Source organism: Rothia gullae (genome assembly GCF_024294905.1).
Taxonomy (GTDB): Bacteria; Actinomycetota; Actinomycetes; order Actinomycetales; family Micrococcaceae; genus Rothia.
Map to the genome: position 1 here is coordinate 57,672 of NZ_JANCOC010000007.1, position 57,051 is coordinate 114,722.

Genomic DNA, 57,051 nt, shown 5'->3' on the forward strand with positions numbered 1-57,051 from the left:
CGGGCACTATCGTACTGCCACGGCGATGAGGTGCGGCGCCAGTAGTTGCTTTCCTTCACGGCGGCACCCTCAACGTCCAGCACCTTCAGCAGAAGCTCCAGGGTGGAGCGGCGCAACTGAACGCGCGCCTCCAACGCGGTAATACTCAACCCCTCCGGGGACTGGGCGAGGGCATCCAGCACCGCCAGCGCCTGCTCCTTATTCGGCATGGAGGCGGTCGCAAAATACTCCCAAATGGCGCGGTCTTCACGACCGGGCAGAAGCAGAACATCAGCGTTGACGGCACCTCGTCCGGCGCGGCCAATCTGCTGGTAGTAGCTCACCTCAGACGACGGCGCACCCAGGTGTACAACAAAACCCAAATCAGGCTTATCAAAACCCATACCGAGGGCACTCGTCGCAACCAGAGCCTTCACCCTGTTTTCCTTGAGTGCCTGCTCTGCAACCAGCCGCTCATCCGGGTCAGTTTTACCGGTGTAGGCGAGCACTTCGTAGCCACTGGCACGCAGAGCGTTTGCGGTATCTTCTGCCGCAGAGACAGTCAACGTGTAGATAATGCCCGAACCGGTCAGGCTGTTCAGGTGCGTGAGTAGCCATCCGATGCGTTGCGCCTCATGAGGCAGGGTCAGAACGCCCAGGCGCAGGGATTTGCGGGACAGCGGACCGCGTAGCACATGCACGGGTGCGGTGGTATCGGTGCTGAGCTGTTCGGCGATATCGCTGCTAACGCGGTTATTCGCGGTTGCGGTAGTCGCCAGCACCGGCACGCCCGCCGGCAGAGATCTAATGAGCGAACCAATACGGCGGTAATCGGGGCGGAAATCATGGCCCCAGTCAGAAATACAGTGTGCCTCATCAATAACGAGCAACCCCAGACGCGGCAGCAGGTACGGCAGCCACTGCTCGCGGAACGCCGGGTTATTGAGGCGTTCAGGGCCCACCAGGAGCACGTCAAGCTCGTTAGCTTCGAGGCGGGTGCGGATTTCATCCCATTCGGTGACGTTCGCGGAGTTCACCATGGCGGCGCGCACTCCCGCGCGGGATGCCGCCTCAACCTGATCACGCATGAGGGAAAGCAACGGGGAGACGATAAGCGCCGGGCCCATACCGCGGGCACGCAACAGCAGGGAAGAAATGAAGTAGACCGCGGACTTACCCCAGCCGGTACGCTGCACAACGAGGGTGCGGGCGCGGTCGGCTACGAGGGCGCGAATCGCCTCGTACTGGCCGTCGTGGAACTCGGCATTAGCGACGCCGGTGAGTCGGCACAACACTTCACGGGCTTCAGCATGCAGGAGATCCGTATGCAGGAGATCGGCGGGGCTGGAAACTAGCTGTTCGGGGTTCATGGTTCTCTCCAACGGTGGGTGGTTGGGTCAATCGGTACGCCGCGACGCGCCGTGCTCTCTTTCCATCATGTCACACCCCGTATCCTCCGGCTCTGCGGATGGTTATTTCTTGGGGAGGCACGCGAGCGCCGCATCACCTCGGACTGTTTCGCCATGCGGGCGCGGAGATTTACGCCTCGCTCACCCGTGCATCCGGCGTAAATGCCGGTAGAATTGTGCCAGTAATACACAGCCTCCGCATAGTTTTGCACAATGTTCACCATAGGTACGCTTTCTATGCTGGTGTTACTCCGCCGCCGATCCGTGCGTGCGGTCCACTCACAGTTCAGGATTTTTCATGACTTTTCTTGCCACCGCTTTGGCGCATCTTCCGGTTGCGCTCTTGGGCCTCGACCTTGAGCAGTTCCTGCTCGATACCGGCCCCTGGGTTCTGGTAGTTTCGGCAATTATCGTATTTATTGAGTCCGGCGTTCTTTTCCCGATTCTTCCGGGTGACTCCCTGATTTTTGCTCTGGGTATGCTGCATGAGCAGATGGGCCTGTCCCTGTGGGTTGCGTTCCCGGTCCTGGTGCTGGTTGCTATTGCTGGCGCTGAGGTTGGCTACCAGATTGGTGCTCGTTACGGCCGTAAGATCTTCAAGGATGACGCGAAGATTCTGAGCACCAAGAACCTGCACACTACTGAGGAGTTCTTCCAGAAGCGCGGTAGTTTGGCTCTGGTTCTGGGTCGTTTCGTGCCGATTGTTCGTACTTTTGTGTCTCTTGCGGCTGGTATTTCTTCGTACGACCGTAAGAAGTTCCACCTGTGGAATGTTGTTGGCGCGGTTGCATGGATTGGTTTGATTGGTCTGGCGGGTGTGCTGCTGGGCGGTATCCCGTTCGTACACAACAACATTGAGTACATTGCTGTGATTATTGTGGCGGTTTCTGTGGTGCCGGTTATTATCGAGTACCTGCGTGGCCGTTCGAAGGCGAAGCAGGAATCTGCTGAGTAATACGTGAGTCCTTCTCGACTGCTGAGCCGGGGATGAGAAAAGGTGGGGATACCGTTTGGTATCCCCACCTTTTTACGTTCTCTCAAACCCGGTGAAGGTGATGCCCCGGAAGCCAGCTACACCTCCGCGAGGTTACTTTACGCTCATGCTTCGAAGGTCCGCGTAAGCTTTGAAGTACTGCAAGACCTGCGGTTGAGCCAGAAGAACAATGATGGCAATATGCAAGACAACATCAAGTGCGGTCCTGCCTAGAGCCAGCACAAAGAAGACATTAGGATCTCCATAGTGGTATGCGCCTGCTAGCCCAATCACTTCTAGGACGGGTACACCAATCTGACGCAAAAGAGGAAGCAACAGCAAGCCCAATAGGTTAAGGACAAGGTATAGCGCGCAGTCAACGATGACTAGTATGTACGCCAGCTCGGCGCCACTCAGCACCTGCAAGACCCGCAACCAGAACCTATGAGGCTAACTCAGGTAATCCTCGCTGCGGCGCACACGCCAATCACGGCGTGCCTCCATATAAGAACGCGACTGACGCGACCACACCAACGCCAACGCCACCACGCACACCAGCATATACGGACCCGCAATATACACCGGCGTGTACAGCGGCGAAGCGCTACTGAGCAACAGCTCAACATCCTGGCTCGGCGCACCGTTCAACGTGCCCAGAAGAGCCGCCACAGTCAGCATAATCAGCAAAGAAGCCAAAACACCCAACGCCAACGCCACCGACAGCACCAACGCCGCCCACCGGTAACCACGCAGATACGCCACCGTGCAGAAACCGTGCAGGGTCACGTTACCGAACGCGCTGACCATCAGGAAAAGCACCGGATAGTACGCCTGCGCATCCACCAGCGACTGGGCGCGCCAGGTCGAAAAATGCGCCAAATGGGTAGTCGCATAGGAGACGCCGGTGTACGCAATCAGCACCAGCCAGCCCACAGCAATAACAAGCAGAACCCAACCCGCCACAGACACGAGAGTGGGGGTGGCGGGCTTCGTAGGATGCGTGGTGTTCGGAGCGGATGGCGGAGAGGACTCGACGGCAGACATAGCTGAATCTTTCGGATATCGGCTGATAGTGTGCGGAAAACGTATGAGCGAGTGTGTGATGTGAGTGTGGGCGCGGCGTTCGTCTGCCGCGCCGCCTCAGAACTTTAGGCAGAAGCGGACGGATCAACCGTCACAGAAATACTGTCAGGTAGCAACGGAGAATCTGCCCGATTCGCCATCGCAATTCGCAAGTTATTGAAGCGGTAAATAGTCAGCAACGATAAACCGACCTCACTCAACCAGACCAAGCCCAAGACAACAAGTATCAGCAGAGGGTCAAGCCCCATCGAAACTCCAGCCCAGTCGAGCATCAGCAGCAGGAACGTAATCGGTGAAAGCACCAGCCCCATCGCAACATACCCAATCAGGGAACAGACAGCCCAAACGCTATACACGGAGGCGTCCGTCGAATCATTCGGAGGGCGCATCAGCGGCCACATCTGAACCACCAGGTAAAGCGCCGCCACAAAACCAAAGCAAATCGCCAACGGCTGCGTGTACTGGGAGATAATGAGGCCTTCAACCAGGGTCAAAATACTCAAAATAACGGCGCGGACTAGGAGGTTCTTCTTGAGCTTCTGCTTGCGCTCCTTCACCTCATCAGCGGTGTAAGTACGCAGAAAAGCGGGCAACTGACCCTGCCCCGGGAACGGCGGTAGAGGACCCGTCGGATGCGTACGCACCGCAATCGGCGGGTTCATACCATCCTGAATAATGACGGTAGAAGTCGCCGAAATAACCGGATCCGAACCAGTCACCACCGGCGGCACGTTCAGCGGAACGGACACCTCCGGCGTGGCAGGAGTCGCGTGGCGGATAGGCGCCTGATAGCGAGTCTGCACACTGATATCTTCATCCGGGTGTTCTGCGGATGAAGCAGCATCTGTGTTCAGATGTGTAGCGCCCATGGGTGACCTCCTGGCAGGTGCTGGTCGTGTTTCTGTCTCTACCGTATCACGCGTACTTTAAGGGAATCTGAGCAGTGGCTGGGCATCACTGAGAGCGTGTCACACCGCCAATTATCGCCCGTCACCCCCCTGTCAGGCATCACCCGACAGAGGCGCGGATGCGCAGGGATTCGCCCGACCGTCGGTGCGCGTTAGCTCTGCTCCGCAGCACGCGAAGCCTCAGTGTTCAACTCCTCAGTGTTCAACTCCTCAGCATTCGGTGCCTCGGTATTCGGCTCTGCTGGATTCGGTTCCTCTGCCTTCTGATCTTCAGCCTTCTGATCTTCAGCGCCCTGTTGCTCCGGTTGTTGCTTCTGCCGCGTCAAACGCAAGCTCCTACGAACCGCCAAACTATAAAACAGCGAAAACAGAACCTCCAACGCGAACGACGCCATGACCGTCAGCAAGCTCACCGTATAGAACACGCCCACACGATCCAGCAGCGTCTGCGGACCCTGCACCGTCACAAGCGCATAGGCAAAGAATGCCGTCATAATCGCCGCCGCGACCCCGGATGCCACATTCGCCAGCAACACCAGCTTCACCGAACGGTTCGCCCGGTAAATCATAGCAAGCCACATATGCATCACCAGGTAGACCAGCGGCACCGCACCAATCGGGAAAAGCGTGACGCGGATAAAGTAATAAACAGTAATCAGCGAGGGTACGACCAGCAGCAACACACGCACCAGGTACAGGTTCTTAGCCGGTAGCGGGTAATCACTGGAGACATTCCAGAACTCGTCAGCCTGCTGCTCCAGCTCATCCATCGCTTGCTGCTGCATAAGCTGCGCCTGCGACATATACTCCTGCGGCACAAGATCCGAGGAGCCCGCCACCGGCGCAAGCTCAGCGGCAGAAACCGATTCACCCCGCCGCATACGAGCGGAATCAGCCATCTTAGCCCTCAAAAATGCCGCGAGAACGGTCCTTACGCACGCTCTCAGCCGGGAAAATACGACCGCTCATGCTGATGTACACGCCCGGCTCCAGCAGGTTCAGGGCGGCAATAGCGGCACCCAGGTTGAAACCGGCATCCGAACGAGCCATCACGGCGGGCTGCATCGCACCGGTCAGCACCACAACCTTATCGCCCAGGTCGGCGTGCTCCACCAGGTAGCGGGCAGTCTCCGGCATGGTGTCGGTACCGTGAGTGATGAGCACCTGGTCGTTAGTGACAGCGTTCAGCGCCTCGGTCAGCTCGGCACGATCCTCATCGGTCATGTCCAGGCTGTCCTTGCCAATCAGCGGGCGAATATCAAAACGGATATCGGTAATCACGCGGTCCAGCAGGTCCTTAGCGGCAGGCTCACCAATATCCATGGTGCCCGCCACCGAATAGAACTTATCGATTGTGCCGCCAGTGGCAAGAATCGTTATCTCTTCAGGGTTCTTAATGGTGACGCTCACGGGTTTCCTCATCTTTTCGGGTCAACGTACATAAATCAAAAACTACCAGGCCAACCCGGCAGGACACGCCCCACCACACGGAATTAACACGGGGGGTAAAACCCCGTACACGAGGGTGAAGACGCAAAAACCCGCCGACCCCCGCAAAGCGGGAGGCGACGGGTCGGCTAGTGCGCCCTGTGGGGCTCGAACCCACGACCTGCGGATTAAAAGTCCGTAGCTCTACCGACTGAGCTAAAGGCGCTCCTATCCACACAAAGCTGAAAGTGTGCAGATAAAAATACTATACACTACTGACCCCCAGCTAATGAACGGTACACTGGGAAATCCTATGTCTACACCCGCATCATCAACCGGCGCCTCCGGGCGCACCCGACACCGCACCCACCACCGCCCCGTCCTCTACTCCGCCGAGAAATTTGAACGCCACGAAGGCGGTCTGGACCCCGCCGCACGCGAAGAGGCGGCACACGCCTCCGCACGAATCCTGCTGATGCGCGGACGCGGCACCGACAAACAGATGACCGAACGGCTCGTCAGCTTCACCGACGACTACGGCATTGAGACACTCGCCGAACTCTGGTCGCACGCGAGCGCCCACTCCCTGCCGGGTGCGCTGTGGCGCATGTACTGGCTGCGGGACGTGGTGCATCGTTCGCCGCGCGGGGTGAGCCGCGCTTTTGAGCTGGGCATGGCGGAGGATTACCGTTCGCACGTGGTGGCGGGTGTTCCCGACCCGCCAAGTGCCGACGAGGTTGTCCGCACGATTGATGAGATTCTGGCGGGCCTGTACACCGGCGATATGGACATCGCGATGGAACGTTGCGCCGCATTTGCGCACGTGGTGGCGTTAGGTATTCGCACCGATTATGCACGCTCTGCCGGGCAGGATGGTGCGGTTCCGGGCAGCCACGAGGTGAAGCGTGAGGCGGTGGAGCGTCGTGCTCGCCTGCCGCGTCAGGCTCAGCAGATGGAGCGGATCGCGCACGATTTGGAGGCGGTCGCCGCCCAGCTGCGCGCCGTTGAGGCTGGTCAGCAGGCTAACGGGGCTTCGGAGACTGATTCTGCGCAGGAAAAATCACAGACCAACCTCGAAGCATTCTAGTCTTCTGCAACGTTTAAGCGTCTAAAAATGTGGGTGCGTGCCACGAATTGGCACAGGTTCCACATTGGGTCGCAAAGGCGTGAAAAGCCTGTTTCTAATTGACTCTGCGCCGGGTGCGGGTGGATAATAATTACAAGATGTCGGGTTGCTAATAGGTAGCCCCGGGCTCCAAATCTTTAGCCGCTTCGAGCGGCCTTCCGCCGAGAGGCGCTCCCAACCCGACATCCCTAAACGTTCCGGTGGGGGTCGAGAAATCGGCCCCCACCGTTTTTTGTTTAAAACCCTCATGCGCAACTGCGAACAGGTCGGCGCTATAACATTTACTAGTCGTTGCAGTAACGTTTGCAGGTCGGGCGCTCGTGAGATGCGCGCGGGCTATGCGCACCCGCAGCACCCAATACTGGTTAGACTGGGAACTATGCTGCACCGACTTTTCCCCCACGCCAACGAATCCCTCGCCTCCCTTGCTGAAATTTCAGCGCAGGTCGGTGAGGCGGCGGCATTGCTCTCTGAAATGGTCGGCTCCCCCGTCGCGGAGTACCCCGAACTCTTCGAATGCATGCTCACCCACGAGGCGGACTCCACGAACCTGCTGTTCCGCACCCTCACCGAAGTGCGCAGCTCATTCTCCCCGCCGATTCCGCGTGAAGACCTGTACACGCTGGCACGCAAGCTCACCAACGCCGTTGAGAAGCTCACCAGCGCCGCGCACGTGCTGTCCCTGCACAGCATTGACGGCTTCGCCACGCACATCACCTCAATCCTGGACATTATTCAGCGTCAGGCGGTGCTGACCGCCGCCGTCATCCCCAAGCTTGCCGATATTCGCGGCCTCGACAACTATTGGATGGACATGCTGCGCATCTCCCGCCAGGCGCTGCGCACCGCCGAAGAGTACGACGCGTACATTGCCGAACGCTACACCCCCGAACGGTACCGCCGCTACGCCACCTTCCTGGCGCAGCTGACCGCCGCCTCCAACGCTATGCGTGATGTGTCTGCCGAGATCGGCCGCATTATCGTTCAGGAATCCTAATGTTCCTGGGTCTTCTAGCCTGCTGCGCCTTCATTGCCGCGGTCTACGTTACCGGTGTGCACGACGCCTCCAACTCCGTCGCTGTTCCGGTGCGTACCCGCGCCCTTGGCGAGCGCTCCGCCCTGTACCTTGCCGCGCTCTTCAACGTGCTCGGTGTGGTCGGTGCGTTCCTGTTACTCGGTGAGTATTCCGCCTCGTGGGTGAGTGCCCCGGAGGGTACCACCGGTCTGAACGGCATTGTTGCGGCGCTACTCGTCTGCGCTATTTGGGGTGTGCTCACCTGGTTTCTGCGTTTTCCGTCCTCCTCGACTCACGCGCTGGTCGGCGCCCTCGCCGGTGTGAGCTGGTGGACCCAGACGAAGAGTGACAGCGCCACTGAAGGCTTCGGTTCTCTCGCATTCCTGCCGCATATTTTTGGTGCGACCCTACTGCCGCTCTTCTACCTGCCGCCGCTCATTTTTCTGCTGTCCTGGCTGATGGTGGTGCCGTTCTACCGGCTGGTGGTCGGCCACAACCCGCGCCTGGTGAATCAGCATGCCCGCGAGGTGCTGGCGGTGTCTGCCTCCGCGATTTCGCTGCTACACGGCCTGCAGACCGGCTACCTGTACCTGCTACTGTGGGCGCTGCTGAGCGAACGCATCATGGACCCGGCGCTGATTCAGTCCCTCACCTGGGGCGGGATGCTGCTGGGCACCATCATCATTGCCCTCAGCCTGGGTGCCGGTACGCTGACCGGTGGCCGCCGCATCGGCTACACCTTCGCCTACAAGATGGTGCGCCTGGACCCGTTCCGTGGCGCCGTCGCTCAGGGTACGACCGCGGTGGTGCAGGTGCTCGGCTACTTCCTGCTGCAGGTGCCGTTCTCCTCCTCGCATCTGGCGACTGCATCGGCGCTCGGCGCGGGCGTAAACCAGCGTTTTAACGCGTTGAAGTCCAGGATTGTTCTGCAGATTCTCCTAGTGTGGATGGTAACCATTCCGGTGTGCTTTGTGCTCGGTGTGCTGGCGATGGTGGCGCTACAGTCCATCAGCTAGTTTTTAGGGGCGGTGCATGCCTGTGTATGCATGCTGTTACGGCGTGTACGGGCGGCGGGTTGAGTCTGAACAGTGCACACCTTCATAATGGGTTGAGTTCTTGGGCTGGCACGGGCCCATTCGCCCTCGACTGATTGTGGTTATGTCTTCCCCTACCGTAGCTATTCTGGTCCGCACGAAGGACCGCCCCCGCTTCTTGAGTCGCGCGCTGGAGAATATTGCGCAGCAGACCTTCACCGACTACACGGTCTGCGTGATTAACGACGGAGGCGACGAGCAGGCGACCCGCGCCGTCATTGAGGCATCCCCGCTGGGTTTGCTGGGTTCTAACGCGCAAGATTCCAGCCGTGTGCAGCTGCTGACCACCGCCGGCGACAACATGGAGGCGGCATCCAACGCCGGTTTGGCGGCGACCACCTCCGAATACGTGGCGATTCACGATGACGACGACCTGTGGGCACCCGAGTTCCTGGAGCGCACCGTCGCGGCGCTGGAAGAGAGCGGCGCGCTCATGTGTACCACCCGCGTTGTGGAGCGGTACGAACGTGAGAACGCCGACGGCGAGTTCGAGGTGTACGAGGAACGTATTTTCCACGACGGCCTACCCTGCATGGGTTTGCAGTTCCTCTTCCGCACGAACCGTGCCGTGCCAATCGGTATTCTCTACCGCCGCAACCTGCACGAGCTGGTCGGTTTCTACGACGAGTCCCTGCCGGTGGTCGGCGACTGGGAGTTCAACATGCGTGCCGCCTCCGTTGCGGATATTCTGCTGGTGGATGAGCCGCTGGCGTACTGGTCACTACGCCCCGACGCGGAGGGTGCCGAGGCGAATAGCGTGAAGCGTCAGGCTGATCATGCCCGCTTCGATTCGCTGGTGCGCGCCCGCGCTATCCGCGAGGATTTGCAGGCGGGTGCCCGACCGGGCGCGTACCTGTATCAGGCACATTTGGCGGCTGACCTGGAGCGCCGCGTGATTGACGGGCACGATCTGACCCGCGAATCCCTAGATATTCTGCGCTCTATTGAGAGCCGCCTGGAACGTATCGAGACCCGTCAGCAGGCTATCGAGAACCGCCAGCAGGGTATTGAGGAGCGTCTGCGGGTTCTCAAGCACCTGCGCACCCCGGGCCGCGCGCTGCGTTCCTTGGTGAAGCGTTCCCTCAGCCAGCGTTCCCTGGTTCGTCGCGGTACTGAGGTTGAGTCGGCTGAGGCTGGTTCGGCTGAGCAGAAGGGCGCGTAAGCCGTGACAGAGAACAATCATTCTTCTACAGCACTGCCCGTTACTGAAGCACCGCACTTTGCTGAAGCACCGCGCGTGCTCGTCATTGGCGATATTGGCCAGCACACCTACCACGTGGGCGACGAAGCCATGACCATCGCGAGCGCGGCGGCGCTTTCCGAAGGCGGCGCGGCGGTCACCCTCATGACCCGCGACGTGGGCCATTCGGCGCGCTATATTGGCGCGGCGGCAAATCATGAAGCAGTGAATCATGAAGCGGCACAGCATGAGGCGGGCGCACCCTACGAGTACCTGCCGTTTTTCCTCTTCCCCTGGGCGCCGGCTGAACGCGAGCTGACCCTCGCGGCGCTCGAGTGCATCCTGGCGCAGCTGCACGCCGACGGGGAGCGCCCCTCCGTTACCGAGCTGGTGGCGTTGCCGCAGGTGCAGGCTCTGCCGGAGGTGCTGCATCCGCTGGCGCAGACCGTTGAGCGCATGGTGGAATTCGCGAACGCTATCGCCGCCATGGACGCGGTCGTGGTCTCCGGCGGCGGCAACCTGAATTCCCGCTACGGCTGGCTGCTCTACGAACGCGCCGCCGCGGTGCGTGCCGCCGAGCATGCGGGCGTGCCCGTGTACGTGACCGGCCAGTCCCTGGGCCCGGTGCTCAACCCCGAGGACGCGCAGGTTCTGGAGTGTATGCTGCGCACTGCCCGTTCGGTGACGGTGCGCGAACATTCTTCCCTCGCCTGGTGCCGTGAGCGGGATATTGACGCGCGCCTGAGCGTGGACGATGCCACCGACTACCTGGCGTCTTCCCCGGCGCATACCCTGCACCATGCGGAAGGCATTTTCACAGGTCAGGCGCTGGATGAGCTACCGGAGCGCTACGTGTGCGTGACCGTCAATGAGTGTACCGAACAGCAGGCGCAGCAGATTGCGTACCTGCTCGATAGCATGTGGCGCGAGCACGGCTACGCCCCTGTGTTCCTGAGCCATTTTGGCGACCCGCAGAACCCCGCAAGCGGCGATATTCAGACACACCAGCGCATCGCTGAGCGGCTCAGCCCCTCCACCCCGGCGACCCTGCTGCCGATTCTGCACGCCGACCAGAGCGTCACCGTGCACCGTGGCGCGGCGTTCACGCTGACCAGCCGCTACCACCCGGCGGTGTTCTCTGCCGCGGCGGGTATTCCCGTGCTCGCCCTCGTGCCGGATGCCTTCACGCAGATGCGCGTGGGCGGTGCCCTGAACCTGTACGGGCTGGGCGAGTTCACCCTGCCGCTGGGTATGCTCGCCGGTGGTGTTCCCGAGCTGATGGTTGCCGCCGCCCTGGGGCACGCGGCGGTGGCATCGGATGCACGCCGCACCGAACTGCTGGAGGTGCTGCGCACCGAGCGTACCTACCTGCTCGCGCAGATTCTTGGCTCTGGGAAATGTGCGGCCCCCGCGCCTTTCCCAGCCGCAGAGCAAACCCCGGCGCTCCCTGAGCCGCTGGGTGCAACCGTCCGCGCCGCACGCGATCTCTTCACCGAAACCTCCCTCACCGCGGGGTTTGAGTGGGCGATGTCTGACCGAGCGCACTCCTGGGACGCTGAGCACCGCCGACAGCTCGAACATGCCTGCGCAATCGGTGGCGGGCACAGCACGCAGGGTATTCACGGCGCACACGGCGCCGAAGAAACACACCCCGTCACCGTTGAGCCTGAGTCATCTTCCGAAGCACCCGCACAGCCACACCCTGCCCAGCCGGGCCTGCTAGCGAGGGTGGCTCGCCGCCTCCGCAGCTAGGTTGTGTAACGGGAGGCTCAAGTAGCGGTTCGGGGCTAAGTTTCCTCGAAAAAATACGGCTCCAGAGCGGGTACAGTGCGCGGACTCTCTCACAGTTGAGCCCGACACTGTCCTAGCCCCTTGTGCACCGCACACACGCCGGTATGATGGTGCTCATGGCACGCTTCGCAGAGATTCTACGCACTACTGAACAGAATACCCGTCAGTTCATTCGTGAGGGTATTCATCGAGTCCAAGCAGACTTCTTTCAGTCTGTGCAGATTGTTGCGGCGTCTATGGGTGCTTGGCTTTTCTCTGAACGCGTCCTGGGCCATCAAGAGCCTATTTTCGCGGCGGTTTCTGCCCTCGTGTCCCTAGGCTATGTGAGCGGCGCTAAGCATTCCCGCCGAATCCTTGAGGTTTCCTTCGGCGTAACCCTCGGTATTCTTATCGGTGACCTTCTGCTGATTCTGCTTGGTCACGGCACCTGGCAGGCGGCGGTCGTGCTGTTCTTATCCGTGATTATTGCCCGATTTATTGATAAGGGCATTATTTTTACGATTCAGCTCAGCTTCCAGGCGTGTTTTGTATTACTGCTACCGGTGCCTGATGACGCGTTCACCCGCAGTTTTGACGGCATTGTCGGTGGTGCCTTCGCGTTCCTTGCCATGTATCTGATGCCGCGTGATCCGCGTAAGAACCCGCGTGCCCGCGCTATGACTCTGATGGATGCTTTCGCAAAGGTTTTCGCTCTTTCCTCTGAGGCAATCCGCTACTACAACTACGACAAGGCGTACCAGAGCCTACTCGACGCGCGCGCTCTGCAGCCGCTCTACGATAGCTGCCGTGGCGATCTAATTACTGCGCAGGGTATGAGCGAGCTGTCCTGGAATAGCCGTAAAAGCAAAGGCGAGCTGGCGCGCTTGTCGAAGACCCTAGCCGCGGTGGATTTGGCAATTCGTAACGATCGCGTCCTCAACCGCCGTATGGCGTCCACGATTCGCCACGTGCAACTGCGCACCGCCGCGCAGATTTCGCTCAGTGACGCACTGGCTGAGCTATCGCTCGCGGCGCAGAGTCTCGGCTTGGGCATGTCTGCCCCGACCGAAGGCGAACGCGAACACTACATGATGGAAGCCCGCAAACGCATGGTGAAGCTCGCAGGCACCCTTGAGCCGCGTGCGATGGGTGTAGAAACCTTTGAGGGTGAGTCGCTAGTGCTGATGCTTCGTCTGATTGTGGTCGACTTTATGGAGGCCACTGGCATGTCACACAAGGACGCTGTCGATGTTCTGGTACCCCTGGGCGAGGCGGTCACACAGCATGCGCCGCGCACCTCGGCCATCCCAATTGTTGATACTGACGTGGACGACCTGATGGTGGTTAACGACACAGCCGATAGCGCGGTCAACGCCCACCACACGAATAATCTGAATACCCGTTCGATCAACATTATGCTGCATGAGAACGAGGAGGAGAGCCGCTCTTAGCGGTATTTCCCACAGAGGGGCTCCCGAGGGCATGACGCCAGCCGGGAGCCCCCTTTCTTGCTATTTTTAGAGTGTTTTATTTCTGCGGGAAGAGCAGAGCCAACGCCTCACCCAGGGTGGTTACCTCACGTACGGTGACACCTTCGGGTACATCCCCTACGCCTGCCGGGGAGGCTGGCACCAGCACGTGCGTGAAGCCCAGTCGGCCCACTTCCGCAATACGCTGGCGGATGCCCGGCACGGCGCGCACCTCACCGGCCAGACCGACTTCGCCAAAGACCGCGAGCTTACGCGGGAGCGGCTTATTCTGCGCCGCTGAAGCCAACGCCATCACGCAGGCCAGGTCAGCGGCGGGTTCGGTAATCTTTGCGCCACCCACGGTAGAAACGTAGCAGTCGAGCTTGCCCACATTCAGCCCGGCGCGGCGCTGTAGCACCGCCAATAGCATTTGAATACGCGCCGAATCCAGACCCGAAACGGTACGGCGAGGGGCGGGTGCCACCGCCTGATCCAGCAGGGCCTGCACCTCCGCGAGCAGGGGTCGGCGGCCCTCCATTGTGACGGTCACGCAGGTACCGGGTACGGGGTGCGGAGTGCTGGAGACGAACATGCCGGAGGGGTCCAGCACCGGCGCGATACCGTCTTCGTCCATATCGAAGCAACCGACCTCGTCGGTGGGTCCGAAGCGGTTCTTGATAGCGCGTAGCATACGGATATTCGAGTGCTTATCGCCCTCGAACTGGCAGACCACGTCCACCAGGTGTTCGAGTAGGCGCGGACCCGCAATGGTACCTTCCTTGGTCACGTGACCCACGAGCAGAGTGCACATATTGCGTTCCTTCGCGGCAGCAATGATGGAGGCGGCAACCTCACGCACCTGGGTCACGCCACCGGCGCTACCCTCAACTTCAGCGGAGGCGAGGGTCTGCACGGAGTCGATGACCAGTAGGGAGGGGGTGACCTGCTCAATATGCGCCAGGGCGGTGCCGAGGTCGGTTTCGCTGGTCAGGTAGAGGGTGTCCGCGATGGCGCGGATGCGGTCGGCGCGGAGCTTGACCTGCGCGGCGGATTCCTCGCCGGTAATGTACAGGACTGGGCGCGGAGGCTGGGTGTTGTGTGCCGGGTTATTCTGCCCCGCATTCCGGGTGGTGCCGCGCGCGAAGGTGGCGGCGACGTCCAGCAGCAGGGTGGATTTGCCCACGCCGGGTTCGCCCGCCATGAGGATGACCGCGCCGGGTACAAGTCCGCCGCCAAGCACGCGATCAAATTCGGGGTTTCCGATGCTCATGTAGGCGGCTACGCGCGAGTCGACTTCTGCGATGGGCTGGGCGGGGTTCTGCACGCTGGATGCGGCGCGAGTGCGCGCGCGGGTGCCCCCGGCGGCCTCTTCGACGGTGCCCCAGGTTTGGCATTCGCCGCAGCGGCCTACCCATTTGGCGGTGGTCCAGCCGCATTCGGTGCAGCGGTAGGCGGGTGCGTTTTTGGTGTTTTTCGTGCGCGCGGTCATGGGTCTATTTTAGGGTCTGGGACGATATGGTGCGCAGTATTTGGTCAGGGCGAAATAGGGCACCACAGAACACATTTTTACTCTTAAATGCAGACAGTTTAGCCTCATGCACTCCCGTATAAATATCGAGAATATCCATTCGTTTTTAAGGCACTTTAGCCCGCCGTTCCGCCGCTGACCTGGCTCAATAACCACCCTTACGGGTACAATGTTTTTTGTGCAGATGAATTATAGTGACCTATTGATTAAAACTATCGCCCGAATCGCCCCCGGCACCGAGCTCCGCGAGGGCCTGGAACGCATCATGCGTGGCCGTACGGGCGCACTCATCGTCCTCGGATCCGACCGCACCGTATCCTCCCTGTCTTCGGGCGGTTTCAACATCGACACCGAGTTCTCGGCAACCCGCCTACGCGAGCTGGCGAAGATGGATGGCGCTATCATCTGCGACCGCGACGCCACCCGCCTGTTGCACGCCGGCGTGCAGCTCATGCCGGACGCCTCCATTGACACGAACGAGTCCGGCACCCGCCACCGCACCGCCGAACGCACCGCGATTCAGACCGGTTTCCCGGTGATTTCGGTGAGCGCGTCAATGTCCGTAATTTCGGTGTACGTTGACGGCACCCGCTACACGGTCGAGGACAGCCAGTACCTCATGGCTCGCGCAAACCAGGCGATTCAGACCCTTGAAAGCTATAAGAAGCGCCTGCGCTCTGTGCTTTCCTCGCTCTCGGCCCTGGAGATTGAGTCCAACGTGTCCCTGGCGGATGTGGCGATGACCCTGCAGCGCATGGAGATGGTGAACCGCATTATCCGCGAGGTCAGCCACTACGTGCTGGAGCTCGGCGTGCACGGCCGCCTGATCGCCCTGCAGCTGGAGGAGCTACGCGCCCCCGAGATGACCGCTAGCGACCTGATTCTGCGCGACTACCTGCCCGAGGTGAACGACGAGCTGATTACCGCTGGTGTTGAGGCACTTCAGAACCTGGACGATATGGCTATCGTGGATCTGCGCACGATTTCCCGCACTGTCGGCTTTGGCGAGAACCCCGACCTGGAGTTCCCCCTGCAGCCTCGCGGTTTCCGTCTGCTCGCCGGTATTCCGAGCATCCCGAACGCTATTTCTGAGCGTCTGGTAGAGCGCTTCGGCAGCCTGCAGGCTCTGATGGCGGCGTCTCTTGAGGATCTGCGCGCCGTGGACGGTGTGGGTGAGGCTCGTGCCCGCACGGTGCGTGAGCAGCTGTCCCGCATGGCGGAGAGCAGCCTGGAGAAGTACCTCTAACAAAAGCTCATATGCCCCCGTGCCGGAGACCATCTGACACGGGGGCTTTTTCTGACCTCACGAGAACCTTTTGCATTATGATGTAGTGACAGCGGAGTTCCCCCGCACCCTGATGCCTCAAGCATCATGACACCCCCTGGAGGTCACAATGTCGTACTCACGCACCAAGCGCTCCGCCCCGTTCTTTGTGTGGGCATCCCCCATCCTGTTCCTGATTTACCTGCCGCTGCTGTGGTTCAAGGTCATCCCCAATTCTTTTGAGGTGACCGACCTGTCCACCCTACTATTGGCGGCACTGCAGTGGACCGCTTTCGGTAGTCTGCTCGGGTACCTGGGCGAGCGCCGCTTCGCTAAACCCCGCGCCTCCAAGTAATAGCCAGATAAAAGCTCATACGAGAAGCCCCCGTGCCGGAGACCATCTGGCACGGGGGCTTCTCACGCCTACTCATGGGCGAAAACTATGGGTGAACTACTGAATCACGAAGTTCACCCTAGCCGAGGTCACGCCATTGACGGTAGCCGAAGCCCAGTAGGAACCCTTCTGAGCGACCGAAGCGGAGGAGCAACCCAGCACGTTGATCTTACGGTCCCACGCCAGGTCGGTTGTACCCTCGGCACCTGCGGCCACCTCAGACTTCTGAACAGCGGTCGCCGCGCACAGGCTGCCGGTGTACACCTGAGCCGCACCGGAGGTGATGTTCAGGTCCACGCCGGTGTTCGCGCCCTCGCCACCCACGGCACAGGGGGTCTTCGAGGAGTTCGTGTAGGTCACGTGGAAGGACACCTGCTCACCGGCTGCGAAGGTACGCTTTGCGGGGGTGAGGGTCACCTTCAGGTCGTTCGCGGTGCACGCCGCAACAACACCCGCAGTGGTCACCGAGGGTGCGGGGGTAGTCGGGGTTGCCGCAGGGGTTGCTGCGGCGGTGGTCACGCTTGCAGTGGGTGCAGCAGAAGCGGCCACCGAGGGGGTTGCCGAAGCAGTAGCCGACGCAGACGCGGTTGCAGAAGCATTTGCGCTAGCGGACGGGGTAGCCGAAGTAGTTTCGGAGGGGCGAGCACTGAAGCTCTGGAAGGGCGCACCGGAAGGCGTCGCGGTGGAGGCTACAGTAGCGTCCCTCTTGCCGATAATCGTGCCGACCATGGAGGTCACGCCGGCAACCAGCAGCAGAATAATAGCGAGCAGAGCAATAACCGCCACGATGCGACGGCGGCGGTAGACTTCGGGAGGGAGAACGGGACCATTTTCAGACATATCCTTAAGGATACCGGGTTTAACCCTGAGATTCACAGTGAACTCTGTTCATGCAGTTTTGGGAATATATACCCTGTGGCGTAGGCTTTTCGGATGACCTCAGAGCCCAAACGCACCGCACGCACACGCCCAGACCCTACCCTGCCTGAAGGCACGAATACCGAGGCGCTCCACCACCGAATCAACCGGTGGTTCCTCGACCAGGCACGCGATTTGCCGTGGCGTCGGGACGAGTGCACCCCCTGGGGCGTGATGGTCAGCGAGTTCATGCTGCAGCAGACCCCCGTCAAGCGCGTTCTACCCGTGTGGGAGGAGTGGATGCGCCGCTGGCCCACTCCCGCCGACCTTGCCGCCGAGCCCACCTCGGAGGCGGTGCGCGCCTGGGGCCGCCTGGGTTACCCGCGCCGCGCACAGCGTCTGCACGGTGCCGCTGTGGCGATTGTGGAGCAGCACGGCGGTAAGGTTCCCGCCGACTACGAGGCGCTACTGGCTCTGCCGGGCGTGGGCTCCTACACGGCGGCGGCGATTAGCGTGTTCGCATTCGGTCTGCGCGCCACGGTGATTGATACAAATATCCGCCGCGTGCATGCGCGCGCCGTGTCTGGCAAGGCGTTGCCCTCGCGTTCGTTGACGGCGGCTGAGACTCGCCTGGCGGAGGCGCTCATGCCCTCCGATACCCCCACCTCCTGCCTGTGGAATGCGGCGACCATGGAGCTCGGTGCGCTGGTCTGTACAGCAAAGTCCCCGAGCTGTAAGCTGTGCCCGGTGGAGGATCTGTGTGCCTGGGTTGCTGCGGGCAAGCCGGAAGCGGACTACACCCCCAAGGGTCAGAGTTGGCACGGCACGGACCGTCAGGTGCGCGGGGCAGTCATGGCGGTGCTGCGTGCGGCTCATGAGCCGGTGAATCGCGAGCTGATTTTGAGCGCGGGTGTAGCTGCGGCTGGCGATACGACTTCTTCACCCGATATAGCGTTCCGCGCGGATGCACCCGCCGCGGTGCATCGCCCGCTCAAGGCGCTGTATGCGCTCTCCCCCGCCGCCGAGCAGTTGCAGCGCTGCTACGCGGGGCTGCTGGCGGACTCTCTGGCACGAGAAGTCGCGCAGGGCGATGCAGTGCTCGTCTCGCTCTAGTACCTGCCGTAGACAGGCTCCTGGCGGCTCTAGAGCCTTTAGAAGACAGAAAACGCCTGTGGGGCGGTACCGGATAATTCCGATACCGCCCCACAGGCGTTTAGTGCGCTAAAACCTAGCTACCTAGGGTTTAGTCTCCTCCCTGACCCTCTCGAGCCTCAGAAGCAGGTGCCTCAGCTGCGAGAGCCTCGGAAGACTCGCCCTCGTTCAGCTCCTGCACCGAGTCCAGAGCCAGCTCCTTCATCGGCTGAGAAGAGAAAACGAACTTCGCGGAGTCGCCCTCACCCTCAACGTCCACGGTGATCTTCTCACCGGGCTTGATCTCGCCGAAGAGGATCTTCTCAGACAGGGCGTCCTCAATGTTGCGCTGCATCTCGCGGCGCAGCGGACGAGCACCCATGGACGGGTCGTAACCCTTAGCCGCCATGAGAACCTTCGCAGCGTTGGTCAGCTCAATGGACATATCCTGCTCCGCCAGGCGCTTAGCCAGGCGACCCACGAACAGGTCCACAATCTGCAGAATCTCAGACTCGGACAGCTGCGGGAAGACGATAATGTCGTCCACACGGTTCAGGAACTCGGGGCGGAAGTGCTCCTTGAGGTTCTCCATCACGCGTGCCTGCATACGCTCGTAATCGGCTGCGGTGTCATCCATCGCCTGGAAACCGACCGGGATGCGACGGTTCACGTCACGCGAGCCCAGGTTGGTGGTCATGATGATGACGGTGTTCTTGAAGTCCACCACGCGACCCTGCGAGTCGGTCAGGCGACCGTCTTCCAGGATCTGCAGCAGCGAGTTGAACAGGTCAGCGTGAGCCTTCTCAACCTCGTCGAACAGGACCACGGAGAAGGGCTTGCGGCGGACCTTCTCGGTCAGCTGGCCGCCCTCATCGTAGCCAACGTAGCCGGGAGGCGCACCGAACAGACGGGAGACGGTGTGCTTCTCCTGGTACTCGGACATATCCAGGGTAATAAGCGAATCCTCATCGCCGAACAGGAACTCAGCAAGAGCCTTGGCAAGCTCGGTCTTACCCACACCGGTCGGGCCGGCGAAGATGAACGAACCACCGGGGCGGCGCGGATCCTTCAGACCTGCGCGGGTACGGCGGATAGCGCGGGACAGCGCCGCAATAGCGTGCTCCTGACCGATGACGCGCTTGTGAAGCTCCTGCTCCATGGTCAGCAGGCGGCTGGACTCTTCCTCGGTGATCTTGTAGACGGGAACACCGGTGGAAGCGGCCAGAACCTCAGAAATAACTTCGGGGGTCACGATGCCGAATGCGTCGCCGCCTTCGCGCCATGCCTTCTCAGCTTCTTCCTTCTCAGCCAGGACCTTCTGCTCCTGATCACGCAGGCCTGCGGCCTTCTCGTAATCCTGAGAGTTGATGGCGTCTTCCTTCTGCTGGCGCAGCTTAGCAGCCTTCTCGTCGAGCAGCTTGATTTCCGGGGGCGCGGTCATGCGCTTGATGCGCAGGCGTGCGCCCGCCTCGTCAATCAGGTCGACAGCCTTATCCGGCAAGAAGCGGTCAGAGATGTAGCGTGCCGCAAGGTTCACGGCGGTCTCGATAGCCTCGTCGGTAATGGTGACGCGGTGGTGCGCCTCGTACTTATCGCGCACGCCCTTGAGGATCTGCACGGCGAGCTCCTGAGAGGGCTCATCAACCTGAATCGGCTGGAAGCGGCGCTCCAGGGCGGCGTCCTTCTCAATGTGCTTGCGGTACTCGTCCAGGGTGGTTGCACCGATGGTCTGCAGTTCGCCTCGAGCCAGCATGGGCTTGAGGATGGAGGCAGCGTCAATCGCGCCCTCTGCGGCACCTGCACCAACGAGGGTGTGAATCTCGTCAATGAACAGGATGATGTCGCCGCGGGAGCGGATTTCCTTCAGAACCTTCTTCAGGCGCTCTTCGAAGTCACCGCGGTAGCGTGAACCTGCGACCAGGGAGCCCAGGTCCAGGGTGTACAGGTGCTTGTCCTTGAGGGTTTCGGGGACGTCACCGTGCACGATAGCCTGTGCCAGGCCCTCCACGACGGCGGTCTTACCGACCCCGGGCTCACCAATCAGCACGGGGTTATTCTTGGTACGGCGGGAGAGGACCTGCATGACGCGTTCCATCTCCTTGTGGCGGCCGATGACCGGGTCCAGCTCGCCCTCACGTGCTGCTGCGGTGAGGTTGCGGCCGAACTGATCCAGGATGGTCGAACCCGCGGGAGTGCCTTCGCGAGAGTTACCCGCACCCACGCCGGCGGTTTCCTTATCGCCGGAGTTGTTGCCGGGGTAACCAGAAATTAGGTCCATAACGGCCTGGCGCACGGCAGCGGACTCAGCGCCCAGCTTGACCAGCACCTGGTTTGCCACGCCCTCGTTTGCGCGAACCATGCCCAGCAGGATGTGTTCGGTGCCGATGTAGCCGTGGTTCAGCTGAATAGCCTCACGCATGGACAGTTCGAGAACCTTCTTCGCGCGCGGGGTGAAGGGGATGTGGCCGTTAGGCGCCTGGGGGCCGGGGCCGACGATGTCCTGAACCTGTTCACGTACTGCGTTCAGGGTAACGCCCAATGATTCCAGGGCGCGGGCACCGATGCCTTCGCCCTCGTGAATCAGACCGAGCAGAAGGTGTTCGGTACCGATGTAGTTGTGGTTGAGCATGCGTGCCTCTTCCTGGGCAAGCACCACAACGCGCCGAGCTCGATCGGTAAAGCGTTCAAACATTTACGCACTCCTTGCATTTTCCTATTGATACAAGAGTACGTTGAGCGCGGCTGAAAGGGCGGGCTGATGGGCGTCTGTTCGCCATCAAGAGAACAGATGAGCTGTTCGGGGTGTTTTAGGCGCGGTTTCGGGGCTTCTGCCAAGGTTCTGGGGCGGTTTTGAGGGGTCTAGCTCACGCAGGTGAGCCTACCCCCGAAAGCGGATGGGTGCCGCCCGGTCGGTGCTGACTGCTTTTGCCGGGGCTGGCTACTTTTCCCGGGGTTGCCTGTGCAGAGTGTGCGCATATTACCGTCTGATGTACCGCGGGCAGATGCTACAGGTGGGTTCCGAGGGTCTACAGTGCCGATACGCGGGTTTACGGAAGAGAAGAACCCAAAAGAACCCACATAGACCAACACCTAAATCCCTTATTTCCTGCACGTGCATGAACATATTGCAGAAATTTTTAAAAATTTATATGTTTAAGTGAGAAATTTCAATAATTCGCAAAAAAATATTTGCCGGATAACACGGCGCTTATTTTCCGGATAATTCCCGCATCATTTCGGCACCCCATCAAGAGATAATCCGTAAGTTCCGAAAGCCCCACCGAAGGTGCAGGGCCCCTAATTATTCGAAAATTCCAGTCAGTACATTCCACCCCCTTCGATGGAATACTCGACTCAACGACCGCATGAATATCACAGCGCATATCCCCCACTTTGAAGAGATTAATGCACCATTACCTTTAGTATTCCTGCCAATGCATGAAACCTAAATGTGGAACCCGACATCAATACCAGATTGTGCATCCGATTCCCCACTCCTCCTCTTAATAATTCAGAAGTGGGCATCAGCAAAGGATTAATATATTTTACATGTAAATAGTTAGTTGGGGTGGGTGATATAAAAACACCCCACCCCCAGCAGATATGTAGCGCATATCAAGAAATACCGGGGCAAAACTAAAGGCGGACAGTGAGAACACCATCCGCCTTTAGCGCCCGGAGGATTAGAACCCTAAAGCACTAAAACCTCCGACAACGTGAATACTGAGAGCCTTTAGCCCTGAGCCTTCATTTCTTCGTAGTATGCGTCCTGAACATCCTGGTGGATGCGGCCACGGTCAGAAACCTTGTGGCCGTTAGCCTTAGCCCACTCGCGAATTGCTGCGGTCTCGGGGTTGCGCTTAACCGGAGCAGTGGTACCACGGGGGGCACGGGTGCGGTGGGTAGCGGTACCCTGCACGCGGCGGGACTTCGCTACGAAGGGGCGGATAGCGTCACGCAGGCGAGCTGCGTTTGCGGAGGACAAATCAATTTCGTAGTGAGCGCCGTCCAGGCCAAAACGGATAGTTTCGTCTGCGGGGCCGCCATCGAGATCGTCTTCAAGGATGATGCGAACCTTCTGTGCCATTGAGGCACCTCCTCATCTGTTGCATATATCCTGTGGAGTAAACCCAAACACCTCTATCGGGATTGAGAAAATAATGTGCCGGATATATTTATGTACTAATTTTCTTTCATATAGTAACAGAAATATATTAAAGATTCCGAAAATATTCTGAGCATTGAAACAATGCACCAATCCCCCCCCCCCAGCAATACATCGCTTCTGTTCCTCCCCGTTAAATCTGCACTCACTACAAGAACATTAAAGTGAAGTTCAGAGTGCAAATACTTTGGATTCTTCCAGACAGCAGACACAGCCCCCAGAGACAAAGACACCTATAATGCGCCCCGGAGTCCCCGACAATCTGAGTGAAATATAGCACCCGTATGAGCCTGCACAATAGACCATTCGCACCATACATTTCAGCTGTATTCAAAAGCGAAATTCTGCCATCTCCCAACCCCTCATTATTTTCTATGTAACGCGTTCATGCATAAGAGCAGAAAAACCCGCCAGAGTGAATAGAGCAGCATAATTCAGCACCAGGATAGAGCAAAAAGCACCTTAAAACGTCCCTGACCTGTGCAAACAAACAGAAAAATCCACCCCAGAAGCTATACACCGCGCAAAAGAATGCACAGAAAACGGCGGGGGCCGCAGATACAACCGTATCCGCGGCACCCGCCGCATTATCACCTCATGCAGAAGTCAGAAGCTTAGGCTTCCGGCTTCATCAAGGGGAAGAGAATAGTCTCACGAATACCGGGCTGACGCACCACAGTACCCGGGCGTTCCGGATCCTGATCGCCCGCAAGCAGCATAATCAGACGGTCAATACCCAGACCCAAGCCACCCATCGGGGGTGCACCGTGCTCCAGGGCGCGCAGGAAGTCCTCATCCAGCTCCATCGCCTCATCGTCACCGGCTGCAGCCAGCAGCGACTGAGCGGTCAGACGCTCACGCTGAATGACCGGGTCAATCAGCTCGGAGAACGCGGTACCGCGCTCCATACCGCCAATAATCAGGTCCCACGCCTCAATCAGAGGCTCACCGGAACGGTGCGGACGCGCCAGCGGCTGAGCGCTCGGCGGGTAATCGTACACGAAAGTCGGGTTCACCAGGGTCGGCTCAACAATCTCACCGAAGAGCTCGGTCACCAGCTTCTCAGCGTCCCACTTCGGGTCGATGTCAACCTCATGCTTCTCAGCAATCTCACGCAGAACCGAAGCGTCAGTCTCAGGGGTGATCTCAACGCCCACAACCTCAGACAGGCCCGGGTACACGCCAACCCACTTCCACTCACCGAACAGGTCAATGGTGCCGTTCTCAGTCTCAATACGCTCGGTACCAACAGCCTTCGCACAGCTCTGGATAATCTCCTTCATGCGCTCAGCCATCACAAACTGGTCAGCGTACGTCTCGTAGCACTCCAGGGTGGTGAACTCGGGGCTGTGGGTCGAGTCCACGCCCTCGTTACGGAACACGCGGCCAATCTCGTATACGCGGTCAATGCCACCAACCACTGCACGCTTGAGCGGTAGCTCGGTCGCAATACGCATGGTCATCGGCTGATCAAAAGCGTTCAGGTGGGTGCGGAACGGGCGAGCCGTCGCACCACCGTGCACCAGCTGCAGAACGGGGGTCTCAACCTCAATGTAGCCGTGATCCTCCAGCACGCGGCGAACGGTGCGAGTAATCAGGGCGCGCTTCTTCACCAGCTCGCGAGCTTCCTCCCGAACCATCAGATCCAGGTAACGCTGGCGAACGCGGGTTTCCTCGTTCAGGTCCTTGTGCAGAACCGGCATGGGGCGCACCGCCTTCGACGCCATCTTCCAATCGGTCACCATAATGGACAGCTCACCGCGGCGAGAAACAATCACGCGGCCGGTCACGAACACGTGGTCACCCAGGTCAACCAGGGACTTCCACTCAGACAGGGACTCCTCGCCCACCTCAGCCAGCGACAGCATCGCCTGGATGCGCTTACCCTCGGTACCACCCTGCAAGGTCACAAAGCACAGCTTACCGGTGTTACGGACGAACACCACGCGGCCACCAACATGTACCACACGGTCAGTCTCGTCGCCAGCCTTCAGCTCCTCAGCAGCCAGCTTCGGATCGTACTCGGCGCGCAGATCCTCAATGTGGTTGGGCTCCACGCGGTTACCCTCAGAATCCAGCAGACCCACCGGGTATGCCTCGCGACCCGACTCAATCAGCTTCGCACGCTTTTCCAGGCGAATCTGCATCTGCTCGGACATATCAGCAATCGCCGGTGCGGCAGTGTGCTCAGTGCTCACAGTGATACCTATCTGTGTAGTGTGTTGGGGACTCTTCTAAACGAACGAACGCTTAGCGCAGGTCCATGTTGTCAATCAGGCGGGTCGGGCCAACGAACGCAGCAACCAGTGCCAGCACTCGCTCCGACTCCTCAGTCGGCTCATCGAAAGTCATCGGGTCGACCAGTTCCAGGTAGTCAAGGCGTACACCCGGAGTGGAGTTGATACGCTCACGCGCACCGTCCAAATCAATCTCGTGGAAGCCACGGTTCAGCGAATTCTCACGCAGCATCGCCAGGGTGCGGGACAGCACCAGGGCAGACTCGCGCTCCTCATCCGACAGGTAGCCATTACGCGAAGACAGCGCCAGACCGTTATCGTCGCGAACAATCGACACAGGGCGCATGGTCACGTCGTGGTTGAAATCGCGCACCATACGCTGAATCAGGATGTACTGCTGAGCGTCCTTCTGACCGAAGTACGCATTCACCGGGTGGTTACCGGCTGCGGGTCGAATAATGTTGAAGAACTTATTGACCACGGCCAGTACGCCATCAAAATGGCCCGGACGGGTCGCACCCTCAAACTTGGTGCCCAGCTCACCGCTCGAAATGCGGATGAGCGGGTCACCGTCGGGGTACATCTCTTCAACCTCGGGGGCAAAAATAATGTCAACACCGGCGGCCCCAGCCAGGGCAGCGTCTGCCTCCAGGGTGCGCGGGTATGCTTCGTAATCCTCGCCGGGGCCAAACTGCAGCGGGTTCACAAAAATGGAGGCGACCACTACATCATTCTGTTCAGCGGCGCGACGCAACAGGGTTGCGTGGCCGTCGTGCAGGGCGCCCATGGTGGGCACGTAGCCCAGGGATGCGTTCGTGTACTGAACTGCGGTGCCGTTCTGCTCCGCCTCCTGGCGGGCTACCCGGTCCAGTTCCTCCTGCGCTGCGGCAAGGGATTCGGTGATTGCCGTGCGGAAATCCGCAATGGTGGTCACGACTCGGGGCATCGAAGTCTCAGTCATGACGAGAACTCCTTGTTTTCGGGGGCTGAATCATCAATATCGCCGGGGAGGTTGCGGTCCGAAGACTCACCCAGCAGATCCTCAATTCGTCCCAGTTGTTCATCGTTTAACAAACCTCTATTATGCGCTCTTTTTGCGGTTGCGTGTGCCAGAGCGGCATAAGAGTCTGTAATATCACTTGTTTTCTCATGCTCTGAGTACTCATTCAGAGCCTGAACGTGGGCCTTCACGGTGCCTGCGTCTCCGCGTGCCACGGGCCCGGTGAGAGCACCCTCACCACTGGCGAGCGCATTGTCCACGGCGGCTCGCACGAGCGGCCCCATGTAGCGTGCAGGGTCCTCAATACCGATGGAGGCGAGCATCTGCTGGGACTGACCCAGGATGGTCACGAGGTGGTTCGCGGCGTGCGCTAAAGCAGCGTGGTAGAGCGCTCGATCAGCCTCGGCAACGTGTACGGGTTCGCCGCCCATCTCCACCACGAGTGCCTGAGCAATCGGGATGAACGGTGCAGGCCCGGTCACGGCGAAGCAGGTGCCGTTCAGACGCTGCAGGTCCACGGACATGCCGGTAAACGTCATAGCGGGGTGAATCGCCAAACCGATAGCGCCCAGCGCGGTCGCCGGTGCGAGAGCCTCAGTGCCGTGACGGCCGGAGGTGTGTACCAGAATCTGACCGGCGGTAATACTTCCCGAAGACGCCAGGTAGGTGACAAGGCCCGACAGCTCGTCATCGGGAACCGCAAGAATCAGCAATTCGCTACGCTCAGCAATCTGCTCCACCGGCAACAGCGGCACATCGGGAAGCAGCATCGCGGCGCGTTCCTGAGAAGCCTCAGACACCGCATGAACACCCACAATAGTGTGCTCGCAGGCGCGCAAAGCCGCCCCGAGGACGGATCCGACCCTCCCGGCTGAAATAATTCCAATGCCCAAACGCGCAGGTTTTGAATGCAGTATCACGGCTTTAAGTATATTCTTCCTTTCACGCCGACCCTGCCGGCAATGTCACGAAGAACACCGACGGCAGGGCGCAATCTGTAGTTTTGTTGCCCGCTAACCCGGCGGGGAAGCTCAGCTGACGGGCTGGCTTAGGGACACCCGCTCATCACCGGTACGCGGTAGTAGGGCTCAATACCCTCCAACCGAACCGTCATCAACCACACCAAATCCTCGCAGATACGCGGCGGCAAGTGCATCATGAGCGTGCGTACCGGGCCGGGCACCGTACCGAAATGCACACTCGCACATCCGAAGGCACGCTGCAGCGGACCCTGACCCCAGCTCACGCTCAGCACACGGCTGACCGGCACAATCGACAGCGTACGGATGAAGTAGCCGCCACGAATCAGCAGCAGGTCGCCCCGCGTATGCTCACCAACGCTCGAACGTGCCGCATCAGAATCAATGCGGGTGCTCGCCTGCACCGAACCGGCAGTGTAACCGACCGTGGTCACGCCGTTACGCTTCCAGGTGAGCAGGTCCATCCAGCGCGCCGAAGAGGGCGTCACAATCATTGCCGGACCCTGCGGCTTCTGACTATTCAGCGAACCGTTGGCGGTATCCAGCAGCACCTGCGCCTGCCCCTCATCCAGGGCGGGCAACAGCAGACGCAACACCATCAGCATCTCCTGCTTGTTGCCGACCGGCAGGGCAACGTTGCGGGTCACCAGCTTCTGGTTTTCGTTCTCCTCAATACCAATACCGGCAATGGTCATCTTGATGCGGTACCAGCCGAACGCACGCCACAGGATAGGCTGCTCCACGGCGAGTGCCTGAATACGCTCAACCATCACGTTCTGGGTGTGCGTGCCGGTGAAACCATAACGCAGGGTCACGCCACCCTGACCGCTCGGGGTGATTTTGAAGTTCGCGGCACCGTCAAAACGCGTCCAGAGGGCAACCACATAACCGACCATGGGCGCGAACATACCGGGCAGTATCGCCATAAAAATGAGGAACGGGCTCTCGCCATCCATAATCGCGGCGCAGACCGCGGCACCGACCATGAGGGCGACGGCAGGAACCAGCCACACCAGATGCTCCAGCATGATGGAGGCAATCAGACGCACATTCGAGATGCGGAAAATGGGCGGCCGCGAGGGGTCAGCCGCGACCGGCATAGGCATGCGAGTGTCGCGGCGGGATGCTACGGGCTGCTGGGGTGCAGACTGCTCGGGTGCGAGCTGCTGGGCGCCCTGCTGAGGGGCTACCTGCTGAGTACTGTTCTGTGCGGGCGCACCATAGGGCGCCTCGTAAGATGCCTCAAACGGCTGGTGCAGCTGATCCGCATCCGGCGGGCGCTCCGCCGAAATCTGCGTGCTATCGGGCAGCACGTCGACCGGGCGACCAGCCACCTCCGAACGCAGCAGGTTAATACTCGCCATCGCGGTGCGGCGCAGAACCTCCGCCTTGCGGGCAGAAACGTACTTGATGTGCAACGCCTCCGAAGAGCCGTCAGCCACCTCAAAACGCAACTCCGACAGGCCCAGCAGACGCGCCACCAGAGGACGCGAAATGTCCACGCTCTGCACGCTCTCCAGACGGATCGTGCGGTTCTTCTTGAACAGAAAACCGCTACGGCGGTGAATCGCCAAATCGTCCAGGCTATAGCGGGTAAACCACCAGTCAATCGAGCCAGCAACCAGAATCAGCAGGAGCACGCCGAGGCCGATGAGCTGCGAGTACGTCGCGCTGAGGTAGCTACTATTCTCGTTGAATGCCTGCGTCAGCCGCTCGCCCCACTCGTTCGGCGGGGTGGTCAAAATATTCAGGATAACGCTCTGGAAGAAACCAAACACCAACAGAATAATGAACCAGAGGTTCATGATGAACGTGCGGATATCGGCACGCCACCACTTCTGCTCCTGAGAGTTCGGGGCGTTATTATTCGGAACCGGGGTACTCATTAGAGTGCCGCCATTCGCTCATCGGCACGGCGCACCAGATCAGCGCGCAGCTCCTCCGCCACGTTCAGCGGAATACCGAACAGCACCATCGTGCCGGTGGTCGTACCCGCGGTGCGCACCGTCAGGCGGGCAACACCGCACATGCGCTCCAGCGGACCCGAATCTACATCAACATACTGGATGCGACCATACGGCATAGAGCTCATCGAACGGAACACGATACCGCGGCGAGCCATCAGGTGATTCGCCTCCAGCGCGTAGCCGAGCGCGCGAGTACGGCGCGGAGTGGTCAGAATCCACCACAGACCCCACAGACCAAACACCGCGACCACCGCCAGACCGACGATGCGTAGCGCCTCCGGGCCGCCGAAGAACGCGCCCACACAATACATGGCAACACCCGCAAGAATCGGGAGCGCCAGGGCAGAAATAGTGTGAACAAAACGAACCGTCAAGTAGCCGGAGGCGGCGGACACCCACTGCGGTTCCAGCACGGCTTGCGCGGGAACCGGCTGAGGCGCGTTCGGGTACGCGACAGCGGGCGGAACCTGCTGACCGTACTGCACTTGCTGGTCATTCTGGGTCTGCTGAACAGGCTGACCATACTGCCCCTGTTGGGAGTCCTGCCCGTACTGGCCATTCGGCGAATAACTATTCTGGTTAGGAGCCGACATAGGTTCCTCCCTCTCGCGGCTTTACAGCACCGGAAGGGGAGGCCGCATCCTCATCATCCTCCGGCGGAATACGACAACAATGCTGCGCCCACAGGCCAGCAATCAGCAGGGCAACACTGCCCACACAATTAACAAGAACCTCCCAAAAGACCACCGAAAAACCGCGCACAGACACCATCGCCACATGGTAACCAAGAATCGCAGCACACCAGCCCGTCAACAGGGCACCGGTCATGATGGAACCCTGCGCATACGCCACCGCACGCGCCGCAAGAATCGGGCCCATATGGGGTACCTTCTCACGCGTCTGAATACGACGATAACGAGCCACCTGCACACCCAGCCACACGGCACCCACCGCAACCAGCAGGCACACCGCACCGAGCATCCACGAAAAATTCAGCTCACCAAAACCGGCGCCAATCATCACGGAATTCACCATAAGAGCGGCAGCGGCACCGCACACAGCCGCCAGAATAATCGCCCGATAACTCAGGGGCTTCATGGTGTTTCCTTTCGGTAGGTTCTTCTACCTTCCAGAGTGCCACATTTAAGGCTGATCAGGTACCTGCATCTCACGCATATAGCTAATAGCGTCTTCATCCGCCCCAAGCAGCGTGCGGGACAGCTCCGCAACGTTCACAACCTCGCGGCTCAGCGGCGCAGGAACCTCATCCGGCCGCTCCCCCGAAGGCTCCGCACGCCGGGTGACCGTCAGGTACGCCTGCGGGTCCATCTGCGCCCACGGCACCAGCACAAAAGCACGCTCCTGCGCCCGCGGATGCGGCAAAGTCAGCACCGGATCCTCAGAGATCACGCCGTCATAGTCAATCACGTCAATATCGAGGGTGCGCGGGCCCCAACGCACCAGGCGCTCACGGTGATGCGCCGCCTCCACCGCATTACACAGCTTCAGCAGCTCGTAGGCGCCCAGGTCAGTGGTCACCTCAATGACCGCGTTCACGAAATCCGGCTGACCCGCCGGGCCACCCACCGGGGCGGTACGGTACAACCCGGAGGTGCGCACCAGCTGCACGCCGCCCGCCACCAGGTCGGCGACGGCACGCTCCAGGGTGTCTTCGCTTTCGCCCAGGTTCGAGCCTAACGCCAACACCGCGCGGTGTTTCAGGGTGTTGGGCTTCTGCGTATCGGTTTTCTGGGTGCCCGCCACTAGCGGCCGCCCTCCAAGACACGCTCCGCGGCACGTTCGCGGAACACGCTCACCGCGACGTTACCGAACGGCAACTCAATCGGCGCCTGCGGCTTCGACACGGTAATCTCCACCGCCTCCACAAGCTCAAACATCGCGAGAATACCCTCGGCAATATTCACCGCGAGGGTCTCAATCAGGTCCAGCGAACCGTTCGTCACGTGGCGGTGAATCAGATCCACCACGAGCGCATAGTTCGTGGTCTTCGTCAGGTCATCCGTAGCGGCTGCAGCGGAAAAATCGCTGTACAGGGTCGCGTCCACGACGAAGGGCTGGCCGTCGCGCTTCTCAAACTCGAGCACGCCGTGGTAGCCCTTGGCGGTAATGCCGGTGAGGGTGATTCGGTCGTGGCGTGCGTAATCTGTCTGGGTCATTGGGGGTCTCCTAGAGGGTATTCGGGTAGTCGGAGGTTGTGGACGGGGTTGGTGGTTCTAGCTGACAGAGCCTTAGCTTACGGAGCGCAGCGCGGAGGCGACCGTCACCGCATCCACGCTGGCGGGAACATCGTGTACGCGCACCGCCCACACGCCGCGCGCCGCCACCAGGGCGGTCACCGCCGCAGAGGCTGCGGCACGGTGCTGAGCCGGGCGCGGTTCCGACAGCGGCTGCCACAGTTCGCGCTCAGCCTCACCCGCATCGGTTGCGGTGAAACCGCTCGCATTCAGGCGCTCAGCCAGCGCCATATCCGCCGCCGTGAGGGCGTTGGCGATAAAACGCTTGCGGGAACCGGCAATGAGCAGGCGGTGCCCCAGGCCCTGTAGCTCGTCAACGGCGGCGAGCAGCTCCCAATCCTGCATACCGCCCTTCGCGAAGCCCAGGCCCGGGTCAAGGATCAGGTTCTGCGGCAGCACACCGGCAGTAAGGAAACGCTCACGCAGGCCGGTCAGCTCCTCCACAACCTCGGTGACCACGCCGCGCGGGTACTCCGCCAGGCTGTTCATGGTCTGGGAGGTGCCACGAGCGTGCATGAGGATGTACGGCACCTGCAGTTCAGCGGCGGTTTCGATCATTTTATCGCTCACGTTCAGACCGGACACGTCGTTGATGATGTGCGCACCGGCGGCGATGGCGGCGCGAGCGGTCTGCGGGTTCATGGTGTCAACGCTGATGGTGGTGCCCATCTGCGCGACTGCCTCGATGACGGGCAGAATGCGGCGCTGTTCCTCCTGCACGCTGATGCGCACGGCACCGGGGCGGGTGGACTCACCGCCAATGTCGATAATGGAGGCACCCTCGGCGATCATGCGGGCGGCGCGGGCAATAGCGTCGATGGCGGCGTAGTGCTGGCCGCCGTCGCTGAAGGAGTCGGGGGTGACGTTGAGGATGCCCATCACGAGGGTGCGTTCGGCGGCGAGCGCGTCGCAGGGCAGGGGGGCTACACAGGTGGTGTGTGTGGATTCAGTCATGGGTTTATCGTACCGAATCTGCGGTGCGGTGGAGTTTGGCGCAGTGATTGACACAGTGATTGGGGTGGGGGCAGCTGTGAAGTCGATTCTAGGGACACGACATGCAATATTTGCATTACAGATACTTATTTAAGGGTATGCTGGGAGGGCACGCATACTGTGCCGGGCGCGTTCCCGGTCGGCGGCGCGCACCCACACATACATACTCTAGGAAGTGACTCATTGTGAATATGAAGACTGGAGCCTGGATTCTCTCCCTGGTGGCTCTTGCTGCGCTGGTGACTATTGTGCTCGCTGAAGGTGTTCCTGCCGTGCGCTGGATTGCTTTCGGCACCGCGACCGGTTGCGGTTTCATTGCCGTGGGCTTGATCGTGACTCTTGCCCTGGGTTGGGATAATCCGAGCGAGGCGAAGGGTAGCTTGCAGCGTTAGCGGCGGGGCTCTTCTAGCTTCTGCGGCGCGGTATGATCGGCGCCGCCACGGCCGCGGAAGGTACCGGCTCAGAACACATTCTCAGAGCACTTTGGTGATGAGAAAAGGGGCGGAGGTTTTCACCTCCGCCCCTTTTAGTGTGTCTGCCCCCCAAATGAGGAATGAGCGTCAATCACTTAAAAAAGAAGACCGGTCCTGTACTCCCGAAGGAGTGGTGCCGGTTCTAGTAGTAACAACTTTACAATCACTAATGCTCTTCACGCAAGGGCACTCGTCATACAACCCAACAAAAGCGGCTACACAGCGCAGGGGTACAGCGCAGGGGCAGGATTCCTTAGAATCCTGCCCCCCCTGTCGTATAGCTATACGCTCATTCCATGCGCTTAGCGCTGCGAGAAGATCAGGCTCATCGCCTCCGCACGGGTTGCACCGTTCATCAGCGCACCGCGCACCGCACTGGTCACGGTCTTCGCGCCCGGCTTACGCACACCGCGCATCGACATGCACATGTGCTCAGCCTCAATCACCACAATCGCACCGCGCGGGTTCAGGTGCTCCTCCAGAGCCTCCACCACCTGCGTGGTCAGACGCTCCTGCACCTGCGGGCGGCGAGCGTACAGATCCACCACGCGAGCAAGCTTGCTCAGACCGGTCACCTTACCGTCCGGGCCCGGAATGTAACCCACATGCGCCACACCGTGGAACGGCACCAGGTGGTGCTCACAGGTCGAGTAGAACGGAATGTCCTTCACCAGCACCATCTCAGAGTGGGCAATGTCGAAGGTCGTACCCAGAATATCGCCAGCATCCTGATACAGGCCCGAGAAGAACTCCGCGTAAGCACGCGCCACACGTGCAGGGGTCTGCTGCAGGCCGTCACGGTCCGGGTCCTCACCAATCGCGAGCAGAATCTCGCGGACGGCAGCCTCAATACGCGGCTGGTCGACGGCATTCTTAGCCTCGCTCATTCTCTGCTCCATTCTGGTTCGGGGTGCCGTTCTCCGGGCGCTGCACCGGAGGGGCGGGGTAGTTCGGGTACTGCTGGGTGGGCATTGCGACGGTCGGGTCGGCGTCCGGATCGGTGAGGGGCGCCTGAGGCGGCAACGGCTGCGTAGGCGCTACCGGAACAGTAGGTTCCGTAGCAGTAGCGGCAGGTGCTTCCTCAGCCTTCTGCGCCTCCTGAGCCAGCTCACTCGGTGCCTTCACCGGCGGGATGTCGGTACGCTCGCGGGTCGGCTTGGAGTACCAGTGCTCACGCTCGGGGCGCTTGCGAACATCCTTGAAGATTTCGGCAATCTCGTTCTCGAGCAGGGTTTCCTTCTCCAGCAGGGCGAACGCCAGGCGGTCGAGAATATCGCGGTTTTCCAGCAGAATCTGGAACGCCTCGTCGTGTGCCTGCTCCAGCAGGGCACGAATCTCAGCGTCCACCTTTGCCGCGGTCGCATCGGAGTAGTTGCGTGCCGAAGCGCCGCCGCCACCGAGGAACGGTTCGGTGTCTTCGCCGCCGAGCTTCACGGAACCAATCGCGGCGCTCATACCGTAGTCAGTGACCATCTTGCGGGCGGTGTCGGTTGCTTTCTGAATGTCGTTAGACGCACCGGTGGACGGGTCGTGGAAGACGATTTCCTCAGCCGCACGGCCACCCATCGCGTACGCCATCTGGTCGAGCAGTTCGTGGCGGGTCGTGGAGTACTTGTCATCCTGCGGCATGACCATGGTGTAACCCAGGGCGCGACCGCGCGGAAGAATCGTAATCTTGGTGACGGGCGCAGAGTTACGCAGTGCCGCCGCGACCAGGGCGTGACCACCCTCGTGGTATGCGGTGACCTTACGCTCGTGCTCGTTCATGATGCGCGAGGAACGCTGCGGACCAGCCATGACGCGGTCGATTGCCTCGTCGATAGCACGGTCGTCAATCACATTGCCGTTATCGCGGGCAGTCAGCAGAGCCGCCTCATTCATGACGTTCGCCAGGTCAGCACCGGTGAAGCCGGGGGTGCGCTTAGCAACCTGTGCCAAATCAACGGTGTTAGCGATCGGCTTGCCTGCGGCGTGAACGCGCAGGATGTGTTCGCGGCCCTGCATGTCGGGGGCGTCCACACCAATCTGGCGGTCAAAACGACCGGGACGCAGCAGCGCCGGGTCCAGAACGTCGGGTCGGTTCGTTGCCGCAATGACGATGACGTTCGAGTTGCCGTCGAAGCCGTCCATCTCAACCAGCAGCTGGTTCAGGGTCTGCTCACGCTCGTCATTACCGCCGCCCATGCCGACGCCGCGGCGGCGGCCAACAGCATCAATCTCGTCGACGAAGACGATGGCGGCGGGGTCGCTCTTCGCTTCCTTGAACAGGTCGCGCACGCGGGACGCACCCACACCCACGAACATTTCAACGAAGTCAGAACCAGAAATCGAGTAGAACGGCACGCCAGCCTCGCCCGCCACAGCCTTGGCGAGCAGGGTCTTACCGGTGCCGGGAGGGCCGTACAGCAGAACGCCCTTGGGAATCTTTGCACCCAGGCGGGTGAACTTTTCGGGTTCAGCCAGGAACTCGCGGACTTCTTCCAGCTCGGCGAGCGCCTCGTCCACGCCAGCGACGTCGCTGAAGCGGACTTCCGGCTTGTCCTTGGTGAACTTCTTCGCGCGGGACTTGGAGAAGCTCATCACGGAGGAGCCGCCTCCGATGCGTCCCATCAGGAACCAGAAGAGCACACCAAAGAGCAGAATCGGCAGGAGCAGGGACACCAGGGAGCCCAGGAAGCTGTGCTCAACCGGCTGGTCCGTGTAGCTTTCCAGCTCGGCGGATTCCATTGCCTTAGTAACTTCGTCGCCGCGAGGCTGCACGTAGTAGAAGCGCACCGACTTACCGTAGTTGTCGTTGCCCTTCTTGTAGTCGTCCTTAAGCTGCAGCTCGACGCGCTGGTCGCCGTCGTAGATCTTTGCGCTCTTGACCTGGTGGTCGTTGAGCAACTGAAGACCCACGTTGGTGTCCACCTGACGCGAGGGCTGAGTGAAGAAGGAGGCCATGAGGAAAGCCAGCATGATTACGAGAGCTGCACCCGGCCAGAACCAGGGGCCGTTAATCAGCTTCTTCAGGAAGCCCTCCGAGCCTTTCTGCGGAGTATTGGGGTTTTGCGCCAATGCTTTGTCCTTACGTTGCGGCTGTAACCCGTTGGGGTGCGGCATGCCTGCCGGAACACCCAACGGTGCAACCTTAAATGTACCCTACCCCGGCGGGCGGCTAGGTACCGGGCTTCTCTATTTCACCTGCGGGCTAAAGGTTGTAGCACTCGGCGGGGGTGAAAGTGCATCTTCTTCGCCGGGTACAGCAACGCCCCGCTCCCCCATAAGCGTGAGGAGGCGGGGCGTAACCACCTACAGCATAGTTGCTGAGGTGAAAGCTTAGGAGTAAACGTGCGGGTGCAGGGTTGCGACGCAGTCCAGGTTGCGGTACTTCTCAGCGAAGTCCAGGCCGTATCCAACAACGAACTCGGGCTCGATGTCCCAGCCGACGTACTTGACCTCAACGTCAGCCTTGACGACCTTGGGCTTGCGTAGCAGGGTGCATATCTCAACGGAAGCTGCGCCGCGAGAAATCAGGTTCTGCTGCAGCCATGCCAGGGTCAGGCCGGAATCAATGATGTCTTCAACAATCAGGACGTTGCGGCCCACCAGGTCGGTGTCCAGGTCCTTGAGGATACGCACAACGCCGGAGGACTTGGTGCCGGAACCGTAAGAAGAAACAGCCATCCAGTCCATAGTGTAGTGACCCTTGAGAGCGCGGGAAAGGTCAGCCATGATCATGATGGCGCCCTTGAGAACACCCACCAACAGCACGTCCTTACCGGCGTAGTCTTCGTCGATGCGCGCCGCCAGTTCGGCAACCTTCGCGTTGATCTCTTCCTTGCTGAAGAGAACGTTCTTAATATCGTCCTGCACGTCGATAGCCTGCACGATGTATTCCTTCGTATCTTTAGACGCTCTGCGCCTCCGCCGGGGACCCCGGGTGCGGGGTTTCATGCCTTCCCACAGCGGACAATGTGGATGGTGTTCGCCTTAAGTATGGCTTAAAACGGCGCCGCGGCGCACCTCACCACGCAGATAGTGTGTGCTGAGGGCACCCAACTGAGCACCTAGTTAGGGTCGAGTTGGCACTAATACGAGCACGTCCAGGCGTTCACCGGTTGCCGGATGCACAATTTTGCGGCGACGGTATGCGCTCACGTGACCGGGCATCTGAACGGGCCCAGCTACCGCGTATTCGGCGGTGAAAGAGTCCAGCGCCTGCAGTCGCTCGAAGCCCGGGTTCTCTCCCCCGGCGATCTTGCAGGCGGTCGCAAGCACACGCAGACGAAGCGCCGGGTGTAACGCCGCCACCTGCGCACGGTCCAGTAGCACGGCGTCCTCACGTTCGATGCCGCGCACGGCGGTTCCGGCGGATAGGAGCGCCTGCTCGTAGGCTACCTGTGCCTGCTCGTCGAGGTATTCGGCATCGGGGCCAGCTACGGAGGCGGTGCGCGCCAGGGAGCGGGCAACGTCCCCGCCGAGGTGCTCCTCCAGGTAGGGCAGCACGCTGTGGCGGATGCGGGCACGCATGAGGGTTTCGTCGGTGTTGGTCGGGTCGATCCAGGGGGTGAGGGTTTCAGCGTCGCAGATGTCGAGCATGTCGGTGCGGCGCAGGCCGAGGAAGGGGCGCAGGTAGGTGACGCCCCCTTCGACGCGCACGGGCGGCATGCCCGCCAGGGAGCGTGTGCCGGAGCCGCGGCTCAGGCCGAGTAGCACGGTTTCTGCCTGGTCGTCGAGGGTGTGGCCGAGCAGTACGGCGCGGGCGCCGGTGGCTTCAACGGCTTTCGTGAAGGCGGTGTAGCGGGCGGTACGTGCCGCCATTTCGGGGCCCATGTTGCCGACGGAAACCTGCACTTTTTCGGTGATAACGGGGTGAAGTCCCAGGTCGGTGAGGGTCTGCGCGGTCTGCGCGGCAACAGCGGCCGAGTCTTCTTGCAGGCCGTGGTCGACGATGATGGCGCCTACGCGCACGTCGCTGCGGCGAGCGAAGTGCGCGGCAATGGCTGCCAACGCGAGGGAGTCGGGGCCGCCGCTGCAGGCGACCAGGATCAGGGGCAGGTCGGCGGCGTCCGTGGTGGAGGCGGTGCGGGAGCGTCCGGTGGCTTTGATGCTTCCGGCGCCGAGGAGCTTTTCGAGGGCGGCAGCGAGGTGGCGGCGGGCAGTGCCGACGGCTGGGTGCAGGCGTCCTGCGCGTCCATTCTGCATGGTGGTTCCTTTATAGAAATTGCGAAGTATCTATGTATATAGATACTTCACGAGGAGAATTTAGAAATAACGGAGGCTCAAGAAGTCAGGAGCCTTAGGAGCGCGTATGAAGGTACTCTTCAAACTCGTCCTGGCGGCGTTCCAACTCTTTCTGCATGGCCTTAAACGGTGAGGCATTCGAGTTGAAAACATATCCCGGGGCGGCTCGGTCTGTGGGCCAGCGAACTGCTCGAGCCGCTTTGAGAGCACGAGTTAGAGCGTCTTTCTGCACCTTAGATGGAAGACCGATAGTCTCTGCGAGAGCAAGCCAATCGTCAACAGTAATCTTCCAATCTTCGGGCGGCGAACCGTCACCGGGATTCGAATTATCTTTTCCGTTGATGCTAAGCGCCATGGATAGAGATTTTATATGCACGAGCGAACAGGGGATGTCGTAGATAGGAGCTACTTCCCATCCACGGCGTCCCTTGAGGAGCGAGATATTTTTTGCGTGCAGGTCACCGTTGCCAGTCAGCCAAGCGTAGAGAAAGTGCATGTAAAGATTCCTGCGGGCAATAGCCGGGGAAGCAGCGATTTTCACCATTGCTTGAATGACACTTTCTGTTGTCACAGCAGGGTTATCTTCCGTGTATTTCTCACCCGAAGGAACACCCAAAATCTGTGCACCATCCTCCATTGCGATGCGCCCCCCGGAGGGTGTTCGGTCGAAACGGGAGACCATCAAACCTGATACGCCGTCTCGATCATAGACAAGCTCATGCTGAGCTACAGGAATGCCCATGAGTGCGGCCGCCGTGAGGTGGGCAGCTTCGTTTTCTACGAGCCCGGGCATACGTTGCGGGCTGATTTTCAGAAGCGCATCATAGCCAGCACCCGTCCAATGCACAGGCAGGGTTTTCATGACGGCACTCAGCTTTTCTTGAACGCCAGGCAGTCCACGGCGGTCAACCGTGCCTATAAGTTCTGCAAAGGAAACAACCTCAGGGTTGTTCACCAATGCAGCTGGAGCGGTGTACAGTTCCCGCCCGTGCTCAATAATTTGCACATCGCCAGGAACGTCAGAACCAATCACCAGCAATAAGCCCAGGGTGTTATTTTTGCTGATTTTTTTCTCGGAACTAACGACGTCGAGCCTATAGCCTTCGGGCAGAAGATTCTGAAAGAAAGGAGGAATTGATTCTGCGGTATATTCCGCGTCTAAAGGCAGGCTCGTGGCAATTGCCGGGCCTTTATAATCTGCCCGGTAGGTGAAATGAATCATCCCGTTGGCGTCTCGCCTCAAATATGCGGCGAGAACACCATCTTTATAGACATCTGCCATAAGTTCATCTGTCATGGCTTTTCTCCAGGTTCTGTTTTCTATCGCAGTGTGCGGGAGGGGTTAGGTGAGGGGGTTGGTGATGGCCAACTCGATGCCAAGCTCTTGGGCGACCTTGAGGACCGCGCCAATTGACGGGCCGGGCAGCCCACGCTCAATATCGCGGATTGTTTTATCGCTGAGCCCGACCATCCACGCTAACTCCATTTGGGTGATTTTTTCGTACTTGCGGACGGCACGAACCTGCGCACCAAATTCTTGCGCGAACCCTGTTGCATCGAATGCCATAGGGGTTTCCTCCTCACCGCTGCAGAACCTCAGGTTACACGAAGTATTCTTCGTAATATGCCTATATTAGCACTCCCATTAGGTGCTCTGAGGCTGTTTTCCGAAGAATAATTCGGTTACATGTGTCCTTCCCGGAACCTCCGAACACATGTCAAGGAGCACAACAAAAAGGAGGCGTGCCCACCGCCTCCAGCACGCACGAAAACTCGCACGAACCAGACACGGGAAACACGCCCCCTACAAAAACCGGGTACACCTAACGGTGCGGCAGCTTAGTGACCCTCAGCTGCGAAACGGTCGATAGCTTCCTGGACCATCTTCTCAGCAGCAGCCAGGTCTTCCCAGCCCTCGCCCTTAACCCACTTGCCGGGCTCCAGGTCCTTGTAACGCTCGAAGAAGTGCTGAATCTCAGCCTTCAGCTGCTCGGGAACATCAGCCAGGGACTTGATGTGGTCGTAGCGCTTGTCGGTGGGAACGCACAGAACCTTAGCGTCGCCGCCAGCCTCATCGGTCATGTTGAACACTGCAATCGGTCGGGACTCAACCAGCACGCCGGGAACAACGTCAACGTCCAGGATCAGCATTGCGTCCAGAGGGTCGCCGTCCTCACCGAGGGTGTTCTCGAAGTAGCCGTAAGCGGTGGGGTACTGCATGGAGGTGAACAGTACACGGTCCAGGCGCAGACGGCCGGTCTCGTGGTCCACTTCGTACTTCACGCGGGAGCCGCGGGGAATTTCAATAGTGACGTCGAGTTCCATCGGAACCTTCTTTCTCGTGAGTTAGAGTCACTTTCGCGGCGACTTCGGCGCGCAAGGTGCGAAAGTTAGGTGTTGAACTCACCCATTGTAACCCGTTCACGCACACCGAAACCGCGTATTCGGCGCCAAAACCAGCGTAATTTACCCCGCTCACACCGCTGTTAAAGTTCAGCCTAGTCCCACGCCCGCCAGTACGCCCGCCAGCGCACCCTGCCGCCGTACCGGGTAGCCCAGATAGGGTTCAGGGGCAGCAGGAGCGCGGCGTGAGCAACCCAGCACCGGCGCATAAATTCGATAGGCACCCCATCCGCCCGCTATGCTCAAAAGATGCCTTCCAACAAGCACAACACCCAGACCACCACCCTCACCCGCCGCGCCGCCCTCACCCTCGGCGGCATGTTCCTCCTCACCGCCTGCGGATCCGCCGCAACCGAACAGAAACGCCCCGCAGGTTCCGCAAACGCAACCGCCACCACCGAGGCGACCGCCTCCGCAACCCCGAGCACCACCCCGACCCTCGCACCCGCACTGTCCGAAGCGGAACAGGAACAGCTACGTGCCGCCCTCACCGCGCTCTTCGCAGACGGCACCTACCCGCAGTACAGCCTGCTTGTCACCGGCATGGACGGCAACCTGCCCAGCATCAAGACACCCACCGCACCCGCCGACCTGTACGCCGCCAACGCCGACACCGCGCGCGCGCCCGCCTCCACTTTTAAGGTGCTGACCCTGTTCACACTCAACCACTACGCAAACCTGCAGGCGCGCCTGCGCACCCGCGTAACCCGCAACGCCGCCGGACTGTACCTCATGGCAGGCGGCGATACTCTGCTCGGTGCGGGCGCTTCCGACCCGAAGCATATTGTCGGACGCGCAGGCCTTAGCACCCTCGCCGAGCTGACCGTGAAGGCGCTTCTTCAGGGCGAGAAGCCGACCGCGACGCTACCCGTCTACCTTGACGGCACCTTCTTCAGCGGCCCCGGCGTGAACCCCGGCTGGGATGACGCGGACGTAGCGTCCGGCCAAATCACGCCCATTCACCCGATTGCGCTCGAATCACACACGGTGCCGGACAAATCCAACGCAAGCAACCCGGTACGCCCGGACGATGCGGCGGTTGCCGCCCAGCAGGCGTTCGTGGATGCACTCAACACCGCCGGCAAGGAATCCGGCATGAGCTTCACCCTCGCGGAGCGCCGCACCGCCCCCGCGGAAGCAGTCGAAATCGCGGCAGTTGAATCGGCAACCCTGCTGGAGCAGGCACAACACATGATGCTCGAATCCGACAACGCCCTCGCTGAGGTGCTCGGCCGTTGCGCCGCCATTGCCGCAGGTAAGGAAGGTAGCGGCGAGGCGGCACAGCAGACCGTGCGCCAGGCACTCGTAGATGCCGGCGTGAACATTGAAAACCTGGTGCAGGCGGACGTGTGCGGCATGTCCTTGACGGACCGCGTGACCGCCCGAACCCTCGTGCAGGTTGTGGCTCTGCTGAATGCTGATGAGCATGCGGAGCAGCTGATGAGCACGTTCCCGGTCGCGGGTGTGAGTGGCACCCTGTCCGGTCGTTTTGGTGCGGTGAACGCCGTGCACGCGCGCACTTTTGTGCAGGCGAAGACCGGCACCCTGTACACGGTGTCTTCGCTGTGCGGTGTGGCGACCCGACCCGACGGCACCCGCCTGATTTTCGCGATTATTTTGAACGATCTGGGTGGTGCGGATGCGCTACCCGCCGCGAAGGAACGCGTGGACGCGGCGGCGGCGGCGATTGCGAACCGTTCGATCGCGCCGAGTGCTTCGGCTGCTTCCTCTGCAGTAGCGGCGAGTGCTTCGGCACCCACTTCGGAGGCGCCCGCGGCGGCAGTTTCTACCGCGGCTGCGGCGGGTACAGCCTCCTAGCGTGTGTGCCCGGATAACCCCAAAAGCCCCAAAATCATCCCGAGCAGGTTGATTTTCTGTAATGTTTCACGTGAAACCCGAAAATCAACCTCTCGGAGTGAGGGGCACGGGGTGCCGACAGACTCCTCAACCGGGTTTCACGCCCGCTCACCCGGCAGGGTTTCACGCCCGCCTTGTTTCTCTCTCCTCCAGCAGAAAAGTCACCATGGACCTTACCTTCACCCTCGCTGATTTGACCGCAACCTCCGCCTGCGAGATGCGGCTCTACACAGAGCTTTGGGAGCGTGCGCAGAAGCAATCTGCCCACTCGACCCCCGAGAAGTCCGAGCGCGCCCGCGAAGCGTACCACGAGTGCCTGCGAGCGCTGGCCGAAGGTGGAATGGTCGGCAGTGCAGTAGTCGGCAGTGGAGTAGTTAGCAGTGAGCACGCGGGCGGTACAGCACACCCGGTGCCCCTGGTGGCGACCTCCGCGGCGGGGCTGACCTACACGGTTGAGCTCGACCGCCTCGACCGCCCGGTTGCGGACAGCACCGCCGAGAGCAATACCGCCCGAATCGTCTGCATCCCGCACCTGGGTGAGGCGGCGCATCGGGCACTGTTGCGCGGTGCCCTGGCAGCGCACCTGCTGACCGCTAGTGCAACCGAGAGCACCGAGAATGCGAGGTGCCTCTACCTTCACCTGGAGCGCGGCGCAGATGAGTACGGCGCGGGGTCCGAATCGGAGCACGCTGAGCACCAATCTCCCGTTCCTCAACCTCAACGGGTTGATTCGGCGCGTATTCTGCCGCTGATTCGCCTGCAGGAGCAGCGCCTCCTGCTGCTCACCGAGGCGCTGAACGAGGGTGTAGAACCGGCGGAACTTGCCGAGCGCATCCCCTATTTTCTGACCTGCGACGAGTGCCCGGCGTGCCTGAACGCGGCGGCATCTCTTGCCCTCGCGACCGACACCCCGGAGCTCGTCACCGAAGACACTGCCGAAGATACCGCCGAAGACCCCGAAACTGAGGATCACCCGGTCATGTACCAGGTGCCCGTAGCGGTCGAGAACGACAGCGAACAGTACCGCCTGCAGTGCCTGCTGGATGCCCAGCTCGCCTCCCTGGAGGAGCACGCGGCGGAGCACGGCTGGGGTGCCGGTGAGCTTGAGGCGGCGATGCTGCTGTCCATGACGAATTATCACCGCCGCGAACGCGCCCCGTTCTGGCGTGAGCACATTCGCCGCCTGGAGGACGGCCCGACGGCGTGGGTGGCGAGCCGCGATTACGCGTACCTTGATCGGGTGCAGGTGCTTTCGGTGGAGCATGCGCATGCTCTCCTGAACATCCCCGCAGACCTGGAGGCGCTTGCCGCCGCCATGAAGGAGCCCGCCGAGGTTGAAGACGCCCCCGGCTGGTATCGTGTGCGCGGCGCGCAGGTGCGCCTGTTGCGTGCGCGAATTGAGGCTGACCCGAGCCTGGTGATTGCGCCCTCTGACCGTGCGGTTTTTTGTGCGTACGAGGCGGGGTTGAGCCCGCAGATTGCGCTGGACCGCATGGAGTCGCAGGTGAATTATTTCCGTGTGTCGAATCCGGGTGAGCGTGTGCCCGCCGAGTTGTCGGCGACGGGTTTCTTTGGCTTGCGTGTGCTGGCGGTGGCGCAGGGCGGTTTCGGCGCCGGTTCCGCGGATTCGGCGAACCCCGAAGAGGCTACCCCAGAGTCCGGCAAGTCGACCGGCAAGTCGGCTGGCGATTTCTTGGAGGTGCTTCTGCAGGAGCGCATCCGCGTGAAGGATGAGCCGCACCGTGCCCTGCCTTCGGGTATTGGTCCTGGTGATCCGGTGTCTACGGCGACGATTGAGGCGGCTCTGCAGGCCGATGTGCACGGGCTGCTTTTCGGCGGTGTGCTCATGCCTGGCGCGCTGATGCCTGACCTCCCCGTATCCGATGAAGATTCTGAGCCGTCCGAGGCTCCCTCCTCGCCCCGAGCCCTGCCGAGCGTGCTCGATGCGGCGGCTTCGCTGACGGGGGTGGAGAGCGCCTCCGCGGATTTGCTGTTCCGCCGAGCGCCGCGCCTGAAGAAGGGCGCCTCGAACGCCAAAAATGCAGAAAATCTACCCCTTGAGGTTGATTTTTCCGGCTCTGACCTGCCCACGGTGGATGCCGTGTACGCGGCGGTTCGCTCTCTCGACCATTCCTATGTGGCGGTTCAGGGCCCTCCGGGTGCGGGTAAGACTTTCCTCGCCTCGCACGTGATTGCGCGTCTGGTGGCTGAGGGTGCGAAGGTGGGTGTGGTGGCTCAGTCGCATGCGGTGATTGAGAATCTCATGGTGGCGTGCTGTGCCCGTGATGGTTTTGATGTTTCGCGTGCGGTGCGTCTGCGCGGCAAGTCGGTGACTCCGGACGCCCCGTGGTCTGAGGTGTCTGATTCTGAGCTGGTGGAGCTGATTTCTGGTGCGGGCGGCCTGCTGTTTGGCGGCACGGTGTGGGATTACGTGAGTGAGCGTCGCGTGCCTGCCGGGTCGCTGGATGTTCTGGTGGTTGATGAGGCGGGCCAGTTCTCTCTGACGAATACGGTGGCGGCGGCTCGTGCGGCGCGTTCGGTGCTGCTGTTGGGCGATCCGCAGCAGTTGCCGCAGGTGTCGACGGGTGTACACCCATACCCGGTGGACGTTTCGGCGTTGGGCTGGTTGTCTGACGGGGCGGCGGCGCTGGATCCTCGTTTTGGCTATTTCTTGGGTGAGTCGTGGCGCATGGATTCGGCGTTGTGCGAGCGGGTTTCGTGGCTTTCGTATGATGGCGCGTTGGCGAGCGCGGCGGCTACGGCTGGTCGCGTCTTGCAGGGTGTTGCGCCGGGTGTGGTGTCGTATCCGGTGGAGCATGCGGGTTGTTCGGTGCGTTCTGTGCAGGAGGCGCAGGCGGTGGTGGATTACGTGCGCGAGTTGTTGGGTCGTGAGTGGGTTCCGGCGGCTGGTGCTGAGCCGCGCCCGTTGGCGGCGGAGGATTGCATTGTGGTGGCGGCGTATAACGCGCAGGTTGATTGTGTGCGTGAGGCGCTGATTGCTGCTGGTTTGGCGGATTCTTCGGGTGCTGGCGTGCGTGTGGGTACGGTGGATAAGTTCCAGGGTCAGGAGGCTGCGGTGGTGTTGGTGTCGTTGGCGTCGTCGCGGGTTGATTCTGGGCGCGGTGCCGGGTTTGTTCTGTCGCCGAATCGTTTGAATGTGGCGGTGTCGCGCGGTCAGTGGCAGGCGGTGTTGGTGCATTCGCCGTGGGTGGCGCGTTCGGTGCCGCAGGATGTTGAGGAGGTGCTGGCTCTGTCGGGCTTCGCTGGCCTGGTGGAGTAGCACCCCTAGTGCGGCTTTTACTCTGCGCTCTTCTACACTCCCCCGCCCGCTACGTTGCGGGTGTCTTTGGCGTGCCCGGAATCGGGTTCAGCCGGGTTCATTCAGGGTTCGGTTGGGTGGAAGCACCAAGAATGAATTATAGTCACTATAACCCTAATGTCAATACTCAAAATGAGGAAAGTTTTTCGACGTGCCTTCATACATATGATTCACATCTCTTATAGAATCTAAAGTATCGCGCAACACACTTCTTGTGCGGGGGGGGGTGGCTCCCGATGAGTCGCCCCGTGCATCCTCAACCACCCCCGTGATGACCAGCAGACCCGTCATGGCCGGCTGGTACAGGCGAAAACAGACGAATACAAGCGAATACAGGCAGGCGCAGCCGGCTGTCGGGGTATTCACTCATACAATTGCGCCCAACGAACTACGCACAACGGATTGCACACCGCGCGACACCATAAACCCCATCGTGGAGGTCCCCCATGAGTGTCAACACCGAGCTACTCAAGAATAGAGATTTTCGAAATACTCTCTTCGCCATTGGAGCCAACCAGCTCTCAGACTCGATGAGCTATATCACCACGCCCATCATTATTTTGGCGCTGACCGGCTCCCCCGAAGCTGCGAGTATCACCCTCTTCGTCGCGGGTGTTCTCGCCACCTGCGCCGGAGCAGTATCTGGAACATGGGTCGACAGAATCGGTCCCTCAAAGTGCCTAGCGCTGTCCTGTATCGGCCAGTCACTGTCCTGGATAGCGATTCTTCTCTACCTCATTTTCAACGTCACCAACATTTACGTTTTGGTGATCACGATTTCTCTCGCCGCCATCATTTCCACCTTCGACTACCCGAGCGAACAGTCCATCATCACCCGCGTAGTCCCCAAGGAACACCTGGGGTACGCCTCCGGTATGGGTGAGACGCGCGAGTCCACCGCCAACCTGCTGGGTGGCCCGGTCGCCGGCATCATTATCGGCTTCTCGACCGTGCTCATGACCGCAATTCACGCGGTCGTCAACCTGCTGGCATTCATCGTCGCACCCAAGAGCTACGGTGCTAGTCGGCAGCCCACAGAAGAGGAGGGAGGCGAGAAAACCAGCTTCTGGCAGGACTCAAAAGCCGGTTTCGAGTACATCCTGAAAAACAAGGTACTTGTGTCCATTGCGTTCGTTTCAACACTCGCGAATTTTGGAACGGTCGGCATTCCGCTCACCTTCATCTACTACTACACACTGGAGGGCGCACACCCGCTCTTCATCGGTATCTTTGCGAGCGCCTTCGGCGTGGGCGTGCTGATCGGTTCGTTCCTGGTCGGCCCGCTGACCGAGAAGTTTGCGCTCGGCCCGCTCGGTATCACCTCTCTGGCCATCATGTCGACCTGCTACCTGTTGCTGCCGGTGGTTTATTCGATGCTGTGGGCGGTGTGCCTGCTGATTGTGCTGGCGGGTATTGTGCTACCCTCCTTCAATTCAAGCATCATTGCGTACATTAACGCATCCACCCCGGAGCACATGATTGGTCGCGTACACTCGGTGCAGGGCATCCCGAACATGGCGCTGACCCCGCTGGCTGTTCTGCTGGCAGGGTTCCTCATTGTTGATTGGGGTATTACATACACGGCGCTGTTCTACGCGGTGTTCATTTTCCTGTCGCTGGTGGTGATGGTATTCCAGAAGCCACTGCGTCAGCTGCCGCATATCTCGCAGGTAACGAACGCACAGTAGTACCGCGGTAGTCCTGTCTATCAACTCCACTCAACGCCCCCGAAAGCGAATAATTCAGCATGCACTTGCATGAAAATTATTTTCCTTTCGGGGGTGCTCTACGTCCTTTCAAGGATTTCTACACACAGTGCATTATCACGATAATTCCCCTTATCAATACGCATTTTTAGGGGTTTAAATGTTGCCGGTATTACGGCGAACCTTACGCCACTTGTTGAAGGTTTTACGGCATAATAGGAGGGTGTTCGTTCTAACCTTTATCCAACGTTCCGCACAGCACTCACTCACTGCACTGTCGGACGAACTCGCAAAGCTCAACCCGCATGTTGCCTTCGCCCAGACATACCCTGACGAAATTCAGGGCGCCTTCGACCGCGCCAGCGACGCACTCCACGCGGCGCTCATTGCCGCACGCGATAACGGTTTCTGGGTCGGTATCGGAATCGGCGAGCTCAACATCCCCCGATTCGCAGGCGCACTCGGCACCGTCAGCACCACCGACTGCACTGGCGACGCCCTCGAATTCTCACGCCTCGCCGTCGAAGAAGCACAAGGAGGCGCACCCGTACGCTGCATCAGCGTCAGCGCCGACAACCGCCACCTCGCCGACCTCGCCGCAGGCTCCGCACGCCTACTCTACCGCGTATGCGCCGACCGCACCGACGCCGAATGGCGCGTAGTCAACCTACTCGTACCCGGCGTACGCGGCCAACAGAAGGCCGCCGCAACCGCACTCGGCATCACCACCCAGGCAGTCAGCCGCACCCTCGTCCGCGCCCTCTGGCACGAGGAGCAGGCGGCACGCGGTGCGCTCATCGAGCTGCTGACCCGTATTGACCGTTCGCGCCGCCGCGCCACCTAACCCCCACCGCGCATCCCTCATTCTTTCGCGCCTGCCAGCCTTTCGTACCTGCCAGCGCGGAACCGAACACCCGATTCCGCCCGTGATGGTCACCCCCTGCCAGGGGTGAACTATCCGGGCGGGACACTCTTTAAGCCTGCGCTGAATGTTCGGCAACTCGGCAGGTAAAACCAGAGAAAAGGTAAACTTATCTGTATGCCTCTTTCAGAACTTTCCGTCAGCACCCAGAACTACCTCAAGGAAATCTGGAGCCTCGAAGAATGGACCAAAACCCCTGCCACCGCATCCGCCCTGGCAGAACGCATGGGTCTGCGCATTTCTTCGGTATCTGACGGCCTCAAGCGCCTCGCCGCCGCCCACCTGATCCAGCATCAGCCGTACGGCGCTATTGAGCTCACTGAAACCGGCCGCTCCTACGCGCTGGCGATGATTCGCCGCCACCGCCTCATTGAGACGTTCCTCGTGGAGACCCTCGGCTACACCTGGGACCGTGTGCACGACGAGGCGGAGGTTCTGGAGCACGCGGTATCCGACTTCATGGTGGACCGCATCGACACCCTGCTGGGGCACCCGACTCGCGACCCGCACGGCGACCCGATCCCGGATTCTTCGGGGCATATTAGTTTTCCACAGACCGTGCCGCTGAGCCAGTGCGAACCCGGCGAAACAGTCGTGCTCGAACGCATTAACGATGACGACCCGCGCCTGCTGCGTTACCTGCAGGGCTACGGTTTTGTGCCCGGAGTGCGACTGCACATTGAGGAGGGTGCGCCCTTCTCGGAGGCGGTAAACGTGAGCGTGGTCGGTGCCGGTTCCGGCAACCTGCACGAGACGGACGCGGCCGGTGCGGTGAAGCCCGGCGGCACCATTATTCCGTTGGGTGCCGAGGCTACCGCCTCCCTGTTCGTGTCCCGCACGGTGCGCTAGATATAGGGCGGTAGAGGCAGACTTCTAGCCCGAAAATCCGGGCAGGTACGTGCCCCTAACCTTCAGAAGATAGCAATAGGCGGAAAGCCCCACGGTGGGACTTTCCGCCTATTACTGTATGTGGTGAGTGTACTCAGTGGGCTTTCCTAGAAGGAGCTTTCACAGGGTGAGCTTTCTTAGGAAGCTACCGGCTCAGTTTTCGTTGCAGCAGTGCTGAGTCGGCGGGCGCGCATCCTGCCCAGCAGACCGTAGCGCGGGGCGAACACGTACGCCAGGGCGAACAGTATGCCCTGCGTGACGACCACGGCACCACCGGGGGATACATCCGCGTAGTAGCTGGCGTACAGGCCGGTCAGCGTGCCCACCAGGGAGACTCCCACGCTCACCGCGAGCATCGGCACGAACCGGTCGGTTATCAGGCGCGCGGTGGAGCCGGGGATGACGAGCATCGCCACGACCAGCACCACACCCACAATCTGCAGCGCCACCACGGAAGTCAGCGCCAGCATAATGAGCAGTAGCGCGCCGAGCAGACGCGGACGCAACCCCACCGCCTGCGCAAAGCCCGGGTCGAAGGCGTACAGCACGAAGTCGCGGCGCTTGACCAGCAGCACGGCGGCAACCACCACCGCGAGGATAGCGACCTGCAAGACGTCCGACCAGGACACACCCAGCACGTTACCGAAGAGAATATGGTTCAGGTCGGTATTCGACGGCGTAACCGAAATCAGCACCAGACCGAACGCGAACATGGTCGTGAATACGATGCCGATCGCGGCATCCTCACGCACGCGGCCGCTGCGCCGCACCCCACCGATGAGCGCCACCGCCACGAGCGCGGCAATGACCGCACCCACCGCGAAGGGCGCGCCGAAAATGTAGGCGAGCACCACGCCGGGCAGCACCGCATGCGAGATTGCGTCGCCCATGAGCGACCAGCCGAGCAGCACGAGCCAGCAGGAAAGCAGGGCGCAGACGGCGGCGGCAATGACGGTGACCACAAATGCGCGGAGCATGAAGGGCAGGGTCAGCGGCTCCACCAGAAAGTTGAGGATGTCCATTTAGTTCTTCCCTTCCGCAGAGCTAATCGTAGTAGTACCGGAGGTAGCAGCGCCGGAGGCACCGGTAGCGACCGACGCGCCGGCGTCCACTTCCATGCCGAAGGCACGCACCAGGTTCTCGGGGGCGAGCACCTTCTCAGGGGTGTCGTGCATCAGAATCTCGCCGCGCAGCAGTAGCGCCTCGTCGGCGAACTGGCGCAGGCTCGCCAAGTCGTGCGTGGAAACCAGCACGGTCGCTCCCACGTCACGCAGCTGTTTGATGACCTGAATAAGCATCGCCTCGCTGCGCTTGTCCACTCCGGCGAAGGGCTCATCCAGCAGCAACAGCTGAGCGCCCTGGGCGATAGCCCGTGCCACGAAGGCGCGCTTACGCTGACCGCCCGAAAGCGCGCCAATCTGACGGTCGGCAAGGTCGGTCAGTTCCACGCGGGCGAGCGCTTCATCCACCGCGGCACGGTCTGCAGCACGCAGGCGGCGGGTGATGCCGAGGTTGCGGTAGCGTCCCATGCTGACGACCTCACGCACGGAAATGGGGAAGGTCCAGTCGATTTCTTCGCTCTGCGGCACGTAGCTGACGAGTCCGGCGCGGTGGTGGTGCGCGTTCTTGCCGCGGCTGCCACGGTTACCCCCGACGGGCTGCCCGTCAAGGGTGATGCTGCCGGCGTGCACGGGCACGACCCCCATGATGGCTTTGAAGAGGGTGGATTTGCCGGAGCCGTTCATGCCGATCAGGCCGCAGATACGTCCGGTGTCCAGGATGAAGGATGCGCCGGTGAGGGCGCGGACTGGCCCGTAGTTCACATGCACATTTTCGCAGCTGAGAAGAGTGCTCATTCCTTGTGTTCTTTCTGGTGGTCACCGTATGCGTGAGGCGGGTGTACTTGCTTGAGTGTTGGTGAGTGGGCGCTGTGTGAGCGGGTGTTAACGGCGTGGGAGGAGCGGAGCCAAGAAGACAACCGCCCCTCCTATCCTATCGGGGGTTTGGGGGTTATCCGGGGTTTCGATGCGGGGTTTGACCCTGGTTTAGCCCGGGTTTATGCCTGGTTTAGGAGTTGCCCTTGAGGCCCGCAACGATGGTGCGTGCGTCGTAGCGAATCATGTCCAGGTAGGTGGGCACGGGGCCGTTCGCCTCGGAGAGCGAGTCCACGTAGAGCACGCCGCCGAATCGTGCGCCGGTGGCGTCTGCGACCTGGCGCATCGGGTTGTCAGAGACGGTGGATTCACAGAACACGGCGGGCACCTGGTTCTGGCGCACGTAGTCGATCGCGGAGGAAATCTGCGAGGGGGTCGCCTGCTGTTCGGAGTTGACCGCCCAAATGTACTTTTCCTTCAGGCCAGCGTCTGCCGCCAGGTAGGAGAAGGCGCCTTCGCAGGTGACCAGTGCGCGCTGGTTCTCGGGCAGGGTGGAGATTTCCTTGACGAGCTCGTCACGCACGCCCTGCAGCTGCTTCTTGTAGGATTCACCGCGGGACTTGTAGTCGGCGGCGTGGCCCGGGTCGAGGGCGCTAAATTCGCGAATCATCACGTCCACGTACTTTTGCACGTTGCTGGGGCTCATCCAAGCATGGGGGTTGGGCTTGCCCGCGTAGGCGTCCTCGGTAATGGAGATGGGCGTGACTCCCTCAGAGACGGTCACGTGCTTAGCTTTCGATTCTTCAACGAACTTCGCGAACCAGGATTCAAGGTTCAGGCCGTTGTCGAGCACCAGGTCGGCGGCGTGCGCCTTCTGCAAGTCGGAGGGGGTGGGCTCGTACTCGTGAATCTCTGCGCCGGGCTTGGTGAGGGATTCGACGTTCAGGTCGTCGCCTGCCACGTTGCGAGCGATGTCTGCGAGCACGGTGAAGGTGGTGAGCACAGTCTTCTTACTGTTGCTGCTCTTAGCGCCTTCGGTGGTGCTGGCAGTGCTACCGCAACCGGTGAGTACGAGTAGCAGGGTAAGTGCGAGGGCGGCGCATAGCGCCTGGATGAGGCGGCGCGTGTTGCTGCCTGCGGGGATGAGAGCGTTCATGAGGCATCCTTCATTGGAAGTCACGGGTTTGAGTATGTGGTTGATGTGTAGGATTTGCCGCGCCGGGACGATAGGGACACGGTGTGTCTGCGCAGGCATCATGGTGCGCTTTTGCCTGTCGTCCCGGGCGGAATTTAACAATAGTTCGTATAGGCGAACTTTTCAACTAAGCCATACAGAAAACTTTAAAATATTGGCAGAAACCCAGGGCAAAAGCACCAGCAGATGCAGCAAGGAGGCGAGGGACCCCTCCCCTCGCCTCCTTGCTACACGCGGTTTTTACGGCAAGTTATACGCTCCGTTTAGTCGGCAATCTCAACCACGACCGGCGTGTGGTCGCTTGCGCCTTCACCGGCGCGTTCCACCTTATCGATCCAGGCACGTTCCACGCGTGCGGCAAGCGCGGGTGAGAACAGCTGGAAGTCAATGCGCATACCCTCATCCTTGGTGAAGCGGCCCGCCTGGTAGTCCCAGTAGGTGTACTCGCCCGGAGTGTACGGGCGTACTACGTCCACCATGCCCTCTTCGAGTAGGGCGGCAAAAGCGCGGCGTTCAGGTTCGGAAACGTGGGTCATTTCGTTGCGCAGGAAGTAGTCGATATCCCACACGTCGGTATCTTCGGGGGCGACGTTCCAGTCACCGACCAGGGCGAGCTGCGACTGCGGGTTAGCCGCCAGTTCGTTGTGTACGTTCTGGCGCAGCGCCTCCATCCAGCAGAGCTTGTAGTCCATGTGCGGGTCGGTCAGGGCGCGGCCATTGGGTACGTAGAGGCTCCAGACGCGCACGCCGCCGCAGGTCGCACCGATAGCGCGCGCCTCCAGCACCTCAGGCTCGCCGGGCTTACCGAAGTGCGGCTGGTTATCGAAACCGCGCTGCACGTCTTCGAGGCCAACTCGGGAGGCGATTGCCACGCCATTCCACTGATTCAGGCCGAAGTGCGCAACCTCGTAACCCATAAATTCGAAGAGGTCGAAGGGAAAGGTTTCGTCCTTGGTTTTGGTTTCTTGCAGGGCGAGCACGTCAACGTCGTGTTCATCGAGCCAGTCTTCGACGCGGTTCTCACGGGCGCGGATTGAGTTGATGTTCCAGGTGGCAATCTTCATGCCTTCTAGCTTAGCGGGTGCAGGGCACACGCCTTTCATTACGCTGCGGGCATGAGGGGCTCAATCCTTTCGATGGGTACCGCGTTCGGTGCTAAGGGCGGCAAGGTGAGTGAATTGAGTGAATACGGCTGTATGCGGTGAATACGGTGTTGAGTGAGTAGGGCACAGAAGCTGAGTTTGTCTTCGCAGGTGCGTTGGTATGTTTTGGGTCTGCGTATCAGTAGGCCTGCTCCTGCTCAAGGGTAGCGCATTGGGCGTGTGGAGGCGACGACCGGGTGCTGTGATGCCTGCTCCCCTGCCCCGTTTTTCTACGGTTTTTCGGCTGTTTTGTGGGCGGGTTAAACGCCGAGGGGCGGGGAGTAAATCCGCTGCATTAATGTTCGTGGGCGGTGTGAGGGAGTGAATCTCAACCGTTCCCATGTGAGTCATAACTCCTTGCAAACAGGATGCAAATCTGTTTAACCCACGACGAAACATTCTGGGACAAAATTGGAGCTTTTCGCCACTCAACACCCGATAGCGCTGATTGTCTCGCTGGTCACTTTGATGCAATCGAGTGTATATAAACCGCAGGAAACCAACTGACCAGCATAAATACCATATTTTGCACACATATGCACTAGTCAGAGAGTTTTTCGATGGATACGCGCTATATCACTTCATAGACAGGTCATCCAGACTCAAAAAAGCCATTAAAACCCCTCATCAGAGGCTTATCTCACAGGCTCAGAGGCCCCCAATAGCACCCGACAAGCACCCCCCTGACAGATAGGGTTCAAGCCCCTACTGAACTTCCTTCGCGGAGGCGGCACCCACCACATCTAAGCGCGCATAGCGACCCGCAAGCCAGGTACAAATCATCAACTGAACCTGATGGAAAATCATGATCGGCAGCATCATCAGACCCAGCGACCCCGCACCAAAAATAATGATTGCCATCGGCAGGCCAGCGGCCAGCGACTTCTTCGAACCGCAGAACTGAATCGTAATACGGTCGGCACGGTTAAAGCCCAGACGCTTAGCCAGCTGGTCGGTCAGCCACAGCATGAACACCACAATAATCGCCATGAGCACGACCAGCAGCACGATCTGCCACCACGCCACGCGCGTCCACACGCCCTGCACCACCGAAGCGGAAAACGCCGAATACACGATCATCATGACCGAGAACTTATCCAGCCACTTGGTCGTCGGCTTCTTAGCGAACTCCCCCACCCAGCGGCGCGTCAACTGACCGAGTACGAACGGCAGGAACAACTGAATGGCGATGTCCAGAAAGACCGTTCCAGAGAACTCAATATGGCCCGTGTTCATCAGTAGCATGGCGAGCAGCGGGGTCGCCACCACACCCACAATCGAAGAGAGCGAGGCGCTCACAATCGCTGCCGCCACATTACCGCCCGCAATCGAGGTGAACGCAATCGATGCCTGCACGGTCGAGGGCACAAAGGTCAAGAACAGGATGCCCATGTACAGCCCATCACCGAGCACAAAACGCAGTGGTGAAAGCGCCAAACCGACCAGCGGGAACAGCACGAACGTGCAGCTGAGAATCATCAGGTGCAGACGCCAGTGGGTCAGGCCGCGAATAGCCTCCGCGGTGGAGAGGCGAGCGCCGTACAGGTAGAACAGCAGGGCGACCGCGAACTTCGTTCCGGTGCTGAACCATTCGGCAAAGTCGCCGCGCGCCGGCACAATAATTGCGAGGATGACCGCGCTAATGAGCATGGTCAGCAGCGGGTCGAGCTTGATAGAGCGAAGTGATGAAAGCATGCTGTCCATTCTAGACCTGCACCTGTGTGAAGGTGCTGGGGGGCCGGGTGCATCTCAGCTGCAGGGCGGGGTGGTTGAAGGTTACGGGCGGCTCATGCCAGGCAACCCGAACGACTGTAGCAACCAGCTACGAGCTTGTGAGGAGGCGGTTAACAACCGAACCCGCCGGAGCGCCTAGGCACCCCGACGGGTTCGTGAAGGTTATTGAGCTATGCGGCTCAGATGAGGCGCTTAGAGCGCATCCGGGCGGCTACTGGCTACTTCTTATCGCCGTCGAAACCGTAACTGTACGAGTCACCCTCAGAGGAGTCACTACCGTACTGGCCGTAACCGTACTGCTCGGGAGCAGGCTGGCCATTAGAGGGCTGCTTAGGTGCGGGCTGGCCTGCAGCGTTCTGGGTTGCACCATTCTGGGTTGCGGCGGGCTGACCAAAGCCGGGCTGCTGACCGTAGGCAGGCTGACCCGGCGCGGGCACCTGCGGACCACCGGGAGCACCCGGCGCCGGCACGCCACCGGCAGCAGCGTACGCATCCCAACGCTGGCCGTGGAAGGCACGAGCCTGCTCGGTGAGCCAGCCAGCGAACAGCGTAGAGTTTGCGTCGAACTCGGGGGCATTCTCGGGCTTGGAGTACACGTCCACGGTTTCCAGGGTGTGGTCTGCCCAAACGTCCTGGTGTTCACGCATGAACTCGGTGGACTGAATCGGGTCGGGCCACATGTACACCGGCTCCGCCGCCGGAATCAGGACAGGAACGCGCGGTGCGGAGTCCTTGACCGGGTTCTCAGTCGGGCGCCAGAACAGGCGGCCGGGCTGGGTGCGGTCACGCAGCGCGTGCGCACGCCAGGTGAGGATGGGGTGGCTTGCCATGAGGTTCACGTACCAGACGGCAAGGCCGCGGTCGGTCACGGCACGGTCGGCAAGCTCATCGAAGTTGACCTGCTTGTTCAGGTACTTACCTGCCGCAAGTACCTTGACAGCACCCTCAGCGCCCTCGGGGCAGAACCGGTAGCCGAAGTTGTCTGCGGTGTACTCCTGCGAGCGGGACAGCGCACTCGACAGCATCGGAATCTGGTTGAACAGCGTGGTGAAAATCAGACGGAAATAACCGACGTGACCTGCGGCGATGTGACCCACCTCGTGGCCAATGATGAAGCGTAGCCCCTGCGGGTCACGGGACTTACCACCGATCTCGAACAGGTCAGAGTACAGGCAGATGTAGCGGCGGAAGCCGTGACCTGCCGCGAAAGCGTTCATGGTGCCGTTACCAAGAACGACGTACGCATCCGGCACGCGGCGCAGGCCTGCCGCCTCCGCTGCTTCGGCGAGCATCTGGTACGCCTCAGGGAACTGGGTCGGGGTGATGCGCACACCGCGCACACGCTGCTGCGCGTAGTAGATCGCACGAACAATGAAGATGACAATCGGGCCCAGGAGGAGCAGACCAACCGTCTGGAAAATCAGGTCTTCCATGCTTGCCGTGGTGCTATCGGAAGAAGGTACTCGAACCGAGCCTTCACCGGTTGAGCTGAAGATGTAACGCATCATCGAGCTAAACAGGTCAGCCAGCGCCATGAACAGCACAATGTAGCCGACCGCGGTGACCGCGTAGGCGGCGACCAGCCACGGAATTTCGGAGGGGTGACGCAGCGCGTGTAGCACCTTCGGCGGCAGCATTGACTGGTAGGCGAAGAGCTTCGGCTGGGGCAGGGGGCTGACCGGCTTCTGGCGCTCGTCTTCGGGGAGCCAGCCGGCGGAGAGGTCCTGCGGGAGGGGCTCACCGGGGGCGTGGAATGCCTGCTGGCCGGGCTGGGCGTTGAACTGCCCGCCGGACTGCTGGTGGTTTTCAGGTGGTTGAGTCATGTCTCATCCGCTTCGTATCGAGTGTTATCTGATTCCACTCTATCGTTTTTGGGCACTTACTAGTGAATGTGAATGCGCTTTTTCTCACGGAACGCTCACCACTTCTTGTCTTCCCTGCAATAGCCCACTAAGAGATGCAACGCTTAGATTTTCTCCCTATTAATGCATGTAGAGGGGGGGGGGGGGGGGGGGGGGGGGGGGGGGCGCCCCCCCCCCCCCCCCCCCCCCCGGGGGGGGGGGGGGGCACCCCCCCCCCCCCACCCACCCACGAGACACCCCAGGG

At 60.6% G+C, this 57,051-nt stretch carries 47 protein-coding genes and 1 tRNA gene (1 of these 48 cut by a window edge); 16 read left to right on the plus strand and 32 right to left on the minus strand.

The annotated features are described in order from the left end of the window. Positions 1–1,349: the 5' portion of a RecQ family ATP-dependent DNA helicase gene (locus tag NML54_RS05625; protein WP_254756499.1), read on the minus strand. It extends 826 nt beyond the left edge of the window; only the first 1,349 of its 2,175 coding nucleotides appear in the window; it begins with the start codon at positions 1,347–1,349; its stop codon lies off the left edge, out of view. Positions 1,350–1,686: 337 nt separating this feature from the next. Between NML54_RS05625 and NML54_RS05630 the strand changes: the two genes are divergently transcribed. After that, a complete protein-coding gene (locus NML54_RS05630) occupies positions 1,687–2,343 on the plus strand; it encodes a DedA family protein (protein WP_254756501.1) in 657 nt (218 codons plus the stop codon). Positions 2,344–2,811: 468 nt separating this feature from the next. On the opposite strand, the gene NML54_RS05635 is transcribed toward NML54_RS05630, so the two are convergent. The 5 genes from NML54_RS05635 to NML54_RS05655 all read right to left on the minus strand — a co-directional run bounded on the left by NML54_RS05635 (position 2,812) and on the right by NML54_RS05655 (position 6,006). Then, positions 2,812–3,405, minus strand: coding sequence for a flagellar type III secretion system protein FlhB (locus NML54_RS05635; RefSeq protein WP_254756503.1), 594 nt, complete (start codon positions 3,403–3,405; stop codon positions 2,812–2,814). A gap of 104 nt (positions 3,406–3,509) precedes the next feature. Further along, positions 3,510–4,313, minus strand: coding sequence for an organic solvent tolerance protein OstA (locus NML54_RS05640; RefSeq protein ID WP_254756505.1), 804 nt, complete (start codon positions 4,311–4,313; stop codon positions 3,510–3,512). Positions 4,314–4,504: 191 nt separating this feature from the next. Further along, positions 4,505–5,251: an amino acid transporter gene (locus tag NML54_RS05645; RefSeq protein WP_254756507.1), complete on the minus strand. Its 747-nt coding sequence runs from the start codon at positions 5,249–5,251 to the stop codon at positions 4,505–4,507. A 1-nt stretch (position 5,252) separates the two neighbouring features. Next, positions 5,253–5,762 carry an asparaginase domain-containing protein gene (locus NML54_RS05650; protein WP_070832225.1) on the minus strand — a complete coding sequence of 170 codons (510 nt, stop codon included), beginning with the start codon at positions 5,760–5,762 and terminating at the stop codon, positions 5,253–5,255. 171 nt (positions 5,763–5,933) lie between these two features. Beyond that, positions 5,934–6,006: transfer RNA gene (locus NML54_RS05655), tRNA-Lys, on the minus strand. 87 nt (positions 6,007–6,093) lie between these two features. Here NML54_RS05655 and NML54_RS05660 point away from each other — a divergent pair. The 6 genes from NML54_RS05660 to NML54_RS05685 all read left to right on the plus strand — a co-directional run bounded on the left by NML54_RS05660 (position 6,094) and on the right by NML54_RS05685 (position 13,416). Next, positions 6,094–6,867 (plus strand): histone acetyltransferase, encoded by a 774-nt coding sequence (locus tag NML54_RS05660; protein ID WP_254756509.1) that lies wholly within the window; start codon positions 6,094–6,096, stop codon positions 6,865–6,867. 418 nt (positions 6,868–7,285) lie between these two features. Further along, positions 7,286–7,903 carry a phosphate transport regulator gene (locus NML54_RS05665; RefSeq protein WP_254756511.1) on the plus strand — a complete coding sequence of 206 codons (618 nt, stop codon included), beginning with the start codon at positions 7,286–7,288 and terminating at the stop codon, positions 7,901–7,903. Next, the gene (locus tag NML54_RS05670) at positions 7,903–8,937 is read left to right on the plus strand and encodes an inorganic phosphate transporter (protein ID WP_254756513.1); all 1,035 of its coding nucleotides are present in this window, start codon (positions 7,903–7,905) and stop codon (positions 8,935–8,937) included. Before NML54_RS05665 ends, NML54_RS05670 begins: the two co-directional genes overlap by 1 nt. Before the next feature lie 142 nt (positions 8,938–9,079). Continuing rightward, a complete protein-coding gene (locus NML54_RS05675) occupies positions 9,080–10,177 on the plus strand; it encodes a glycosyltransferase family 2 protein (RefSeq protein WP_254756515.1) in 1,098 nt (365 codons plus the stop codon). 3 nt (positions 10,178–10,180) lie between these two features. After that, the gene (locus NML54_RS05680; RefSeq protein ID WP_254756517.1) at positions 10,181–11,947 is read left to right on the plus strand and encodes a polysaccharide pyruvyl transferase family protein; all 1,767 of its coding nucleotides are present in this window, start codon (positions 10,181–10,183) and stop codon (positions 11,945–11,947) included. 143 nt (positions 11,948–12,090) lie between these two features. After that, a complete protein-coding gene (locus tag NML54_RS05685; protein ID WP_348539263.1) occupies positions 12,091–13,416 on the plus strand; it encodes an FUSC family protein in 1,326 nt (441 codons plus the stop codon). 76 nt (positions 13,417–13,492) lie between these two features. Here NML54_RS05685 and radA read toward each other — a convergent pair whose 3' ends face one another. Beyond that, positions 13,493–14,923 (minus strand): DNA repair protein RadA, encoded by a 1,431-nt coding sequence (gene radA, locus NML54_RS05690; RefSeq protein ID WP_254756521.1) that lies wholly within the window; start codon positions 14,921–14,923, stop codon positions 13,493–13,495. A gap of 208 nt (positions 14,924–15,131) precedes the next feature. On the opposite strand from radA, the gene disA reads away from it, so the two are divergent. Both disA and NML54_RS05700 read left to right on the plus strand, forming a co-directional pair. After that, positions 15,132–16,208: a DNA integrity scanning diadenylate cyclase DisA gene (gene disA, locus NML54_RS05695; RefSeq protein ID WP_254756523.1), complete on the plus strand. Its 1,077-nt coding sequence runs from the start codon at positions 15,132–15,134 to the stop codon at positions 16,206–16,208. 148 nt (positions 16,209–16,356) lie between these two features. Beyond that, on the plus strand, positions 16,357–16,581 hold the full coding sequence (locus tag NML54_RS05700) for a phosphoglycerol transferase (protein WP_254756525.1): 225 nt from the start codon (positions 16,357–16,359) through the stop codon (positions 16,579–16,581). Between the two features lie 96 nt (positions 16,582–16,677). On the opposite strand, the gene NML54_RS05705 is transcribed toward NML54_RS05700, so the two are convergent. Next, positions 16,678–17,460, minus strand: a complete 783-nt coding sequence (locus NML54_RS05705; protein ID WP_254756526.1) for a hypothetical protein — start codon at positions 17,458–17,460, stop codon at positions 16,678–16,680. 93 nt (positions 17,461–17,553) lie between these two features. On the opposite strand from NML54_RS05705, the gene NML54_RS05710 reads away from it, so the two are divergent. Beyond that, positions 17,554–18,591, plus strand: coding sequence for an HhH-GPD family protein (locus NML54_RS05710; protein WP_254756528.1), 1,038 nt, complete (start codon positions 17,554–17,556; stop codon positions 18,589–18,591). 130 nt (positions 18,592–18,721) lie between these two features. On the opposite strand, the gene NML54_RS05715 is transcribed toward NML54_RS05710, so the two are convergent. The 11 genes from NML54_RS05715 to folP all read right to left on the minus strand — a co-directional run bounded on the left by NML54_RS05715 (position 18,722) and on the right by folP (position 32,167). Further along, a complete protein-coding gene (locus tag NML54_RS05715) occupies positions 18,722–21,301 on the minus strand; it encodes an ATP-dependent Clp protease ATP-binding subunit (protein ID WP_254756530.1) in 2,580 nt (859 codons plus the stop codon). Positions 21,302–22,342: 1,041 nt separating this feature from the next. Further along, positions 22,343–22,696: a histone-like nucleoid-structuring protein Lsr2 gene (locus NML54_RS05720; protein WP_254756532.1), complete on the minus strand. Its 354-nt coding sequence runs from the start codon at positions 22,694–22,696 to the stop codon at positions 22,343–22,345. Between the two features lie 692 nt (positions 22,697–23,388). Beyond that, entirely contained in the window at positions 23,389–24,972 is a 1,584-nt protein-coding gene (lysS, locus tag NML54_RS05725; RefSeq protein WP_254756534.1) for a lysine--tRNA ligase, read from the minus strand. 52 nt (positions 24,973–25,024) lie between these two features. Further along, positions 25,025–25,972 carry a pantoate--beta-alanine ligase gene (gene panC / locus NML54_RS05730; RefSeq protein ID WP_254756536.1) on the minus strand — a complete coding sequence of 316 codons (948 nt, stop codon included), beginning with the start codon at positions 25,970–25,972 and terminating at the stop codon, positions 25,025–25,027. Next, positions 25,969–26,931, minus strand: coding sequence for a Rossmann-like and DUF2520 domain-containing protein (locus NML54_RS05735; protein WP_254756538.1), 963 nt, complete (start codon positions 26,929–26,931; stop codon positions 25,969–25,971). Before NML54_RS05735 ends, panC begins: the two co-directional genes overlap by 4 nt. A gap of 128 nt (positions 26,932–27,059) precedes the next feature. Next, the gene (locus NML54_RS05740; RefSeq protein ID WP_254756540.1) at positions 27,060–28,877 is read right to left on the minus strand and encodes a PH domain-containing protein; all 1,818 of its coding nucleotides are present in this window, start codon (positions 28,875–28,877) and stop codon (positions 27,060–27,062) included. Beyond that, positions 28,877–29,551, minus strand: a complete 675-nt coding sequence (locus NML54_RS05745) for a PH domain-containing protein (protein ID WP_254756542.1) — start codon at positions 29,549–29,551, stop codon at positions 28,877–28,879. Before NML54_RS05745 ends, NML54_RS05740 begins: the two co-directional genes overlap by 1 nt. Next, entirely contained in the window at positions 29,538–30,056 is a 519-nt protein-coding gene (locus NML54_RS05750; RefSeq protein ID WP_254756544.1) for a DUF3180 domain-containing protein, read from the minus strand. The genes NML54_RS05745 and NML54_RS05750 overlap by 14 nt, the downstream gene beginning before the upstream one ends. A gap of 45 nt (positions 30,057–30,101) precedes the next feature. Further along, positions 30,102–30,722, minus strand: coding sequence for a 2-amino-4-hydroxy-6-hydroxymethyldihydropteridine diphosphokinase (gene folK, locus NML54_RS05755; RefSeq protein WP_254756546.1), 621 nt, complete (start codon positions 30,720–30,722; stop codon positions 30,102–30,104). Further along, the gene (gene folB / locus NML54_RS05760; RefSeq protein WP_254756548.1) at positions 30,722–31,135 is read right to left on the minus strand and encodes a dihydroneopterin aldolase; all 414 of its coding nucleotides are present in this window, start codon (positions 31,133–31,135) and stop codon (positions 30,722–30,724) included. Before folB ends, folK begins: the two co-directional genes overlap by 1 nt. Before the next feature lie 72 nt (positions 31,136–31,207). Further along, positions 31,208–32,167 (minus strand): dihydropteroate synthase, encoded by a 960-nt coding sequence (gene folP / locus NML54_RS05765; protein WP_254756550.1) that lies wholly within the window; start codon positions 32,165–32,167, stop codon positions 31,208–31,210. A gap of 224 nt (positions 32,168–32,391) precedes the next feature. On the opposite strand from folP, the gene NML54_RS05770 reads away from it, so the two are divergent. Further along, positions 32,392–32,598 carry a hypothetical protein gene (locus tag NML54_RS05770; protein ID WP_070616019.1) on the plus strand — a complete coding sequence of 69 codons (207 nt, stop codon included), beginning with the start codon at positions 32,392–32,394 and terminating at the stop codon, positions 32,596–32,598. Between the two features lie 383 nt (positions 32,599–32,981). Here NML54_RS05770 and folE read toward each other — a convergent pair whose 3' ends face one another. The 7 genes from folE to ppa all read right to left on the minus strand — a co-directional run bounded on the left by folE (position 32,982) and on the right by ppa (position 40,230). After that, on the minus strand, positions 32,982–33,566 hold the full coding sequence (gene folE / locus NML54_RS05775; RefSeq protein ID WP_254756552.1) for a GTP cyclohydrolase I FolE: 585 nt from the start codon (positions 33,564–33,566) through the stop codon (positions 32,982–32,984). Next, on the minus strand, positions 33,553–35,736 hold the full coding sequence (ftsH, locus tag NML54_RS05780) for an ATP-dependent zinc metalloprotease FtsH (RefSeq protein ID WP_254756554.1): 2,184 nt from the start codon (positions 35,734–35,736) through the stop codon (positions 33,553–33,555). Before ftsH ends, folE begins: the two co-directional genes overlap by 14 nt. A 261-nt stretch (positions 35,737–35,997) precedes the next feature. After that, complete coding sequence (gene hpt / locus NML54_RS05785; RefSeq protein ID WP_005504342.1) at positions 35,998–36,549, minus strand: hypoxanthine phosphoribosyltransferase; 552 nt, start codon at positions 36,547–36,549, stop codon at positions 35,998–36,000. A gap of 183 nt (positions 36,550–36,732) precedes the next feature. Then, complete coding sequence (tilS, locus tag NML54_RS05790; protein WP_254756556.1) at positions 36,733–37,866, minus strand: tRNA lysidine(34) synthetase TilS; 1,134 nt, start codon at positions 37,864–37,866, stop codon at positions 36,733–36,735. Positions 37,867–37,960: 94 nt separating this feature from the next. Then, entirely contained in the window at positions 37,961–39,202 is a 1,242-nt protein-coding gene (locus tag NML54_RS05795) for a type II toxin-antitoxin system HipA family toxin (RefSeq protein WP_254756558.1), read from the minus strand. A gap of 45 nt (positions 39,203–39,247) precedes the next feature. After that, on the minus strand, positions 39,248–39,472 hold the full coding sequence (locus NML54_RS05800) for a helix-turn-helix domain-containing protein (RefSeq protein WP_005504337.1): 225 nt from the start codon (positions 39,470–39,472) through the stop codon (positions 39,248–39,250). A 272-nt stretch (positions 39,473–39,744) separates the two neighbouring features. Continuing rightward, positions 39,745–40,230 carry an inorganic diphosphatase gene (gene ppa / locus NML54_RS05805; protein ID WP_012902761.1) on the minus strand — a complete coding sequence of 162 codons (486 nt, stop codon included), beginning with the start codon at positions 40,228–40,230 and terminating at the stop codon, positions 39,745–39,747. A 327-nt stretch (positions 40,231–40,557) separates the two neighbouring features. Between ppa and dacB the strand changes: the two genes are divergently transcribed. The 5 genes from dacB (at position 40,558) to NML54_RS05830 (ending at position 48,961) form a co-directional block, all read left to right on the plus strand. Next, positions 40,558–42,126 (plus strand): D-alanyl-D-alanine carboxypeptidase/D-alanyl-D-alanine endopeptidase, encoded by a 1,569-nt coding sequence (dacB, locus tag NML54_RS05810; RefSeq protein ID WP_254756560.1) that lies wholly within the window; start codon positions 40,558–40,560, stop codon positions 42,124–42,126. Between the two features lie 205 nt (positions 42,127–42,331). Next, positions 42,332–45,445 (plus strand): DEAD/DEAH box helicase, encoded by a 3,114-nt coding sequence (locus NML54_RS05815; protein ID WP_254756562.1) that lies wholly within the window; start codon positions 42,332–42,334, stop codon positions 45,443–45,445. Between the two features lie 485 nt (positions 45,446–45,930). Beyond that, positions 45,931–47,172, plus strand: coding sequence for an MFS transporter (locus NML54_RS05820; RefSeq protein ID WP_254756564.1), 1,242 nt, complete (start codon positions 45,931–45,933; stop codon positions 47,170–47,172). A gap of 241 nt (positions 47,173–47,413) precedes the next feature. Further along, positions 47,414–48,034 carry a recombinase RecJ gene (locus tag NML54_RS05825; RefSeq protein WP_254756566.1) on the plus strand — a complete coding sequence of 207 codons (621 nt, stop codon included), beginning with the start codon at positions 47,414–47,416 and terminating at the stop codon, positions 48,032–48,034. Between the two features lie 195 nt (positions 48,035–48,229). Continuing rightward, positions 48,230–48,961, plus strand: coding sequence for a metal-dependent transcriptional regulator (locus tag NML54_RS05830; RefSeq protein ID WP_254756568.1), 732 nt, complete (start codon positions 48,230–48,232; stop codon positions 48,959–48,961). A 176-nt stretch (positions 48,962–49,137) separates the two neighbouring features. Here NML54_RS05830 and NML54_RS05835 read toward each other — a convergent pair whose 3' ends face one another. The 6 genes from NML54_RS05835 to NML54_RS05860 form a co-directional block, all read right to left on the minus strand. Continuing rightward, on the minus strand, positions 49,138–50,022 hold the full coding sequence (locus tag NML54_RS05835) for a metal ABC transporter permease (RefSeq protein ID WP_254756570.1): 885 nt from the start codon (positions 50,020–50,022) through the stop codon (positions 49,138–49,140). After that, positions 50,023–50,856 (minus strand): metal ABC transporter ATP-binding protein, encoded by an 834-nt coding sequence (locus NML54_RS05840; RefSeq protein ID WP_254756572.1) that lies wholly within the window; start codon positions 50,854–50,856, stop codon positions 50,023–50,025. Between the two features lie 211 nt (positions 50,857–51,067). Continuing rightward, complete coding sequence (locus NML54_RS05845) at positions 51,068–52,030, minus strand: metal ABC transporter substrate-binding protein (protein ID WP_254756574.1); 963 nt, start codon at positions 52,028–52,030, stop codon at positions 51,068–51,070. Positions 52,031–52,332: 302 nt separating this feature from the next. Further along, entirely contained in the window at positions 52,333–53,133 is an 801-nt protein-coding gene (locus NML54_RS05850; RefSeq protein WP_254756576.1) for an exodeoxyribonuclease III, read from the minus strand. 783 nt (positions 53,134–53,916) lie between these two features. Continuing rightward, on the minus strand, positions 53,917–54,915 hold the full coding sequence (locus NML54_RS05855) for a bile acid:sodium symporter family protein (protein ID WP_371326370.1): 999 nt from the start codon (positions 54,913–54,915) through the stop codon (positions 53,917–53,919). Between the two features lie 248 nt (positions 54,916–55,163). Next, a complete protein-coding gene (locus tag NML54_RS05860) occupies positions 55,164–56,768 on the minus strand; it encodes a M48 family metallopeptidase (RefSeq protein WP_254756578.1) in 1,605 nt (534 codons plus the stop codon). Between the last annotated feature and the right edge of the window lie 283 nt (positions 56,769–57,051).

What these genes read in the sequence shown, in the direction of transcription:
- NML54_RS05670 (WP_254756513.1), top strand. Translation starts at nt 7,903, where the DNA reads ATGTTCCTGGGTCTTCTAGCCTGCTGCGCCTTCATTGCCGCGGTCTAC.
- NML54_RS05685 (WP_348539263.1), top strand. Translation starts at nt 12,091, where the DNA reads ATGATGGTGCTCATGGCACGCTTCGCAGAGATTCTACGCACTACTGAA.
- NML54_RS05835 (WP_254756570.1), bottom strand. Translation starts at nt 50,022, where the DNA reads ATGGACATCCTCAACTTTCTGGTGGAGCCGCTGACCCTGCCCTTCATG.
- NML54_RS05855 (WP_371326370.1), bottom strand. Translation starts at nt 54,915, where the DNA reads ATGGACAGCATGCTTTCATCACTTCGCTCTATCAAGCTCGACCCGCTG.
- NML54_RS05820 (WP_254756564.1), top strand. Translation starts at nt 45,931, where the DNA reads ATGAGTGTCAACACCGAGCTACTCAAGAATAGAGATTTTCGAAATACT.
- NML54_RS05720 (WP_254756532.1), bottom strand. Translation starts at nt 22,696, where the DNA reads ATGGCACAGAAGGTTCGCATCATCCTTGAAGACGATCTCGATGGCGGC.
- NML54_RS05715 (WP_254756530.1), bottom strand. Translation starts at nt 21,301, where the DNA reads ATGTTTGAACGCTTTACCGATCGAGCTCGGCGCGTTGTGGTGCTTGCC.
- radA (WP_254756521.1), bottom strand. Translation starts at nt 14,923, where the DNA reads ATGACCGCGCGCACGAAAAACACCAAAAACGCACCCGCCTACCGCTGC.
- NML54_RS05740 (WP_254756540.1), bottom strand. Translation starts at nt 28,877, where the DNA reads ATGAGTACCCCGGTTCCGAATAATAACGCCCCGAACTCTCAGGAGCAG.
- disA (WP_254756523.1), top strand. Translation starts at nt 15,132, where the DNA reads ATGTTTTTTGTGCAGATGAATTATAGTGACCTATTGATTAAAACTATC.
- NML54_RS05795 (WP_254756558.1), bottom strand. Translation starts at nt 39,202, where the DNA reads ATGACAGATGAACTTATGGCAGATGTCTATAAAGATGGTGTTCTCGCC.
- NML54_RS05710 (WP_254756528.1), top strand. Translation starts at nt 17,554, where the DNA reads ATGACCTCAGAGCCCAAACGCACCGCACGCACACGCCCAGACCCTACC.
- NML54_RS05850 (WP_254756576.1), bottom strand. Translation starts at nt 53,133, where the DNA reads ATGAAGATTGCCACCTGGAACATCAACTCAATCCGCGCCCGTGAGAAC.
- dacB (WP_254756560.1), top strand. Translation starts at nt 40,558, where the DNA reads ATGCCTTCCAACAAGCACAACACCCAGACCACCACCCTCACCCGCCGC.
- panC (WP_254756536.1), bottom strand. Translation starts at nt 25,972, where the DNA reads ATGACTGAGACTTCGATGCCCCGAGTCGTGACCACCATTGCGGATTTC.
- NML54_RS05800 (WP_005504337.1), bottom strand. Translation starts at nt 39,472, where the DNA reads ATGGCATTCGATGCAACAGGGTTCGCGCAAGAATTTGGTGCGCAGGTT.
- NML54_RS05665 (WP_254756511.1), top strand. Translation starts at nt 7,286, where the DNA reads ATGCTGCACCGACTTTTCCCCCACGCCAACGAATCCCTCGCCTCCCTT.
- ppa (WP_012902761.1), bottom strand. Translation starts at nt 40,230, where the DNA reads ATGGAACTCGACGTCACTATTGAAATTCCCCGCGGCTCCCGCGTGAAG.
- NML54_RS05675 (WP_254756515.1), top strand. Translation starts at nt 9,080, where the DNA reads ATGTCTTCCCCTACCGTAGCTATTCTGGTCCGCACGAAGGACCGCCCC.
- NML54_RS05860 (WP_254756578.1), bottom strand. Translation starts at nt 56,768, where the DNA reads ATGACTCAACCACCTGAAAACCACCAGCAGTCCGGCGGGCAGTTCAAC.
- NML54_RS05840 (WP_254756572.1), bottom strand. Translation starts at nt 50,856, where the DNA reads ATGAGCACTCTTCTCAGCTGCGAAAATGTGCATGTGAACTACGGGCCA.
- NML54_RS05830 (WP_254756568.1), top strand. Translation starts at nt 48,230, where the DNA reads ATGCCTCTTTCAGAACTTTCCGTCAGCACCCAGAACTACCTCAAGGAA.
- NML54_RS05660 (WP_254756509.1), top strand. Translation starts at nt 6,094, where the DNA reads ATGTCTACACCCGCATCATCAACCGGCGCCTCCGGGCGCACCCGACAC.
- NML54_RS05750 (WP_254756544.1), bottom strand. Translation starts at nt 30,056, where the DNA reads ATGAAGCCCCTGAGTTATCGGGCGATTATTCTGGCGGCTGTGTGCGGT.
- tilS (WP_254756556.1), bottom strand. Translation starts at nt 37,866, where the DNA reads ATGCAGAATGGACGCGCAGGACGCCTGCACCCAGCCGTCGGCACTGCC.
- NML54_RS05635 (WP_254756503.1), bottom strand. Translation starts at nt 3,405, where the DNA reads ATGTCTGCCGTCGAGTCCTCTCCGCCATCCGCTCCGAACACCACGCAT.
- NML54_RS05815 (WP_254756562.1), top strand. Translation starts at nt 42,332, where the DNA reads ATGGACCTTACCTTCACCCTCGCTGATTTGACCGCAACCTCCGCCTGC.
- NML54_RS05640 (WP_254756505.1), bottom strand. Translation starts at nt 4,313, where the DNA reads ATGGGCGCTACACATCTGAACACAGATGCTGCTTCATCCGCAGAACAC.
- NML54_RS05630 (WP_254756501.1), top strand. Translation starts at nt 1,687, where the DNA reads ATGACTTTTCTTGCCACCGCTTTGGCGCATCTTCCGGTTGCGCTCTTG.
- folB (WP_254756548.1), bottom strand. Translation starts at nt 31,135, where the DNA reads ATGACCCAGACAGATTACGCACGCCACGACCGAATCACCCTCACCGGC.
- NML54_RS05745 (WP_254756542.1), bottom strand. Translation starts at nt 29,551, where the DNA reads ATGTCGGCTCCTAACCAGAATAGTTATTCGCCGAATGGCCAGTACGGG.
- NML54_RS05700 (WP_254756525.1), top strand. Translation starts at nt 16,357, where the DNA reads ATGTCGTACTCACGCACCAAGCGCTCCGCCCCGTTCTTTGTGTGGGCA.
- folE (WP_254756552.1), bottom strand. Translation starts at nt 33,566, where the DNA reads ATGAGCGAGGCTAAGAATGCCGTCGACCAGCCGCGTATTGAGGCTGCC.
- NML54_RS05645 (WP_254756507.1), bottom strand. Translation starts at nt 5,251, where the DNA reads ATGGCTGATTCCGCTCGTATGCGGCGGGGTGAATCGGTTTCTGCCGCT.
- NML54_RS05845 (WP_254756574.1), bottom strand. Translation starts at nt 52,030, where the DNA reads ATGAACGCTCTCATCCCCGCAGGCAGCAACACGCGCCGCCTCATCCAG.
- folP (WP_254756550.1), bottom strand. Translation starts at nt 32,167, where the DNA reads ATGACTGAATCCACACACACCACCTGTGTAGCCCCCCTGCCCTGCGAC.
- NML54_RS05705 (WP_254756526.1), bottom strand. Translation starts at nt 17,460, where the DNA reads ATGTCTGAAAATGGTCCCGTTCTCCCTCCCGAAGTCTACCGCCGCCGT.